Raw genomic sequence first — 57,671 nt, 5'->3', positions numbered from 1 at the left:
GACCTCCCAGGGGAAGTTGTCGTCCCTGCACTTGGTCTCCTGGATGGCGACGACGTCGACGTCGTGCCGCTCCAGCCAGGCCTCCACCCTGTCCGCCCGGGCACGCATCGAATTCACGTTCCATGTGGCAATTCGCATGGGGTCAAAACTACCAGCGGGGCTGTGCCCCGTAGACTCGATCCCATGCCTGCGCAGATGAGCGAAGATGAGTTCGACGACGCCGCCGCCCGCGCCCTGGAGATGATCCCCGATGAGCTGGCCTCGAAGATCGACAATGTCGCCGTCTTCGTGGAGGACCGCTACCAGCCCCAGCCCTGGGAGGACCCCGACACCGTCCTGCTGGGCCTCTATGAGGGGATCCCGCTGACCGAGCGCGGCTCCGAGCCCTGGGCGATGCCGGATACGATCACCATCTATAAGGAGCCGATCCTGCAGATCTGCAGCTCCTCGGAGGAGGTCGTCGAGCAGATCACCATCACGGTGATCCACGAGGTGGCCCACTTCTTCGGCATCGACGACGAGACGCTGCACCGCCTCGGCTGGGGCTGAGACCGGCCCCGGCCTCAGATCGTTTAGCACAGGGTCACCCGGAAGTCACGGAAGCTCAACCTTCAACCTACTTGAAGGTTTGACGATATCATTCTGTGACCTCACATCCCCGGAATGACGGGGATCCACGCATCACAGTTTCGTCACAGGAACGACACGGGCTGTTGCCAAGGAGTCAACCACGCCTCTATCGTTACCGACGTAGCGCCACACGGCTTCTGACGCGATTCCCATCATGTCGTCCAGGTCTCCCAGCCTGGACGTCCGCGCCGGAGGCCAGCCCATGCGTGAACGCTGCACCCAGTGAGGAATAAGTGAGGAACTACCGTGAAAAACCGCCGAAATCTCGCGGTGGCAGCAGCGACTGCCGTCGTCGTGACGACCGCACTCGTCGGGACCACCCTTCCCGACCTGGTGGCTGATCGAGCCTCCCACCCCGACCAACAGAGCCAGGGCCAGAACTCCGCCGACTCCGTGGTCGTGACCGAACTTCCCGAGGTCCCCTCCGCACGAGACATCTCCAGCGCCCAGGAATCCTCCGAGGCCACCGACCAGATGATCGGCGAGATCAGCGAACGCCTGACGCAGGCCAACCAACGCGCGCTGGAGCTCGACTCTGCCGTGCAGATCGAACACCAGAACGCTCTGGCCGCCGAGGACGAGGCCGAAGAGCTGGCCACTGCCGCAGCCGAGGCTGAGGAAGCCCAGGAGCAGTCCGAGGACGAGGCCGCCTCCGACGCCTCCGAGGAGTACCAGGAAGGCGAGGCCGGCTCCGAGGACATCCTGCTCGAGGAGGACTCCTCGCTGGCCGATGAGGCCACTGAGGACTACCAGTCCGACCAGGCTGAGCAGGAGTACGTCGAGACCGAGCAGGAGGGCAACGAGTACGAGGCCCTCCAGGAGCAGGCCGACGCCGCAGCTGAGGAGCGCGACGCCCAGTACGAGGCCGTCGAAGAGGTGGAGGAGTCCACCGCCGACGACGTCTCCGAGGTCGGACAGACCATGTACGAACTCCTCGAGGCTCTGGCTGAGCTCGAGGACTACGGCGACGACATCCAGGGCTACTTCGAGCTGGTCCTGGGCAACGCTGACTTCCTGAACGAGGACGGCTCCATCGATGAGGAGGCCCTGGTGAGGCACCTCAGCGCGATGCAGGCCGACGCCGAGCAGGCTCGCGTGTCCGAGGAGGACATCGAGGAAGGGACCGCCGACGAAGAGGACGCGCCGGAGGAAGAGCCCGAGGCATCCGAGGAGGAGACTGAGCCGGTGCTGGTCTCCGTCGAGGCTGAGGCCCCCTCCCAGGAGGGCAACCTGCTGACCGTGCCCGAGGTGGAGGGCGTCTCCTACTCCTCCGGCAGCGGCCAGGTCGAGGTCCCCGAGGACGGCATCACCATCGAAGCCTCCGCCGAGGAGGGCCACGAGCTCTCCGGCGAGACCTCCTGGACCTTCGACTACCAGGCACCCGAACCGGAGCCCGAGCCTGAACCGGAGCCCCAGGTGGTCTCCGTCGAGGCTGAGGCCCCCTCCCAGGAGGGCAACCTGCTGACCGTGCCCGAGGTGGAGGGCGTCTCCTACTCCTCCGGCAGCGGGCAGGTCGAGGTCCCCGAGGACGGCATCACCATCGAAGCCTCCGCCGAGGAGGGCCACGAGCTCTCCGGCGAGACTTCCTGGACCTTCGACTACCAGGCACCCGAACCGGTCATCCACGGCTTCGACGACCTGAGCGTCAACATGCAGACTCTGATGCGCCAGGGCGCTGAGTACGCGCCGGACTTCGGCGACGGCGCCCAGGAGTACTACCAGGCTGTGCTCGCCAACGATGCGCTGACCAACGCCGACGGCAACGCCTCCTGGACTGCGATGCGCTGGCACGTGGAGTACCTGCGTGAGCAGCACGAGGCTGCCGAAGCCGCACAGCGCGAGGCTGAGGAGCAGGCAGCCGCTGAAGAGGCCGCCGCCCAGGAGGCAGCGGCACAGGAAGCAGCGGCTGAGGAAGCAGCGGCTGAGGAAGCAGCGGCTGAGGAAGCCGCAGCCGAAGAAGCAGCCGCACAGGAGGCCGCCCAGCAAGAGGCCAGCCAGAGCCAGACCTCCTCCGGTGGATCGGGCGGCAGCTCCCCGGCACCGGCCACCTCCGGCGGCGGCGTCGAGGCGGCCATCGAGTTCGCCGTCGCTCAGGCCAACAACCCGAACGCCTACTACCAGCTCGGCGCCAACGGCCCGAACGGCTGGGACTGCTCCTCGCTGATCCAGCAGGCCTACGCACAGGCCGGCATCAGCCTGGGGCGCACGACCTACGACCAGATCAACCAGGGCACCACCATCTCGGTGGGCGAGGCCCAGCGCGGCGATCTGATCTTCTGGGGCGACTGGCACGCGGCGATCTACCTGGGGGACGGTCAGATCGTCGACGCCGGCAGCCCGAGCTCCGGGGTCTCCGTCCGGTCCATGTTCGGCAGCCCCACTTCAGCGGTGCGGCTCTGACCGCCCGCTGAGCCCTGAGACATAGGCGGGTTCTCTCTTCTGCGGTAGTGAGAGAGGACCCGCCTTTCTCCTCTCCATCACTCATCACCTTCGGGAGGAAGCATGATCACCATCCTCTGGGGCGCGCTGGGCATGTGCCTGCTGCTCGCCATCGCAGTCCTGTTCTCCGTGGATCGGAAGAAGATCAAGATCCGCACAGTGGCCGTCGCGCTGGCGCTGCAGGTGGGCTTCGCGGTCCTGGTGCTCTATGTCCCCTGGGGTCAAGCGGCGCTCACCTTCGTCTCTGATGGCGTGCGCGCCGTAGTGGGACAGACCACCGCAGGCACGGAGTTCCTCTTCGGTCACTTCTTCGATGAGAACGCACCCTTCGTGCTCAACGTGCTGCCGGTGATCGTCTTCTTCGCCTCGCTGACGGCGATCCTCTACCACCTGAAGATCCTGCAGCTCGTGGTCCGTTTCATCGGCGGCGCTCTGCAGCGGCTGCTGGGAACCTCCCGCGCAGAGTCGATGAACACTGCGGCCAACATCTTTGTGGGCCAGACCGAGGCACCTCTGGTCATCCGCCCCTATGTGGCCGGCATGACCAAGTCGGAGCTCTTCGCCGTGATGGTCGGGGGCCTCTCCACCGTGGCCGGTTCGGTCCTGGTGGGCCTGAACCAGATGGGCGCGAACCTGGAGTACCTGATCGCGGCCTGCTTCATGGCCGCTCCCGGCGCCCTGCTGATGGCCAAGATCCTGGTCCCGGCCGGCTCCTTCGACGAGGTCGACGCCGGCGAGCTCGAGCGCGAGAACCCAGAGGCCATGTCCACAGACAAGACGGTGCTGGGCGGTGCCAAGTACACCAAGACCGAAAAGGCTGAGGGAGACGACGCCGCCCCCTCCGGTGCGGTGGCCACAGCTGAGGCCCCCGCTGAGGACTCGACAGCGCCCGCCGAGCCGGAGGACATTCTGGGCGATGACGAGCCGCCGGCCCGGAACGATGAGGCCTACGGCACCCCGGAGGCCCGCAACGTCATCGACGCCGCAGCCCGCGGCGCCTCCGACGGCCTGCGCCTGGCGCTCAACGTCGCCGCCATGCTGCTGGCCTTCGTCGCGCTGATCGCACTGCTCAACCTCTTCATCGGCCAGATCGGCGGAATCTTCGGCTACGGCGATCTGACCATGGAGGAGATCTTCGGCTATATCTTCGCTCCGCTGATGTGGGCCATCGGTGTCCCGTGGGAGGAGGCTACGGCGGCGGGCAGCTTCCTGGGACAGAAGATCGTGCTCAACGAGTTCGTCGCCTTCGCCGCCTTCACCGAATACGACGGCAGCCTCTCCGACAAGACCTCTGCCATCGTGACCTTCGCCCTGACCGGCTTCGCCAACTTCTCCTCCCTGGCGATCCTGCTGGGCGGCCTGGGCACCCTGGTGAAGAACCGCCGCTCGGAGATCGCCCAGCTGGGCATGCGGGCCGTGCTGGCCGGCACTCTGGCCAACCTGATGTCTGCCGCCATCGTGGGCATGATCCTGGTCTGAGGCGTGGCCCTGCTCTGAGCTCCTGAACCCTGGTCTGATCAGGGATCTCTAGCCCTCGAAGGGGCGTGTGGGTACCATGATCCCCACGCCCCTTCGGCCTACCAGGAGGCAATGATGAACGAGCGCACCCCTGCCGGTCACGGCGTCGCAGTCGGCGTGGACGGCTCCGAGCAGTCGTTGCGCGCAGCCCACTGGGCCGCCGCCGAGGCCCACCGCCGAGAGCTGCCGCTCACTGTGGTCACCGCCTATTCGTTGCCGGCCTTCGCCGCCTCCTCTATGGACGGCGGCTATGCCCTGATGGATGATTCCTCCCTGCGCCAGGGATCGGAGAAGGTCATCAGCCAGGCCCAGGAGTTCCTGCGGGACTATCCGGGCGAGGTGCGCTATGAGATCGAGTCCGGCGATCCGGCCGGCGTGCTGCTGGACTACTCCCAGCACTCTGATGTCCTCGTAGTGGGCGGACGCGGCCGCGGCGGCTTCTTCGGCCGCCTGCTGGGCTCTGTCTCCTCCGCACTGCCGGCCCACGCCGCCTGCCCCACGGTGATCGTGCCGCTGAAGTTCTCCTCCCAGGAGTCCAATGCGGTCACCACCGCCACCGGGGCCATCCCGATAGTCTCCGCCTCCCCTCCCCCGACGCCGGAGAAGCCGAGCACCGAGCCCTCCCCCGAGCTGATCAGAGAGGGCGCCCACCCCATCCGCACCCAGGACCGACGTCCTGTGGTGGCCGGCGTCGACGGCTCCGACTACGGACGTGTGGCCGCGCTGGCCGCGGCCCGGGAGGCCATACTGCGCGGGACCACGCTGCGGATCGTCTGCGCTCTGCCGCCGCTGGGAGCCACTCTGGTCTGGATCCCCACGCATATGGAGGACGAGTCAGCGGCTCAGGAGCTGCGCGAGAAACTGGAGAACGGCCGCCGCTGGCTGCTCAACCACTTCCCGGATCTGGAGATCGAAGCCGCAGTGGTCGACGGCCCCGCCGTGGACGTCTTGGTGGAGGAGACCCGTCATGCCCAGCTGACCGTGGTCGGTTCCCGCGGCCGGGGCGGCTTCACCGGCATGCTGCTGGGCTCCACTTCCCAGGGCGTCCTGCACCATGCCGAGGGCCCGCTCATGGTGGTTCCGGACCGTGAGGACGGCCGTCTGGACGACCGCCCCGCCTTCGGCCCCGCCATCGGCGAGTCCTGAGGCGACCGGAGGCCTCAGACGTCCTCGAAGAGGGGACGCCGATCGCCGGAGACCAGGGCGCCCAGGCGTGCCGGGTAGTTGGTGGTCATCTCCCCCACACCCAGGTCCAGCAGCAGCTGGGCATCCTCGGGACGGTCCACAGTCCACACGCGCAGCCTCAGCCCGCGGGCCTGCCAGGCCTTCACCTCGGCACGCCGTGACCGCACCAGCGCGATCCCCGGACCCGCGTAGCCCACATGGGCGTTCCAGACCAGGGCCTCAGCGTTGCGCACGGCTCCGCGCATCACCGCTGCCACCAGGGGCCGCACCGCCGGGCCGAAGCGCAGATGCTCCACGCGCCGCTCGATATGCCGCTCGGTCAGAGTGTCGAAGAGCGCACAGAGCTTCTCGGCCGGGACCAGCTCCGCCAGGTGCAGCAGGGACCCCCGGGAGAAGCTCATGAAGGTGACCTCCACAGTGTGGGTCACCTGCCCGGAGAGGTCACGGCAGCTGATCATGGAGGTCTCGGGATCCCAGCCGTGGGCCAGCAGCACCTGCAGCGTCCGCTCCTCCAGCTGGTGGCCATAGGGCGAGGGGTGCTTCAGCTCCAGGGCCAGTCTCATGCTGCGCCCGGCCCCGCTGAGCAGCTCCAGAGTGTCCTTCAGCGTCATCAGCTGCTGGTCCGCACGGCCATAGCGCTCCGGCAGCACCGGGTTCTTCCAGGAGTGCACATCCAGGCGCCGCATCTGCTGCCAGGTCATCGCAGCCACCGGACCGCTGGCATCTGAGGTGCGGCCCACGGTGGAGTCATGGAAGCAGACCACTTCCCCGTCCCGAGTCAGGTGGACGTCCACCTCGAGCCCGTCGGCCTGCTCCTCCAACGCCCGGATATAGGCGGCGCGGGTATGTTCGGCGAAGAGTCCAGAGGATCCGCGGTGCGCGAAGATGCGGGCCCGGCGTCGGGAAGGGGCCGGTGAGAGGTCAGCAGGAGAGCCGAAGGTCTGCACAGCTCCAGGCTAGGATCCGGAGACCACGGCAACGCCCTCCACCGGCCGACATCGCAGGGAAACCATGATGAACGTCCGGTGAACCGAGGGGCTCAGCCCTCGGAGGAGTTGCCCTGAGTCTTCTCCAGCCGCTGCTGAGCCTTCTCCAGGCGACGGTCGGCCTCTTCGACCTTCTGCTGCCGGCGCTGCTCACGGATCTCGCCGCGGCGCTCCTTATGGGCCGTCTTCTGCTGGCCCTTGATCTCCTTCTTCTTCTCCCGGCGCTCACGCCGATCGGCCCGCAGCTTCTCCCGGTCCAGGGCACGGCGCATATCCTCGATCAGCGCCTGGGGCGTCTGCTCGGGCAGCTCGCCGAAGGTCTGGTGAGCCGTAGAGATGATCTGCTTGGCCAGCATGCGGTTGGCCGCTCCACCCACCACGGCACCGATCCCGAAGGGGATGGCGCGGGCGAACATGGTGGTGCCCTGCCGCACGAAGAAGCGACGGATGAAGTGGCGCTTGATCTGGTTGGCGATGATCCCGCCCATCCCGGAGGAGCTGGACAGGGCATTCATCGGCACCAGTGAGGCGTAGGGGCCGGTGCCCCGGCCGCCGGCCTGATCGGAGAGCTCGCTGAGCAGCTTGCGGCCCTCATCACCGAGCATCACAGCCATCACGAGGTATTGCGCACGCTGAGGGTCCTCCGTGCAGATCCCGGAGAGCTCGGCGATGGACTGGGCGTAGACCGCGCTGGTCTCCAGGAAGCCGCCGGTGGCGAAGGCCGAGAGCCCCAGGGAGGCCACCGTCCCGACGCCGGGCACCGCGGCGGAGGCTCCGATGGCCGCACCGCTGCCGGTCATGACCCGCATGAATTCCTTGTCGAGCTCTCGGGCCATCTGCCGGTTGCTCAGCGTGGGGTGCTTCTTGCGCAGCCGGCGCAGATTGGCCAGCACCAGAGGACGCTGCACGGTGACCGCGCGGGTCAGCCACGTCTCTGCGGAGGGGGTCAGATTGCCGTTCTCGTCGAAGGCCTGCTTGGAGACCACGGAGACGGTCTGCTGCGCGACGAATCCGCCCGCAGCGGTGCGCATCAGCGCTTTGTCCTGCTTATCCTTCTTGGCCATGCTCACAGAGTACCGACGTCGAGCCAGACCAGACGATCCTCCGGCGCATCCGGGCTCTCAGGATCCACCAGCTCGTAGCCGTACTCACCCTCCCCGGGCCAGAAGACGCCGGATCCGTTCACGTCCAGCATGGCGCCGGGCAACGCGTAGGAGGCCCGGACATCCGTTCCGGAGGGCACAGCCCGGGTGGCACTCTCGTCGGTTCCGTGCTCGGCGCCGACCCGCTCATCGACCGGCTGATCGGTGACCGCAGTCGGCTCCGTGTCCTGCAGAACATAGGAGCTCAGCAGCGAGTCCAGGCCGTCTGCCTCATCCTCGAGGCCGTGAGGGCTCATCGGCTGGCCCAGCAGCACGAAGCGGTTGCCCGGGATCAGCGGGCCTTCCTGGCCCTCATCGTCGTAGAGGTACCAACCGTCACCGCTGATGAAGTCTTCCACCATCCGACGCTCGTCGCTGCCGCGGGCGGGGTCCACATCCTGCGAGTCCTCCGGCAGGGCCACGGAGCTGGCCACCAGGTGAATATTCTCGCCGTCGACGCGGATGGGGACATCCCACAGGGTGCCGGTGCTCAGGCGTAGGATGGAGCGCTCCAACTCGGAGAAGTCGTCCTCCTCCATGGAGTTCTCCGGCATGTCATCCCAGAGGAACTCCTGGAAGGTGCGCACCTGATCCTCTTCGATCGGATGCTTGGAGAAGATGACCGTGCCGTAGTGGCCCGGGTACTCGCCGTAGCCGATGGCATCACCGGGGCCGCCGATGACGCCGTCGTCGTCGAGGTCGGCGCCGGAGTCCAAGCCTGAGTTGGTCTCCGCGGTGAACACGTGAGGGTAGTCCAGCGGCTCCTGGCCGTTCTGACTGACCGCCAGATACTCCTCGTTGAGCGTCTCTGCGATCTCCCCGTACTCGTCGCTGCTGACTCCGGTCAGCACCAATACGTCGGGGGCGTTGATCTGAACCGTCTCGGCCAGAGTGCGGGCCTCCGGCAGACCGTCGCGCAGGTCGGCGAGGACCTCTTCGGTGGAGGCACCGGTAAGTTCCGCGTTCATCGTGGCTGCGCGGAGATCGTCCTCATCCTTCTCAGCCGTGGTGGCGGCGGGATCGAGATCCTCTGTACTCTCCCCAGGAGCCACGGGCTGGCCCGGCGTCGGGTAGTCGGATGCGGCGGCCTGGGCTCCGGAGGTACTGAGGAGGACGAAGCCGGCAGCGGCAGCTGCGGCGATTCCGCTCCTGCACGCTTCCTTCCTCTGGGCAGCAGACATACTCAGGCCATTGGGCATGCCCACCACCGTAACCATCCCCCTGGGGACTGCCAACCCAGTCACCGCAGATTGTGGAACACGTTATGAAGGTGTAATACGGCCAGGCTGAAAATCCTCCGTGGTACTGGCACCTCTGTATGGTTGCCTATGGAACACGGACTTTTGGTATTCGACGAGGAGGAACTTTCATGGCTTCGCAACCCGACGCAAAGTTGAGGGACTGGTCCCTCACTGAAGCGTGGAGGCGGTTGTCCAAACCCGTCTTCATCCCCTCGGTCATCGTGATCACCGCAGCGCTGGTGTTCGCGATCTGGTACAGCCGTGAGAACGGCGAGGAAGCCGGCACAGCCTTCGAGGCCCTGCGCGACGACATCGGTGAGTACATCGGCTGGTGGTATGTCCTCCTGGTCACCTCTTTCGTCATCTTCGCCCTGTGGGCCGGCCTCTCCAAAGCCGGCAACATCCGGCTCGGCCGGGATGACGAGAAGCCGGAGTTCTCCATGGGCTCCTGGTTCGCCATGCTCTTCTCTGCAGGCATGGGCATCGGTCTGGTCTTCTGGGGCGTGGCTGAGCCGCTGAATCACATGCTCGCCCAACCAGAGATCGGCGGGCTGGAGGACGGCTCCGCCGCCGCAGCCCGTGAGGCCGTGGGCCAGACCATGTACCACTGGGGTCTGCACGCCTGGGCCATCTACGTGGTGGTGGGCCTGGGCCTGGCCTATATGACCTTCCGCCGCGGCCGTCCGCTGTCCATCCGGTGGCTGCTGGAGCCGGTCTTCGGCCGCAAGCTCATCGAGTCCTGGGTGGGCCACGCGATCGACGTCGTCGCCATCGTGGGCACCGTCTTCGGCGTGGCGACCTCACTGGGCACCGGTGTCATCCAGGTTCAGGCCGGCCTGGGCTACCTCGACTGGTTCGACCCGTCCAACACGCTGCTGGTCGCCCTGGTGGGCGGCATCACCGCGCTGACCGCCATCTCCGTGGTGATCGGCATCCACAAGGGAATGAAGATCCTGTCCAACGCCAATATGATCGCCGCGGCGGTCCTGGCGCTGGTCGTGCTGGCCTTCGGCCCCACCGTCTTCCTGCTGCAGTCCTTCGTGGGCAACTCCGGCTCCTACCTGACGGTGCTGCCGGAGTTCATGCTCAACGCCGGCGCCGGCACCGAGGACGGCTGGACCCTGGGCTGGACCATCTACTACTGGGGCTGGTGGATGAGCTGGGCTCCGTTCGTGGGCATGTTCATCGCACGCATCTCCCGCGGCCGCACGGTCCGCGAATTCGTCTTCGGCGTGCTGCTGGCACCGACGATCATCGGTATGCTCTGGTTCACCATCTTCGGCTCCAGCGGCATCTGGTACCAGCTGCAGGACGAAGTGATGACCGACGCCGACGGCGTCGTCGACACCGACACCTCGCTGTTCCTCATGCTCGAGCAGCTTCCGCTTGGCGCGGTCGCCGGCGCCCTGGCCGTGCTGGCGATGATCATCGTGGTGCTGTTCTTCGTGACGTCCTCAGACTCCGGCTCGCTGGTGGTCGATGTGCTCGCCCAGGGTGGCGCCACCGAGACGCCCCGGATCACCCGCCTGTTCTGGGCGCTGCTGATGGGCGCTGCCGCGCTGATCCTGCTGATCGCGGGCGGCGAGGCCGCGCTGACGGTGCTGCAGGTCAGCTCCATCTCAGCAGCGGCTCCGCTCTCGCTCGTCTACGTCCTGGCGATGATCGCACTGATACGGATCCTGCGGTACGAGTCGATCAATATGCCGCGCTATGTGCGCGTCCGCCAGGAAGCCACCAAGTCTGCCCTGGTCTCCGCCGCGCAGGAGGCCGCCTCCTCCGACAGGGAGGAAGAGGTGGAGAAGAGTCTGCGCGAGATCCTCGCCAACCGGGCGAGGTCGGCTCGCACCGATGGTCTGCGCGGAGCCGGCAGCGGACTGGGCTCGGCCTCCGCCACGCTGGCCGGGCTCTCCTCCGACCGGCGCCAGAGCAGCCAGGAGCCGCAGTACTACGACTCCGAGGATGTCATCCTGGCCGTGCACGATGTGCCTGCCTACGCCACCGTGGTCGATCCGCACACCGGCACCCTCGACTGGGAGGAGGAGGCCTCGCTGCAGGATCCTGTGGCAGAAGAGGTCTTCGACACCCCTGAGTTCGCCGAGTCCGCTGTGGGCTGGGAGCAGGAGACGGAGCAGTTCTTCGAAGAGACTGTCGCCACCGGCACCCTCCCCACCGTGGAGGACACGCAGGAGGACGCTGAGAAATAGTCCTCAGCTGGGCTGACAGAGAAGAGCCCCCGGCCCGGTCGATGACCGGGCCGGGGGCTCTTCTCTGTCTCTGGTCCGCCTCACGGGTTGAAGCTGTCCGGGTGCATACCGGTGCGTTCGTCGCGCTCCAGAGCGGTGATGGCATCCATCTCCGCCTCGGAGAGCTCGAAGCCGAAGACGTCGAAGTTCGAGGCGATGCGCTCCGGGGTCACCGACTTGGGGAACAGGATGCGGCCCTGCTGCAGGTGCCAGCGGATGATGACCTGGGCCGGGGAGACGCCGTGGGCCTCTGCCGCCTCGACGATGGCCTCCTCACCGAAGACTGCACCCTGGGCCAGCGGGCTCCAGGCCTCGGTCTTGATGCCGGCCTTCTGGTTGGCCGCCTCAGTCTCGCGCTGCTGCAGCGCCGGGTGGATCTCGATCTGGTTGACGGCCGGAGTCTTGGAGCCCTCCTCGGCCACCCGGTCCAGGTGGTGGGGCAGGAAGTTGGAGACGCCGATGCTGCGTGTCAGGCCCTCATCCTGCAGCTCCTCCAGGGCCTTCCACGCCTCCAGGTACTTCTCGTCCTCCGGCGAGGGCCAGTGGATGAGGTAGAGGTCCACATAGTCCAGTCCCAGCTTCTCCAGAGAGGTGCGCAGCGCCTCCTTGGAGCGGCCGGCCTTGAAGTCGCTCACCCACAGCTTGGTGGTGATGTAGAGCTCCTCACGCGGGATGCCGGACTCGGCGATCGCGCGGCCCACGCCCTCCTCGTTCTCATAGACGGCAGCCGTGTCGATGTGGCGGTAACCGACCTTCAGAGCCTCGGCCACGACGGCCTGGGCCTCATCGGCCGGGACCTGCCAGACCCCGAAGCCCAGTTGCGGGATGACAGTGCCGTCGTTGAGGGTGATCTCAGGTACTGCAGTCATAGCGACCTTTCCTCGGATGTTCTGATCAGGGCATCGGAGAGGATGCCTCCGCTCCTTTCGAACCGGCACACCCCCGCGCTCATTCCCCACATCGGCGCAGTGCCAGGGTGAGATCATTCACGCAGTCCCAGTCGCCGCCGCAGCTCGCGGGCGTGGCGCCGGGAAACCTCCACACGGCTGCGCTGACGATCATTCATCACCAGCACCAGCGTGCCGCGGAAGTCCGGAACCAGCTCCCGCACGTAGCGCAGATTCACCAGGTAGGAGCGGTGCACCCGGCAGAAGTGGCCTTGGAGCCGCCGTTCGAGCTCATTGAGCGAGAAGGAGACCAACACCCGCTCGTCGGCCAGCTTCAGAGAGGAGTACCCGCGGGAGGCCGCGGCATAGACGATCGAGTCCCCCTGGACCAGCACAGTGCGGCCGTCCTTCTGCACCGGGATCCGCACCAGCCGCGGGGGCTGCTGAGGCTGCGGCGCCTGACTCTGCTGGCTCTGGGCCGGCTGACCCTGAGCCGGCGACGCCGCCTCCGCGGCACCGACTCCAGCCGCACCTGCAACGCTGCCCGCGGCACCCTGCTCAACCTCCCCTTCGGCAGCGCCGCGCTCGAGACCACCGCGCTCGGAGCCCCGCTCTCCCCCGACCGCCAGGGCGCGCTCCACTGCGCGGCGGAAGCGTTCGGCGTCGAAGGGTTTGACCAGATAGTCCGTGGCGGCCAGATCGAAGGCGTCCACCGCATGGTCCGGATATGCGGTGGTGAAGATGATCTGCGGGCGGCGGGCCTGGTCGCGCAGCTCGCGGGCCACATCCAGCCCGGTCAGCCCCGGCATCCGTATGTCCAGGAAGACCAGGTCATAGTCCAGGGACTTCAGCAGCAGCAGCGCCTCCTCCCCGTTGGTGGCCTCGCCGACCACCTGCACCGGTCCGGCCCCGTCGAGCTCACCGAGCTCCTCGATCAGAAAGCGCAGCTCCTCCCGAGCGGGGGCTTCGTCGTCGACGATGAGGGCACGGGGCTGCATGCGGCCAGTATATGTGCTCCGCGCCACAGGATCCCGCCGCAGACCCGCACCAGCACCGCGGTTCAGCGCAGCGGGATGCTCAGATCCACCACAGTGCCCCCGGCCTTGGGTGCGGTGATGCTGAGGTCATAGCGGTCTCCGAAGAGCGCATCCAGACGTTCGGTGATGTTCTTCAGCCCGACGCCGGCGTGGGCCCCGTCCTCGCCGCCTCCGGCGAGCACAACGTCACCTTCGGCCACGGCGTCGCGGGTCTTCTCCGCCTCCTGGGGAGGCTGGCCCTCCCCCATCAGTCGGCTCAGCACCTGCGGATCCATCCCGACGCCGTCGTCGCTGACGCGCAGCGAGACCATCCGGGTCAGCGGGTCCAGCCGGGCGCGCAGCCGCACGGTGCCGCCTTCCTTCTTCCGCGCCACCCCGTGCTTGACAGCGTTCTCCACCAGCGGCTGCAGAACCAGCACCGGCACCCGGGAGGTCAGCACCTGGGGGTCGATGTCATAGCGGATCTCCAAGCGGTCGCCGAACCGCGCCTGCTCCAGGGAGAGGTAGGTCCGCACGAAGAAGTACTCCTGGGCGAACTCCGCGAAATGCCCCTCCTGGCGGACTGTGTAGCGGAAGAACTCGCTGAGCCGCAGCAGCAGCTCGCGGGCCTCCTCCGGACGGGTGCGCGCCTTGGAGGCGATGGTGTTGAGGATGTTGAACAGGAAGTGAGGATTGATCTGGGCCCGCAGCGCGTCCAGCCGGGCGCTGGCGGCCAGCCGGCGCTCCCGGTCCAGCTCTGCCAGCTCCAGGTGCAGCGAGAGCATATTGGCCATGTCCTCCACCATCCGCTTGGGCGGGATGCGGGTTCCAGCCTGGAAGACGCCCAGCGAGCCGATCACCCGGCTGCCGATCCGCAGCGGAGCGATCACCGCCGACTGGATCTCGCATCCGGGCTCGCGGCAGCCCACTCCGGCGGGATCGTTGACCACCACGGTCCTGCCCTTGCCCATGGCCCGCCGGGCTGAGCGGGTCTGCAGGGCGCCGCCGTCGCGGTGGTGGTCGGAGCCGGGGCCCACGAAGGCCAGGATGTTCTCGCGGTCTGTGATGGTGACCGCGTCCCCGGAGAGCATCGGGCGCAGCAGCTCGCAGGTGCGCCGGGCGGCGTCGGGCGTCAGGCCGGCACGCAGCGGGACCGAGCGTCCGGCGGCGGCGAGATCACGCACGCTGCGCTCCGGATCATCGCGCCGATCCCCGCTGCGGTGGGCCCCGCCCAGATGAGCCGAGCGGCCGCCGCGGGGCCCGCGCAGCGCCGAGGGATAGCCCAGCACCACGCCCACAGTCAGCGCAACTCCGATGCCCAGGGTGGGCAGCACCGGCAGTGCCGGGCTCACCAGCAGCTGGGTGATCAGGTACAGCACCGTCCAGATGAGCACCACGACGCCGGCCAGGGTCAGGCTTCCGCGGATCCCGCCAGTGGTCATGACTTCCCCTTCCTCCTGACCATCATCCTCGCCAATCGTTCGGCCTGGCGATCGGCCGCCGTGCCGTGCATGCGCACCCAGACCTCGCGGATGCTCTCCGGGGCGGAGGTCCTGCGGGAGACCAGCACGGTCACCAGCACCGCCAGCGGGGCGGCCACCAGCGTGGGGGCGGCCAGCAGATCGCGCAGCGAAGAGGGCTCCAGGAAGCCGGCGGTGACGAACATGGCCACAGCGGCCCCTCCCCCGGCGAGCATCCCGGTCAGGGCGCCGGCGGCAGTGGTGCGGTGCCACCAGATGGAGAGCACCACCACCGGGGTCAGCGCGGAGCCGGCCACGGCGAAGGCCCAGGTGACCATCGTGGCCACCAGTGAGGGCATGGCCGGAGTGAAGGTCTCCGGGCGCAGCAGCACGGCGAGCGCGGCGGCCAGTCCGGCGGCGATCAGCGTGGTCAGCCGTCCGGCGCGCACCGCCTGCTTCTGGGTGGCGCCGGGGTTGATGTGGCGTTCGTAGACGTCATGGCCCCAGGTGGCCGCCGAGGCCAGCAGCAGTCCGGCCACGGTGGACATCGCGGCGATGAGCGCGGCCGCGGCCACCAGGCCCAGCCCGGCCTCCTCCCCGTAGATCCGCCCGAGCACCGGCAGGGCGTGTTCGGGGACCCGCAGCACCCCGTCCACAGTGAGCTCCTCCAGCCAGGGGTGGTCGGCCACCGAGCGCGGGATGACGTCCCGGGCGGCGGTGCCCATCATCACGGCCAGGGCGTAGAAGGCGCCGATCAGCATCAGCACCCAGAGCGTGGTGGTGCGCGCGGCCCGGCCGGTGGGCGAGGTGAAGTACCGATTCATCACATGGGGCAGCCCGGCGGTGCCCATGGCCAGAGTGATCACCAGGGCCACCTGGCCCAGATGCCCATAGCGGGCTCCGGGCTCGCCGAACATGACCGGGTCCTCAGTGTGGACGGGGACCTCGTCTCCGTAGCGGAAGCCGTCGGCGGTGACCATCACCGCCAGCCAGAGCAGGGCTGCGAAGAGCAGCAGGAACTGCACCGCCTGGTTCCACGTGGTGCCGCGCATCCCGCCGAAGGCCACGACCACAGCGATCACCGCCGTGGAGATCAGCACTCCGGTGGCGTAGGGGCTCAGGCCCAGGATCCCGTGGCCCACAAGCAGCTCCCAGGTGATGCCGCCGCCCACCGACTGCGGGACCAGGTAGCAGAGGATCACCACCTGGACCACGCCCACGGAGGTCAGCCGCACCCGGTCCGACTCCAGACGCCGGCCCAGGAAGTCGGCCAGGGAGAACTCGCCGAAGCGGCGCAGCGGGGCCGCCACGAACAGCAGCACGGGCACGAAGCCTGCGGCGAAGCCCACGGCGTACCAGGCACCGTCCAGCCCGGAGACGTAGACGGCGGCGGCCACCCCCAGGAAGGAGGCCGCCGAAAGGTAATCACCGCAGATGGCCCAGGAGTTGGTGACCACTCCCACGCGCTGGCCGGCCAGGTAGAAGTCCACAGTGGAGGAGTTCCGCGGCCGCGTGATCAGCGAGACGCCCAGGACCACCACGAAGACGGCGAGCAGAGTGATGACGGCGGCTGTGCTCACAGGCGCCCCGGCGGTTCATCGGCGACAGAACCGAAGTCTTCCCACCCCTCCGGGCCGTAGCCGAAGGGGTCGGCGTCGGGGTCTGTGGGGTCCTGCTCCGGACCCTCGGCACCGGTGCCGCCGAGCATGCGCTGCTCCACCGAGCTGCTGAGCGTGGCCGCGGCCACCCCGATCACCGCGAAGACCACATAGAGCCCGACGGCGGCGGCCAGGAAGGCGGGGCTGAGGTCGCCCAACAGCCGGGATTCGGTCCACCAGTCCAGGGTCATGGTGAGCACCGGGAAGGCGGCGACCACCGCCAGGAAGACGATGAAATAGGTGACGGCCACCCGGCGCAGGGTGCGGAAGGCGGCGTCGACCTCGGCAGGAGTGTCCTGAACCTCCGGCTCAGCTCTCACGCGCGGGCGGCTCAGCCCTTGGCCGGGTCGGGCCACTGACGGTACATCTTCAGCGCGGCGCGGATCAGGATGACCGCTCCGCCGCCGGCGAGCACCAGGCCCATACCGGGCAGGAAGCTGCCCCAGGCGGTCTCCAGGGAGGCGGCGATGATGTTCCAGACCTGCAGCAGTACGATGCCGGCCACCACCAGTCCGGGGACGGCGGCATGGCCGATGGCCAGGCGGCGCCGCGGGATGAAGGCTCCGCCGAAGGCCAGACAGCCCACAGCCAGGGTCAGCACACCGGGGCCGTCCGTGCCGCGCAGCACGAAGCTCTCGCCGACGATCTCCTGGGTCAGCGTCACGTAGACCCAGGGCAGGAAGGCCGAGAAGATCATCATCATGCCGGCGATCATCATTGCCCAGCTGCCCGGATGGAAGATCCCGAAGCCGCTTCCGCGGCCAGCCTTCAGCCGGGCGGCCACCCCTGCCAGGCCTCTGTCCTCCGCTGCGCTCTTCACCTGAGTCATGCCACCCATTCTAGGGTGATGCGAGTCACAGTCATCCTCGGAGCCGCTTCCCTGCGCCGAACGGCAGCTCTGTGATGACGAGCGGTCACAAGCGGGGTGCGAGCGGCATCCCTGGGCCTCGATGACCGCTGGCGGAGCCCAGGGCGCCGCTCGCCAGATCGCCCGCGCCGTTGAGTCGCGTCGCCTTGTCTTGTGAGCTGAATCACAGTTTGCTGAACGCAGATCCCCGGCGCGCACTGCGCGGGGGCGAGCGAACAGAGCAAAGGAGCCTCACATGTCTGATGTGACATATGAGAACGGAGGAGGCGCTCCTCCGGGCGAGGATTGGCGCCGCCGCTACTGGAAGAAGAACGTGCGCCTGCTGGTGGTCCTGCTGGCCATCTGGGCCACAGTCTCACTGGGCTTCGGCGTGCTGCTGGTGGAGCCGCTGAACAACATCGTGATCCTCGGCTTCCCGCTGGGACTCTGGTTCGCCCAGCAGGGCGCCATCTACACCTTCGTGCTCCTGATCCTCGTCTACGCGCTGTGGATGGACCGGATCGACAAGGAGTTCGGCGTGGACGAGCGGCCGGCGGCGGAGGGCGGTGACTCCCGATGAGTTCGATGCAGTTCTGGACCTTCCTCTTCCTGGTGCTGAGCTTCGGGCTCTACATCTACATCGCCTGGCGCTCCCGCGTGAAGGAGACCAAGGAGTTCTACGTCGCCTCCCAGGGCGTGCCCACGGTGGCCAACGGTATGGCGGTGGCCGCGGACTGGATGAGCGCGGCGTCGTTCATCGGCATGGCCGGCATGATCACCTTCATGGGCTCGGACGGCGCGGTCTACCTGATGGGCTGGACCGGCGGCTTCGTGCTTCTGGCGCTGCTGCTGGCCCCCTACCTGCGCAAATGGGGCAAGTTCACCGTCCCGGAATTCGTGGGCGACCGCTACAGCGACAGCGTCCGCGTGATCGCGGCGATCAGCGCCATCGTCGTCTCCTTCACCTACGTGGTGGGCCAGATGACCGGCGGCGGCGTGGTCTTCGCCCGCTTCCTGGGCCTCTCGGCCGAATGGGCCGTGGTCGTGGCCGCCGCAGTCATCTTCTTCTACGCAGTGCTGGGCGGAATGAAGGGCATCACCTACACCCAGGTGGCCCAGTACATCGTGCTGATCATCGCCTACGCGATCCCGGCAGTGGCCGTCTCCCAGCAGATCGGCGGCTTCCCGATCCCGCAGGTCACCTACGGAACCATCCTCTCCGAGCTGGATGCGCTGCGCACCGAGTTCGGTCTGCATGAGTTCACCGAGGCCTTCGCAGGACGCGACGGCGGCCAGCTGGACGTCTTCCTGGTGACCGCCTCGCTGATGCTCGGCACGGCTGGTCTGCCGCATGTGATCATCCGCTTCTACACCACCAAGACGGTGCGCGGTGCGCGGTTCTCCGCCTTCTGGGCGCTGTTCTTCATCTCCCTGCTGTACCTGACCGCTCCCGCCGTCGGCGCGTTCACCAACCTGAACCTGCTGCGCGGAGCCCAGGGCTCCACGGCCGATGAGCTGCCCTCCTGGATCGACCCCTGGGCCGATGCCGGCTATGTGACGCTCAACGCGGAGGACGGCCTGATCGACACTGTCTCCAATGATGCGGCCTCCGGCGCGGACCTGATCGTCTCCAACGACATCCTGGTCCTGGCCTCCCCGGAGATCGGCGGCCTGCCGGCTCCGATCATCGGCCTGATGGCCGCCGGCGGTATGGCAGCGGCTCTGTCCACTGCGGCCGGCCTGCTGCTGGTCATCTCCTCCGCCGCCTCCCACGACATCTACTACCGGATGATCTCCAAGGAGCAGGCTACGGAGAAGACCCAGATGCTGGTGGGACGCCTGGCCATGACCGGCGCTGTGATCGTGGCGATCTTCGCCGGGCTGAATCCGCCGGCCTTCGTGGCCCAGGTGGTGGCGTTCGCCTTCGGACTCGCGGCCTCGACCTTCTTCCCGATCCTCATCTTGGGGATCTTCTGGAAGAAGGCCAACGCCAAGGGTGCCGCAGCGGGCATGCTCACCGGCCTGGTGTTCAGCGCCGGCTACATGATCTACACCCTGGAGATCTTCGGCACCGGCGCCAACGACCACATCCTCGGCATCTCACCGGAGGGCATCGGCGCCATCGGCGCACTGGTCAACTTCACGGTGACGATCATCGTCTCCAACCTCACCCGGCCGCCGAGCCACGAGGTCCAGGAGATGGTGGAGTCCATCCGCTACCCCTCCCAGCAGACCACGAAGGTGTGAGCCTCTCCGCCTGAGTGAGCCTGACTGAGAGACGAGCGGGGTCTCGGCCCTTCTTCAGACGCGATCAGCGCTGAAGGAGGCCGGGGCCCCGCTCGACTCGCGTCAAGACGTCCAGTCGGTGAGCTCTGACCCGGTGAGCACGTCACCGGGATGCGGGCCGGCGGCCCAGATGAGCTGACGCTCGAAGTCGGTGAAGCCGGCGTCGGGGACCGTGGCGAAGACCAGATTCCCCTCCTCGTGGGCGCAGAGGACGGCGTCGGGCGCGGTGAGCAGCGCGTCATCAGGCTTCCCCGCTGCGCCGAGCAGCGTGGAGGTGAGCCCACGGGCGAAGTCCATGCCGGCGTCGTCGCCCAGGTTCATCAGCAGCAGCCCCTGCGGATTCAGCGCGCGCAGCACCTGGGCACAGAACTCGGCGGAGACCAACGACGCCGGCGCATCGGCGCTGTTGAACAGGTCCACGATCACCACATCGAAGCTGCGCCCGGCCAGAGCACCCTCGGGGCCGAGGACCTGGGCGGCATCGGCCACCACGTTCTCCGGGGCGGGCTCCATCGGGACATGCTCGAGGATGAAGTCCACCAGCTCGGGCTCGATGTCCACCACGGTCTGGGCGATGGCGGCAGATCCCGGCCACTGTGCCTGGATCCACCGCGGAAGGGTCAGCGCCCCAGCCCCCAGGTGCAGCACCGATGCCGGCCGCTCGCCCCACAGCCGCGGGGCCACCGCGCGCAGCACCGAGCTCATCCGGTAGGTGTAGTCGTGCAGCAGGTAGCTGGGGTCCTCGACCTCCACATGGGACTGCTCGGCCATCTGGTCCGGGGCGGGCCCGGTGCTGAGCACCACGCCGGTCTCGGTGAGGTCATCGGGGCTGAGCTCGGCGAAGTGCCCGGAGAAGGAAAGCTGGATGCGGTGCGCCATAGCCTCAGTCTCTCAGGCGAGCTGCGGGGCCGCCGGCAGCGCCTGGACCAGCGCCCCCGTGGCACCGGGGCGAGCCCAGGATCAGACCCTCCTCACGCGCGCCCGTCGGAGTGAGCTCACCGTCGAGACGCTCACTGCCCGGTCTCGGGCGCCGATTCGGGCTTCTCCTCCGAGTCCTCCCGGCCGGGCGTCTTGAGGTTGAACCGGCGGATGATCGCGCGGAAGAGCACGTAGTACACCACCGCGTAACCCAGCCCGATCAGGATGAGCCATGCAGGGTTGGTAGCGATGTTCCAGTTGAGCAGGAAGTCGAACAGGCCCGCGGAGAAGCCGAAGCCCTGCTTGATCTCCAGATAGTTGACCAGCGCCATCGACGTGCCGGTCAGGAAGGCGTGGACCACATAGAGCGGGAAGGCCACGAACATGAAGGCGAATTCCAGCGGCTCGGTGACACCGGTCAGGAAGGCGGTCAGCGCCACCGAGATCATGATCCCGCCGACAGCCTTGCGGTTCTCCGGACGAGCCTCATGCCAGATGGCCAGGGCGGCAGCCGGCAGGGCGAACATCATGATCGGGAAGAAGCCGGTCATAAAGATGCCTGCGGTCGGGTCACCGCTGAGAAAGCGCTCGATGTCACCGGTCACCACGCCGTCCCCCGTGTCATAGGAACCGATGAGGAACCACGGCGGATTGTTCAGGATGTGATGCAGCCCCAGGGGCAGGAGCAGACGATTGACGAAGCCGTAGACGAAGCCTCCGAGGACGGCATTCTGGGTCACCCATTCGCCCAGTGCGGTGATGCCGGCGTCGAACCCGCTGTAGAGGAAGCTCATCAGAACTCCCAGCACGATGGCGGCCAGCGCAGTGATCATGGGGACGAATCGCCGACCGCCGAAGAAGGCCAGGTAGGGAGGGAGCTTGATCCGGTGGTATCTCTGCCACAGGAACGCCGTGATGAGGCCGACGAGGATGCCGCCGAGGACGTGGAAGTCGACCACCTCGCCTGCTTCTGCCGCGTCAGCCCCCAGCACCATGGGAGACATGGCCTCGCAGACCGCTTCCCAGACGACGAAACCGACCACTGCGGCCAGCGCAGTGGATCCGTCAGCCTTCTTTGCCATACCGATGGCCACGCCCACCGCGAAGAGCAGCGGAAGCCAGTCGAAGAGCGCATCACCGGCGGCACCGACGACGGCAGCGACCTCATCCCAGCCCAGACCCTCGTCTCCGAGCAGGTCCGGCTGGCCCAGACGCATCAGCAGTGCGGCAGCCGGCAGTGACGCGATGGGCAGCATGAGGCTGCGTCCGAACTTCTGGACGCCGGCGACGTTGAAGCCCTTGCCGTCCTTCTGAAGTATCTTTCCGTCTTCCTTGCTCACTGGCCTGTCCCTTCTGTGCGAGTGGGGCTGGGCTGACTGCTCAGCTCCATATGGACCTGGTATCGGTCTCCGCGGTACCGCGAGGTCACGTACTCCAGCGGCTTCCCCTGCGCATAGGAGGTGCGCTGGAAGACCAGCAGCGGCGTCGACGTCGTCGCCTGCAGCTGACGCGCCACGGCGCGGTCAGCGGTCTCTCCCCACAGCGTCTGTCCGGCCGAGTCGATGGTGCAGCCGTAGCGCTGGGCGAAGATCTCGTAGAGCGATCCGGTCAGATCCTCGCGCTCGAGCCCCGGGAAAGTCGCGGTGGGGTACCACCCGGTCTCCACCGCGATGGGCTGGTCGTCGGCCAAGCGGATGCGCGAGATGTGCCAAGCCGTCTGATCCTGGGCCATCCCCAGCGCCCGTGCGGCTTCAGCCGTGGGGACCTCCTCAGCGCAGCTGACCAGGAGAGTCCTGGGGGTGAAACCCCGACGGCGCATGTCCTGTGTGAACGAGGCCAGGTGCAGCTGACTCTCCACGCGAGGCTCGACCACGAACGTTCCTTTGGCAGGGACCCGCTGCAGCAGCCCGTCAGCGATCAGCGCCTCCACCGCCCTGCGCACAGTGGCGCGGGAGAGGCCGTACTCGGCCATCAGCTCGCGCTCAGAGGGCACTGCCTGGCCGGAAGACAGCTCCTCGGCCACTCTCCTGGCCAGGGCTCGACTCAGCTGGATGTGCTTGGCGACGGGTCCGTCTGTGATGGCGCGGCGGCTGGTCGGCACAGAAGAGGGCCTCTCGACAGGGTGTGTGACCACTGATACGGTCTGGTACGTACCAGTTGACTATGACGATCGTCACATCGTCTGTCAAGAGCCTCAGGGACATGAGGGGGCACCGTTCACATGACCGTCATAGGGGGATCGGGCACGCAGGATTCGGCCACCACCCGGATGACACGGGAGATCGCTGAGCATCCTGAGACGCTGCGGCGGAGCTCACAGGACAGGACACTCCCCTACGATCCACCGCAGCCGAAGAGGAACACGACAAGGAGAAGCACCATGGGCAAAGCAGAAGACATCGTGGCCGCACTCGGCGGGTCCGGAAACATCGTCGAGATCGAACCGTGCATCACTCGCCTGCGCACCGAGGTCGAGGATGCCTCCAAGGTGGACCAAGCCGCACTGAAGGCCGCTGGAGCTCACGGGGTGACCGTCGCAGGCAGTGCCGTGCAGGTCATCGTCGGCCCGGAAGCTGACAACCTGGCCGACGACATCGAGGATCTCAGGTGACGCAGAGGACCAAGGGCCTCACGGTCGCAGCACCGTGCTCGGGCAGGGTTCTCCCGCTCAGCAAGGTTCCGGATCCAGTCTTCTCCCAGGCCATGATGGGAGCCGGAGCTGCGATCGATCCCCGCACGGACGGCTCTGGTGAGCGCACAGCCGTAGCCCCGATCGCGGGCACTGTCGCCAAGGCACATCCTCATGCAATTCTGATCACCGATGAAACCGAGGCGCAGACGTTCGGCGTCCTGGTGCACCTGGGCATCAACACCGTCAGACTCAACGGAGCAGGATTCACTCGTCTGGTGGAGGAGGGTGAGGCCGTCACTGTGGGCCACCCGCTGACACGCTGGGATCCCTCCGCACTGCCGGCACTGGCTGATCAGGTCGGGCTTGACCGCTCGGACATCTCGGCCGTCTCCCCGGTGATAGCCCTGGAGCAGAGCGCGGAGAACCTGCGGGTCTCGGATGCAGCAGACGTCACAGCCGGAGCCCTGCTCTTCACACTCTGAGGCTCACCAGTGTCGGCTCAGTCCAGAGTTCCGGCGCGGAAGGCCCGTGCGGAGCCCTCCAGGTCCTCGGCGGTGCCGAGCAGCTGATCGGCGCGGGAGGTCAGGCGCTGAGCATCCTCCGGGCTGACGTCCTCATGCCGGCCGGCCCAGAGGGCCTGGCCCCGGGCGACCACGCGACAGAAAGCGGCGGCGCGGTCGAAGGCCACGTCGATGTCCCCGGTGTACATCCCGGCCAGGACCATATCGGCCAGCCGGGTCATCTCCTCGGCCGTGGGCGGCTCGGGCACTCCGGCCACCGCATGGGGCACGGCGTCGCTGCGGCCCATGCGGTAATACTCCGACATCCTCTCGGCGTTCTTCTGGGTGGCCGCGCGGATGGCGTAGATGCGCCACAGGCTGCCGGCCAGGGAGCGCGGCGGGGAGTCCGCCCACAGCTCGGCGATAGCCTCGATGCCCTCGGTCTCGGCCAGCTTCACAAAGCGCTCGGTGACCTCCGGATCATCGGAGTCGCGGCCGTGGAAGACCAGCGCATGAGCGGTGTCATGGGCGGCCTGCGAGATCGCGGCGGGGTCTGCCCCACCTTCGCGCTGGTCAAAGACGGCAGGTTCGGTGAACTTGGGTCGCCGATGCTGCTGGGTGCTCATCTGGGCCTCCTTCCCCGGGGGACTGCAGGAGCCGGGGTCCCTACTGTATTCCGCGGAGGCGGGGCCGCGCACCAACCCCCGCCCGGCGTCGGCGTCGGGTTCATCCGGGGATCGTAGGGCGCAGCCTCTGTAGAATCGGCGCCAGCCCCTTGATGTTCACAGGGCGTGAGGTGACCTCAGCCTGAACTCGGGGATATGAACACGGGAGCGGACGGAAACAGGAGCGCATATGCACCGCGAAGAGGGTCGGACCGAGACGACTGAGGCGGTGGAGTCCCCGCACGCTGCGGAGGAGGAGCTGCGACGCCGGCCGCTGCGGAGGGCCTCGGTGCTCGGCGTGGCCGCTGTGGGAACCCTGCTGCTCAGCTCCTGCGTGGGGCTGGAGACGCCGGAGGCCGGCGAGGGCGGTGCCGGCGAGACCGAAGAGGTCGAGGAGGAGGCGCCGACTCTGGCGGAGTTCTGCGCCGAGGAGGCCGGAGAGGCCGACGCGGACGACGATCTCGACGACGCGGATGGGGACGACGATGACGTCGAAGCCGCAGCCGTCGACGATGATGACGAAGGCTTCGGCGATCCCACCGGTGAGGACCGTGTGATCGATCCGGGCGACAACATCATGGAGACCGAAGAGATCCCGCTGCCGTACCTGGAACAGCTGGAGGCGGACGAGGAGTATGTGGCGGCCTCGGAGGAGGCCCCCGCGGAGAATGTCCCGGAGCCGGAGATCCCCGCCCTGGTCTGCGATGACGGTGAGGACGGCGCCGCCGCGGCACTGTCCTACTGGTATGAGACCTACTGGCACGGCGACCAGACCGGTGACAGCACCCGCATGGAAGAGATGCACGGGGTGCACTGCGAGGGCTGCGACACCACCATCGAAGAGATCCAGAACATGGCCGACGCCGACCAGTGGATGGTCAGCGAGCCCGTGCAGCCGCAGCTGCACTACTGGGGCGAGTCCGAGGAGGATGACGACGTCCTGCAGGCCACCGTCACCCAGGACATCCCGACGTTCACCTACTACGACGAGGACGGCGAGGTCGAAGAGCACGAGGGCGGCGAGACTGAGTTCACCGTCGAGATGACCTTCGACGAGGACTCGGGCCACTGGCTCATCACCGACCAGCTCGAGGCCCAGCTGGGCGGCCCGGACCCGGAGGCCGAGGAACCCTCCATGCCGGCCGGCGCTGAGAGCGACGCCGCCGAGGGTGCCTGGGCCGCGCATGAGTTCTGGATGGAGGCCCTGACCTACGCCATGGCCACCGGCGATGCCGAGGCCATCCAGAGCATGGAGCACCCTGACGGTGAGGACTGGAGCGTCTTCTACAACGACTTCGTCGATCTCTACGCGGAAGACGGGTGGATGGAGTTCGAGGGTGAGGTCACCCTGGAGAACCCGGAGATCCACTACAACGACCTCTACGACCAGGACCTGGACGAGGAGGCCGCCTTCGTCGTCGGCAAGGTGACCGAACCCGACGCCGAGATCTTCGACAACACCGGCGAGGAGGAGAACTTCAACAACGTCACCGGTGAGCCGGTGATCTACCTCTACCAGTACAACGACGAGGCCGGTCACTGGCTGCTCTACGACCTGGTCTTCGACGACATCTCCGAGATCGAGGACGAGCTGGGCGACCCCGACCACACGCCGTGAGTCGGTGCTCTGCTGAGCAGGTGAACGCGCTGGCGGGCTGAGGAGGTCGCCAGCGGGCTGGGGAGGCCGGCTTCGAGAGGTCGCACCGGGTGCGATATCATCAGAAGTCGGCCTCTTCGGCCGCCACCGCACCAGGGCCTTTAGCTCAGAGGTAGAGCATCGGACTTTTAATCCGCTGGTCGTGGGTTCGATCCCCACAGGGCCCACCAGATCGCTGTTGTTCAAACCGCCGACATCAACGGTTGGGTCTGCTGACGGTTGAGTTGACCTCGAGACTTACGCAACCAGGGCGGCGCTTGTTGAACACGTTGTTCCGTAACGTGGAGAAGAAGCTCTCCATCGCGGCATGATCGCCTGCAGCACCGACCCGGCCCATCGATCCGAGCAGACCCTGCGCTCGGACACATGGCACCCGGCCGCGCAGAGCTCGTCAGCAATGAACCTGTGGCCGAATCCGGGGTCATCGGCGTGGATGTCATAGGCGGCGCTGAGCAAGAAAGCCTCTTGCCAGTCACGAGCCCATGGTGCTCTGCACGCTGACGGTTCACCCACAGCTGCAGGGACGATGTCGAGATGCCCAGGTCTTCGCAGACCTGCATCTGCGTCATCCCGGAATCGAGCAGCTCCAATGCGTCAACCGAACCGTCAGCAGACCCCACTTGGTCGGTGCGATCCGATTGCCTCAATCCAAAGGCTCCTGAGCTCCGAACAGAGCACCAGAAGGACGGGGTCATCAAGAAAACGTGATCCCGCACCCTGCCACCAGCTAGGAGATCGTAATGCGCAACCACACCACGGCCGCCCCCTATGCGCAGGCCCCCACCTTGGAGCGCGGCATCACCGCGGGTCTGGTCGCCACCACAGGCATCGCCGCCCTCCTGGTGTGCGCCATCGCCATCATCACCGATGGCGAGTTTCTGACGGGGTACGCCAGCACCGCGCTGATGCTGCTCAACGGCCCCTTGATCGACGGACCGATCGTGGATCTGGGAGATGCGCTGAGCAACCTTCAGATAGGCCAGTTCCAACAATAGGACCTGATCTCTGAAAACTGGTCACTCAGTTCAATCTTCCCTCTTTAACCCGCCGGAGGAATGCCAGTATATGGCCAACCCTTTCTTGGAGAGCAGCTTCCCGATGGAGACACCGCGGATCGAAGTGACTCCCGCTCAGCGCAGCATCTGGTATGCCCAGCAAGTGGACCCGGAGAATGCCACCTACCAGATCAGCCAATATCTCGAACTGGACGGCCCAGTCGATCCCCGAGCCCTAAGCCTCGCCTGGACGAAGACAGTCCGGGACATCGACTCGCTGTCCATGCGCTTCCATGAGGACGCAGAGGGTCCTTACGCAACGATGCATCGACCCGACCCGTCAGCTGAACTGCTGACCGTGGTGAACCTCTCCGGCATCACCGACCGAGAGGCTGCCCGTACCCAGGCTCGGGAACACATCGATCGGGAGATGACACAGGCACGCGCGCTCGACTCGGCAGACCTCTGCGCCGCGGTGCTCTTTCAGCTTCCTGCGGGTGAGAACTGGTTGTTCCAGCGTGTGCACCACATCATGCTGGATGGATACTCAGCCGTGATCACGCTGAACTACTTAGCTCGTGTCTACTCTGCTCTCACCGCGCGGATCCCCCAGGGGCTGGTGCGCGGGCCCGTCGCGAAGCTGCTCGCCACCCTCGCCGCGCGGCGAGACTCTCCGTTCCCGAGCCATCAGGATCTGATCGAGGACCTCCACTCCTACGCCGCCTCGGAACAGCACACCGCGGATGAGGCGTTCTGGAAGGAACAGGTACAGCGCGAATCATCGGTGGAGGGACTCGAGGGCACCCCCCGCGGACCTGCCCGGGAGGTCGTCCGCGTCAGCCTGCCTCTGGACCCCGAGCAGTCGAAGCTGCTGCGCGGACTCGGTCGGGACGTGCCCAAGACCCTGGTCGGCATCATTGGGGTCTACCTCGCCAGGATCACTGGCCAAGACCAGGTGTCTGTGGGCCTTCCGGTGACAGCCCGGCGCGGCAAGGTGGCGAAGTCGACGCCGTCGATGCTCTCCAACATCCTGCCGCTGCACGTGAGCATCACCCCTGACGCCAGCCTCACCGACGTCATCGGCCGCGCCGGCGACACTGTGCGTGACGCAGTGCGCCACCAACGCTTCCGGGTGGAGACCCTCCCGGGCGCGTCCGGCATGGCCGGACCCTCGGTGAACCTGCTGCCGGTGGTCGCGGACCTCACGTTCGGCAGTACCACAGGGAAGGTGCACATCCTCTCCACCGGACCGGTCCATGACCTCTCCTTCGTGATCTCAGGCGTCGACAGCCAGGCGGCCACCCCCACCCTCCAGCTGGAGGGTGACGCCGCACTGCACTCCGATCAGACGCTGCGCGAACACGGCCAGCGGCTTCGAACCCTGATCACATCGGCGCTGACCACAGAGCCGGACACAGCCGTGGGACAGCTTCCGCTCACCGCTGCGACGGAGACCGCCGCCCTGCTGGACCATGGTCAGGGGCCAGACCGTTCGATCACTGCGGAGACCGCGTTGCAGGCCTTCACTGCCGCCAGGGCGGCACACCCCGAGGCGCGTGCAGTGGTCGCCGAGGACGGCGTGCTCAGTTTCCAGCAGCTCGAGGCGGACTCCACACGGCTGGCCCACCACCTGCGCCATCGCGGCGTCGGCCCGGGAGCACTGGTGGCCGTCCGGATCGAACGAAGCGTCAACCTACCGCTGCTGGTGCTGGCGGTGCTGAAGTCCGGCGGCGCCTACGTCCCGCTGGACCCCGAATACCCGATCGACCGGGTCCAAGGGATGATCGAGGACTCCGCCCCTGCACTGCTGCTCACCAGCCGCGCGCAGGCAGAGTCGGACCGGGCGGCCGGCGCCGACTGGGAACTTTCCACCATGGCGGTGGATGCTGACACCGAACAGGCCTGGCGCCGGGCGACCGATGACCCCAGCACGCTTCCGCTGGTCTCCCAGCATGACCTCGCCTATGTGGTGTTCACCTCGGGCAGCACCGGCCGCCCCAAGGGAGTAGGAGTCGAGCGGCTCGCGCTGCGGAACCTCTTCCAGGAGCACCGGGACGAGCTCTTCGACCCGACCCAGGCGCGCCTCGGTCGGCGGGCCAGGGTGGCCCATACCGCGGGGCTCTCCTTCGACGCCGCCTGGGACCCGCTGCTGTGGCTCTTCGCCGGTCACGAGCTGCACCTGATCAGCGACGAGGACCGACGCGACCCGCAGCGCCTGGCGCAGCTGCTCAGCGAGCGCCAGATCGACTCCATCGAAACCACCCCCTCCTTCGCCGAAGCGCTGCTGTCCACCGGACTCTTCGACGCCGACGCCGCCTCTGCCGGGAGGCATCATCCCAGTGTGATCGCCGTCGGCGGCGAAGAGGTCGGACCTGACCTGTGGAACCACCTCGCCGCCCTGGACGAGGTGCACGCCGTGAATCTCTACGGCCCCACCGAGACCACCGTGGACAGCCTGGTGGCGCCGATCACCTCAGACACCGAGCCGCACATCGGCGGGTCCGTGCGCAACAGCCGACACTACATCCTGGACAGTGCGCTGCAGCCGGTCCCGCATCGCGCCGTCGGAGAGCTCTACCTGGCCGGGACCAACGTGGCCCGCGGTTACGTGGGACAGCCGGGAATGAGCTCCGCGCGCTTCGTGGCGGACCCCTTCGCCGCCGACGGCTCCAGAATGTACCGCACAGGCGACGTCGTCCGGCGTCGCAGCGACGGTTCGCTGCGCTTCATGGGCCGCATGGACGACCAGGTCAAGATCCGCGGCTACCGGGTCGAGCTCAGTGAGATCGAGGCCGCGCTGCGGACTCAGCCAGGAGTCGGCCAGGCCGCCGCCCTGGTCCACGGCGACGGATCGGCCGCCCGGCTGACCGGATACGTCGCCCCCGCCGCCAACGCGGGGAACCTCTCCGTCCTGGATGGTCATGCGATGCGGGACCAGCTCCGTGCCACGCTGCCGGACTATATGGTGCCCAGCGTCATCATGGTCCTGGACGGCTTCCCGCTCACCCCGAACGGCAAGCTCGACCGCAAGGCGCTCCCGAGCCCCCAGGCCACCCCCGCGGCGAGCTCACAGCGCCCCCGCACCGCGATGCAGCGGCGCGTGGCCGAGGCCTTCGCCGAGGTGCTGAACCTCGACGTCGAGGGCGTCGGGATCGACGAGGACTTCTTCGCCGCGGGCGGACACTCCCTGCTGGCCACCCAGCTGGCCTCGATCCTCTCCTCCCCCGCCGAGTCTCATCTCAACGTCCGGGACGTGTTCGAGCGCCCCACCGTCGCGGGCCTGGCGGAACGCCTGCAGCAGGGCGAGTCCGCGGGCGGTTCGGCGCGCCTGCAACGGATGGCTCACCCCGAGACGCTGCCGGTCTCGCTGACCCAGCGCCGACTCTGGTTCCTGAACCGCCTGGAGCCTGAATCTGCGGCCTACAACATCCCCGTGGTGCTCAAGCTGCGCGGCGTGATCGACACCGCCGCGCTGCGGGAGGCCTTCGCCGACGTCGCCGCCCGGCACGAGCCGCTGCGCACCGTCTTCCCCCTGCATGAGGGAGAACCCATCCAGGAGGTGCGTGAAGGAGCGGCAGCGCGCCCACGCTTCCTCGCCGTCTCGGTCCCGGCGGAACGGGTTGACCACGTGGTGGCACAGGAAGCCGAACGACCCTTCGACATCACCGTGGAGACCCCGCTGCGAGGCCTGCTGCTGAGCTCCTCGGCCACCGATCACACGCTGGTCGCGGTGATGCACCACATCGCCTCCGACGGCTGGTCGCTGCGACCCTTCGCCACCGATCTCTCCCGCGCCTACGCCGCCCGCGCCGCCGGTCAGCACCCTGAGCTGGGCGAACTCACCCTGGAGTACAGCGATTTCAGCCTCTGGCAGCGCGAGCACCTGGGGGACCCCTCCGACGCCGGGAGTGAGGCGCACGCCCAGGCCGAGTTCTGGCGCCGCGAGCTCGACGGCGCGCCCGCCGAGATCGCATTGCCACGGAACCGCGCGCGCGGCGTCGCACCTCAGGACGGGCCCCGGAACCCCACCGACCCGGAGACAGGCCGGAGCCTGCAGCAGGACCCGGCGGTCGGCGTCGGGCAGCTCGACGCCGAGATCAGCCCCGACCTGCATGCGCAGCTGCGGAGCCTGGCCGCGGGTCACAGCGCCAGTCTGTTCATGGTGCTGCAGTCGGCGCTGGCCGTGACGCTGAAGCAGCATGGCGCCGGAGAGGACATCGTGATGGGCACCCCGGTGGCCGGACGCAGCGACCCGCAGCTCGATGAGCTGGTCGGGTTCTTCGTCAACACTCTGGTGCTGCGCACACGCCTGCACCAGGATCCCGCGCTGGCCGAAGTGCTCGAGCGGGTGCGCGAGGCGAACACCCACGCCTACGCACACCAGGAGCTTCCCTTCGACGCGGTGGTCGACGCCATGAACCCGCCGCGCACCGCGCAGATGCACCCGATCTTCCAGGTGATGCTGACCCTGCAGAACACCGAACCGGCCCGGGTCGAGCTGGACGGGGTGGAGATCACCGTGCCCGCCCAGATGACCAGCGCCGGGGTCAAGACGGACCTGATGCTCGATGTCAGCGCCCCCGCGGGCGACGACGGCGGACTGCACCTCGCCCTGGCCTACGACGCCGCGCTGTTCTCCCCCGAGAGCACCCAGCGCATCCTGGACACGCTGCTGCGCGGGCTGCACGCCATGGCGCAGGAACCCGAGACGCGCCTGTCCGGGCTGAGCGCGGTGGATGAGGAGACCCGCAGCTGGCTCGAGGAGCACGGCACCGCCCCAGCGCTGGCCACCTCCGGAACGATCCTGGACGCCCTGGGGCACACCGCCGCCCAGCACCCGGAGTCCCCGGCTCTGCAGGATGCAGATCATCAGCTGCGCTTCGCAGAGCTGATGGATCAGGTGGAGACCATCGCAGCGAACCTGCGCCAGGCAGGGGTCCGCCGCGGCGCGCCGGTGCTGCTGGCTCTGCCGCGCAGCGTCGACGCCCTGAGCGCTCTGCTGGGAATCCTCCGCGCCGGCGCCATCGCGGTCCCGGTGGACCTGAGCTACCCGGTGGGCAGGATCGGCCAGATCGCCACAAGCGCCGCGCCGCGGGCCGCCATCCTGCCCGAGGCTGCAGACTTCCAGGATCTGGAGGAGGAGCTGCTACGGCAGCGCCCCGAGCTGCTGCGACTCCACGCTGAGGACCTCAAGCGGCCCACCAGTGCCGCCACGCCGCCGTGTCCGCAGCCTGCGGACGCGGCGTACCTGGTCCACACCTCTGGGACCACGGGCACGCCGAAGGGCGTGCAGGTGCCGCACAGCGCATTGCGCAACGTGTTGGACCACCATCAGCACCAGCTGATCGGCCCGGCCCAGGAGCGCAGCGCGCCGGCGCTGCCGAGGATGCTGCACCTGAGCGGGTTGGGCTTCGACGCCGCCTGGGACCCGATCCTCTGGCTGGTCTCCGGCACCACGGTGTCGATCCCCCAGGAGGAACAGCGCGTCGACGCCGAAGCCGTCCTCGAACTGCTCACCGGAACCGACGAGCCCGCCCCGAGCACCCGCAGCACCGACCGCACCCCCGCGACCGGGATAGACGTGGTGGAGACCACCCCGTCCTACGCCCAGCAGCTCCTCAGCCTGGGCTTGCCGGAGGCCCTCGAGGCCCAGGATCGAGATCTCACGCTGGCCCTGGGAGGCGAGGCCATCTCGGGCGCGCTCTGGCGCGCCGTCGCAGACTCGCCGCGACTCCAGGGCTGGAATCTCTATGGCCCCAGCGAGTTCACCGTGGACTCCGTGCTGGCCCCGATCACGGGGGACGAACCGCATATCGGTCGACCGATCAACAACCTCACGGCGCGAGTGCTGGACTCCTCGATGGCGCTGGTGCCCCCGGGGGTGGAGGGAGACCTCTACCTCTCCGGGATCTCGGAGGCACACGGCTACCGTGGACGCCCCGCGGAGACCGCGTCGGCGTTCGTCGCCGACCCCTGGAGCACCGGCGGACGGATGTACCGGACCGGGGACGTGGTCCGCCGCAGGCCGGACGGCACCTTGGAGTTCCTGCGCCGCGACGATGACCAGGTCAAGATCCGCGGGCACCGAATCGAGGTAGCAGAGGTGGAATCCGTGCTCAGCGCGCTCGAAGGCGTGGAGTCCGCCGTCGTTCGGGTGATCACCCCCGGCGGCGCGGACACCGCGCAGCTGGCCGCCTGGGTGGTCGGTTCACCCAGCCCGGAGGACCTCAGGTCCGCCGCGTCCCGGCTGCTGCCGGAGTACATGATCCCCACCAGGATCCTCGAGATCGAGGAGATCCCGTTGACCTCCCACGGCAAGGTCGACGTCACAGCCCTGCCGGAGCCTCAGGTCTCTGCAGGTGCGCGGCAGCCCGAGACCAAGCGGGAGCGGGCCGTCTGCGATGTGATGAGCGAGGTGCTCGGAATGCCGAGCGTGGGGCCCCACGACGACTTCTTCGCGCTCGGTGGACACTCGCTGCTCGCCGTCTCCCTGATAGGACGACTGGAGCAGCAGCTGGGACTCTCGATCCCGCTGCGCGCAGTCTTTGAGGCCGGAACTCCGGCGCAGCTGCTGCGCATGGGGACGGGTACAGCCGCCGCTGATGCGGGGACGGAGGCCGAGCACACGTCCTCGACACCTGCCGAGCCGATGGACGGCTCGTTGCAGACCTGGGTCCAGGAACACCCTCGCCCCGACAGCCTGGAGCTGCCGTTGACTGCGGGGCAGTCCCGGCTCTGGTTCCTGAACCACCTGGACCCCTCATCGGCTGACTACAACGTGGTCCTCCACGTGGAGCTGCAGGGGGCGCTGGACACCGCCGCAATGGGCGAAGCGATCGATGACCTGGTGGCCCGCCACGAGGTGCTGCGCACCACCTTCCCCGCCCAGAGACCCGCCGAACCGTCCGCCTCGGACACACCGTCTGGGTCAGGCACGGCGAGCACCGTCGAGGCGCGGCCGGTGCAGCTCGTGCATGAACCCCGATCCGGGACCCTCGGTGATGAGCCGCTGGACATCTCCGCCGGGTTCGACCTGAGCAAGGAGAAGCCGCTGCGCGCCGCGCTGGTCGCCCTCGAAGACCAGACCAGTGCAGACGGTGGAACAGAAGAGGCAGAGCAGACCTGGCGTCTGGAGCTTGTGCTGCACCATATCGCCACCGACGGCGCCTCGCTGGCGCCGCTGGTGCGCGACCTCGCCGCCTCCTACACCGCCCGGGTGTGCGGGGGCACTGCCCTGCGCCGACCGCTGAGCGTGCAGTTCGGTGATGTGGCGCGCCGCGAGGCTCACCTGCGGGAGTGGATGCAGGCACGCGGCGAGGAGGACCCGGCCCTGCTTCGCTGGGTGGACCGGCTCGATGCAGCGCCCACCGAACTGGTGCTGCCGAAGGACGGGCAGCGGGCGCACAGCGCGAGCCAGCCGGCCGGGCAGCTGCGATTCAGCATCCCGGCCGAGCTCGCCGGAAAGGTCACCGCCGCTGCCACCGCGCAGTCCGCCAGCAGCTTCCACGGCTGGCTCGCCGGGCTGGCCGGGTACCTGCGCCGCATCGGCGCCGGGGAGGACGTGGTCATCGGTTCCCCCTCGGCGGGTCGCACCGACCCGGATGTCGAGGAGCTGATCGGGTTCTTCGTGAACACCCTGCCGCTGCGTCTGGACCTCTCCGAGGAGTCGCTGAGCTTCGCCGACGCGGTGTCACTGGCCCGCCAGCAGACCCTCGCCGCGCTGGAGGACGAACACGTCCCCTTCGAGCAGATCGTGGAACGGGTGCGCCCGGAGCGCCGACTCGGCCGCCACCCGCTTTTCCAGACCATGCTCTCGGTGGAGCAGCCCACAGAACTCAGTCTGGACCTTCCCAATGTCACGGCCACCCCACTGGACCCCGGGACCACCGGCAGCGCCAAGGTGGACCTCTCCTTCACGCTGCGTCCCCGGGCTGGCCAAGATGCTGATGTGGACGGGGTGCTGGAGTTCAATGCGGCGCTCTTCTCCGAACGTACCGCCCAAGCCCTCATCCAGAACTGGATGCAGTTCCTGGAGGATGTCGGGCAGGCCCCGGACCGGCCGCTGCTGGACGCAGAGCTGGCCGGAACCGCGTCTGATCTGACGCCCTGGCCGGCCGCCTCGCAGCCAGAAGACCGTCCAGCCACAGTGCTGCAGTCCCTCGCGGAGAGCGTGCGCCGAGCGCCGGATGCCACCGCGCTGGTCGCCGCCGGGGCCAGCCTGAGCTTCCGCGAGCTCGAGACTCGCACCCGGACGATCGCTGCAGGACTCGCGGCGCACGGGGTCCAGCCAGGAGACGTGGTGGCGCTGTGCCTGCCACGCTCCCTTGACACTGTGGCAGCCCTGCTCGGCAGCTGGCGGGCCGGCGCGGTCGCGATGCCGGTCGACACCACCCTGCCGGAGTCCAGGGTCGCGGCGATGCTCACCGCGGCAGCACCTCGGCTGGTGCTGCACGGGGAGGAGGCCGCGGCCACCGGGCCGCTGAAGAGCTCATCCGAACTGGCGCGCGATGCCGCAGACCAGGCCGACCTCAACGGCGCAGAGCTGCTCGGGGTGGCCTCCCTGTTCAGCCCGGACGCCCCAGTCGGGGACCCGGCCCCCGGCCAGGATCCGCGCCCTGACCCGGCGCGCCCCGAGGACGCGGCATATCTGGTCTTCACCTCGGGCACCACCGGGACGCCGAAGGGCGTCCAGGTGCCGCACCGGGCACTGGACCACCTGCTGGCGTCGCACCGGGCAACGTTGATGCCCGCAGCGCAGGAACAGCCCAAGCGTCTGGCCCACACCACGGGGGTGGGCTTCGACGCCGCCATGGACCCGATCCTCTGGCTGGCCGCCGGACACCAGGTACACCTGATCGAGGACACCACCCGCCGGGACCCGCAGGCTCTGGTCGGCTACTTCCAAGAGCACCGGATCACCGCCTGGGAGACCACGCCGAGCTATGTCAGCGCCCTGACAGCGCACGCCGGACTGGGAGACCGCCTCGACGCGAGCAGCCCGGAGGACCCCTTCGTGCTGCTGCTGGGTGGCGAGCCGGTGGATCCTGACCTCTGGGGATGGTTGCGAGAGCGCAGCACCACCACCTCCTGGAACCTCTATGGGCCCACCGAGGTGGGGGTGGATTCCCTGATCGCCCAAGTCTCAGACGACGTGCGGCCTGATCTGGGCTTCCCCACCACTGCCACGGCGGCCTACGTGCTCGATGAGCGGCTGCGTCCGGTCCCGGATGGGTCGGTGGGCGAGCTCTGGCTCGCCGGGGCTCAGTTGGCCGACGGCTACCGCGGCAGGTCCGCCGAGACTGCCAGCCGCTTCGTCGCGGATCCGTTCTCCGCCGTGGGCGGGCGGATGTACCGGACCGGGGACCTCGTCGTCGTCGAATCCGGCCCGGAGGAACAGCGGCCTCGTGTGCGGTCCCTGGGGCGTGCCGATACTCAGGTGAAGATCCGCGGCTATCGCGTGGAACCTGCTGAGGTGGAGTCTGTGCTGCGTGGCATGTCTGAGATCTCGCAGGCCGTGGTACGTCCGCGCGCCCTGGAGCGCGGGACCGAGCTGCTGGCCTGGGTGACCCTGGACGCCGTGGGAACACTGGACGCCTCGCCGACGTCGGCGCCCCAGCCGGAGCAGTCGGAGCTGCCGTCTGCGTTGATGCCTCGGCTGCGCTCTGTGCTTCCGGGATACATGGTCCCGGCGGCGGTCAGCCTCCTGGGTGAGATCCCGCTGACTCCCAACGGCAAGGTCGACGACCGTGCCCTGCCGACACCTGAGTCCTCGACGGCCGGTCTCGAGGGCCGCGCCCCTAGGACCCCTGCCGAGCAGGCCGTGGCGGACGCGTTCTCGGAGGTGCTGGGCGCAGCAGAGGTCACCGCGGAAGACTCCTTCTTCGATCTCGGCGGCCATTCGTTCCTGGCCCAGCCGGTCATCTCGGCGATCAACACCGCCCTGAGCGCGGACCTGCCGGTGCAGGCGATCTTCCAGGCACCCACGGTGCAGGGACTCGCCGCTCTGGTGGAGTCCGGCGCAGCCGACGTCGCCGAGAGCCTGCGAGCAGTGCTTCCGCTGCGCCGGGAGGGGACTGGCAACCCGCTCTTCGCCGTGCACCCTGGCAGCGGCTTGAGCTGGTCCTTCTCCTCGCTGGTGACCCACCTGGACACTGCGCGACCGATCCTCGGCCTGCAGATGCCAGGCATAGCCCCCGATGAACCCGTGCCCACGGAGCCTGCCACGATGCAGGAGCTGATCGTGCAATACGTGGATGTGATCCTCAGCGAGCAGCCGGAGGGCCCCTTCCACCTGGTGGGTTGGTCCTTCGGAGGTCGGCTGGCTCACGCCATCGCGGCCGCGCTGCAGGAGCGAGGTCACGAGGTGGGCACCCTCGCGGTGCTCGATGCTTACCCGGTGGAGGAGTCGATGGCCGGGATCACCGATGAGCAGAGCCTCTGGCGCGCGTTCCTCGGTGCCCAGGGTGTCCCCGCTCCGGCGCAGGGTCGACTCTCGGCCGGCCGCGCCCGCTCTCTCCTGCGCGAGGCCGGAAGTCCGCTGGCCTCGGTGCCGGAGGAGACCATGCGGCGCAGCGCCACACGTTTCCGCACCATCGGGACGCTCTTCGATCGCAGCCCGATCCCGGTCTACCGCGGCGATCTCCACCTGGTGCAGGCCACCACGGATGTGCCGGCGGACCGTCCGGGGCCCAGCGCCTGGACCCCGCATGTCACCGGGGAGATCATCGTGGAACAGGCCGAGCTGCCTCACGAGCGGATTGTGGAACCCGCTGGGGTCCACGCCCTTGCAGCAGTGCTGCCCGAGAGGTGATCCGCGACGGGACTCCGTGGCCTGTCCGGGGCAGGTCCTCAAAAATTGCAGAAGGCGACCATCTGATCACGGACAGGTTACGAACTACTCACGACGCCGCGAGAACCAGTGCGGCCAGTAGAGAGAAGCCGACTCAGGAGTACACCGATGACCAACCCTTTTGACCGAGATGATGTGCAGTTCCGGGTAGTCATCAATGAACTTGGTCAGCATTCGCTCTGGCCAGAGTTCGCCGATGTCCCCAGCGGGTGGGTGGCCGTCTTCGGCGCGGCCGCACGGCAGGACTGCCTCGACTACGTCGAGCAGCACTGGCAGGACATCACCCCGGTATTCGAACGCGACCTGGCAGTGTCTTGATCTCCCTCCAGTCGATCACCAAGAGCTTCGGCACCTTCCAGGCGCTGGACGGCGTGAACCTCGAGGTCCCGGCCGGCACCGTTCAGGGATTGCTGGGCCCCAACGGGGCAGGTAAGACAACGACGGTGCGCGTGCTGACCACGCTGCTGGAGCCCGACGGCGGTGACGCGTCCATCGCTGGACACAGCGTGCGCACGCAGGGTGACGCAGCCCGGCGCAGCCTCGGAGTCTCCGGGCAGTATGCGGCTGTGGATGACAAGCTCACCGGACTCGAAAACCTCACGCTGGTGGGTCAGCTCTACGGGATGCGGCGCCGAGCCGCGAAGGCCCGTGCGCAGGAGCTGCTGGAGCACTTCCGGCTCGACGGCGTGCCCATGGGACAGCGGGCCGGCTCCTACTCGGGTGGAATGCGCCGCCGATTGGATCTGGCGGGGGCTTTGGTAGCCCGCCCACCGGTGGTGATCCTCGACGAGCCGACCACTGGGCTTGACCCCCGTGGCCGACGCGACACCTGGGATGCCATCTCTGCCCTCGCCGAGGACGGCACCGCCGTACTGCTGACCACTCAGTACCTCGAGGAAGCGGATGAGCTCGCCGACTCGATCGCGGTGATCGACGGTGGGCGAATCGTGGCCGAGGGCACCCCGGCGGCGCTGAAGGCCCAGGCTGGTGGTTCCCACATCGACCTGGCCTTCGAGCTCAGCGACGCAGTCCCCGCGGCGCGCGCCGCACTGAGTCGCATCGGCCTGGAGGTGACTGCGGATGATCTGTCACTGCGCCTCAGCGCAACCGCGCCGCGTCGCCAGGAGAGCCTGCAGGCGGCGCTCAACGCGCTGGCCGAGGCACAGATCGAGGTCGTGGAAGCCTCCCTGCGCCAGCCCACCCTGGACGACGTCTTCCTGAAGATCACCCAGCGTCCGGCCGGGGTACGTGCCGTCGAGGGCTCAGCGACCGGCCCCTCCACCCAGCACTTCGATGCACCGGCCCGAGAGGAGGCCCGCCCATGAGTGTGCTCACCGCAGTACGGGATGGCGGCATCATCGCGCAGAGGAACTTCACGAACGTCCGCCGGACCCCCGGGGCCCTGGTCACCGGGGTGGCCCAGCCGATCATCTTCGTGCTGATCATGGCTTTCGTCTTCGGAGGCGCCCTGGGCGGCGCGGAGTACCGGGAGTTCCTCATCGGAGGGCTGCTCGCGCAGACTTTGACCTTCAACTCCTCCTTCACCGCGGTCTACCTGGCCAAGGACCTGCACCATGGGATCGTGGACCGGTTCCGGGTGCTGCCGATGTCACGAGTGGGAGTGGTGCTGGGCCGTACCTGGTCTGACCTGATCACCAGCGTGATCTCTACGGTGGTGCTGGTGCTCTGTGGACTGGCGATCGGGTGGCGGGCCACCACGGATCCGCTCACTGTCACCCTCACCTTCCTGCTGTTGCTGCTCTACGCCTTTGCCATCGCCTGGGTGGGTGCTGTCGTCGCGCTGACCGCGCGCAGCGTGGAGGTGGCTCAGAGCCTGGGGCTGCTCTGGTTGTTCCCAGTCTGTTTCATCTCCGGAGCCTTCGTCTCAGCAGACTCGCTGCCCGGTCCGTTGCAGGGGATCGCGGCATGGAACCCGGTCACCGCCATCGCCACCGCCTCCCGGCAGGGCTTCGGCAACAGCGCCCCAGCGCAGTTCCAAGAGGCCGGGGGCTGGCCTGCGGAGAACGCGATGCTCTACGCCATACTGTGCTGTCTGGCGATCATCGCCGCCTTCGCGCCGATCGCGGTGAGCCAGTATCGGCGCATCAGCAAGCGATGATCTCGGCCCTGCTGACCTCCAGTTCTGAACTGGAGTCGCGGCTTCCTCAGCTGACCGGCGGCGCGCTCCGTCATATCGAAGACGCCGTCGCGCGAGAGGATCACGAGAATTCTCTGCGTAAGCGAAACCCCGCAGATCGGTTGCGCGCGCTCAGCGCGCGCGCAGCGCTGCGACTGATCGCGACCCATCGAACCGGCAGGAACTTGAAAGATGCGGCGCAGCTGGATATCCAACACAGTTGTCGACAGTGCGGGGGCCCTCACGGGCGCCCTGAACTGGACGGCGTGAGTCTGAGCAGTTCGAGTTCAGCTCGACACGTGCTTGCTGCTGCTGCAGAACACCGGCATCACGTAGGAGTCGACCTAGAGGCCATCCCTGAACAGGTTTGCGCAGGCTTCGATGAGTATGCGCTGCATCCCACCGAACGGCGAATTTTCAGTCCTACGCACGGTGAACAGGCCGACCAGAAGAAAATCGAGTATTGGGTGCTCAAGGAGGCAGTTCTGAAGGCTGCAGGAGTAGGCCTTACCCTGCCTCCAGCGCAGCTCCTGCTGGGAGGCACTGAAGCCACCACGCTTTGGCACAGCGCCAACAGCTCCACGACCCTTCGCTGGCGACCTGTGAAGGAAACACCGGACTCCGATGTTCACGGTCTCTGGTGCTGCCTGATTCCGTCCCCTCCCGGTTACGCCGCTGCGATGGCGGCGCGCGTCCTTGGAGACATCGTGGATGTCAGAGCTGCGTGGGGACTTCCTGCGCGTTAGAAGCGCAGGGGTGCTCTTTCGCGATTCCTGGGGTGGGCCAGGGGGTGATCTGTACTGGGCTCAGTTCCGAGGTTCTGTCGCAAGAGATGGGACGGATTCCAGGAGTCGCTGCACCAGCAGGTGATGAGTCGGCGAGGACGAGGTCGGGGCTGATGCAGGATCACTCGGCCCCCAAGGCTTGGGAGACCTCGGAGGCGGCGGCCACCAGCGCTGCACCGCACACCTGTCGCCGACGCTCGTCCAGACGGTAGCTCGGCACCAGGGTGCTCATGGCGGCAGGCACCTCGCCGCCGACGCAGACCGGGGCACAGATGGCGGTGACATCCTCCTCGACCGTGTTCTCAAGCACCACATAACCGGCTTCCGGGATGCCGCCGCGCAGCACCTCACCAGCCGCGGACCCTTTCAACGGGATGGTCCGCCCCACCCAGTTGGTGTGGCGGACCGAGTAGGTGCCTTCGACGATCGCGACATACATCGCAGTGTCTCCGACGCCGGGCACCGAGAGACACACGGACTCTCCGGTCGCCTCCACCACGGATTCCATCGGCCCCCGGCTGAGAGGCACCAACATGTCCTGGCTGAACGCCTGAGCTCCCAGCCGGATGAGCCAGGGGCCGGGCCGGAAGGTATGGTCGGAGGACCGCGCCAGAAACCCCGAGGACTCAAGGGTCCGCATCAGCCGGAATGCCGTGCTGGAGGAGAGGTCGCAGTCGCGGGATGCCTCCGCCAAGCTGGCATCTCCTCTCTCGCACACGGCAGCCAGAAGGGCCAGCGCCCGCTGGACTGTGCGCGTGGAGTTCTCCGGCATATGATCCCTCTCCTCAGGTGTGAATGTCATACATTGTACGAACCGCCTCATCGATGATCCGGGCGCCGGTTCTCGCTGTCCGCAGATCGGCATCCAACGCGGGGTTCAGCTCCACCACATCCATGAGCCGCAGCTTCCCGCTGGAGGCGGCGGCTCTCACGGCGGCCAGCACCGACGCAGGGTCCACACCGAGCGCTGCCGGGGCAGAGACCCCCGGTGCGACCGCAGCCGGCAGCACATCAAGATCCACTGTCAGGTAGAGGACATCCAGTCCGGCGGAGAACTCCTCCACGAAACGGCGCACCCCCGCGGGCCCGGCCTCCGCGCACTCCACATCTGTCATCCACCGCACCCCGAGATCTCGGGCCCTGGCGAACAGGGCGGAGGTGTTCGAAGGTTCGGCTATGCCCAGCACCGCATAGTTCAGCGGACCTCGGAGGTCGTCCCGCTCAGCCTCCGCCATCTGGAGGAACGGGGTTCCAGAAGTGGCACGGTCTTCACTGCGCAGATCGAAGTGCGCATCCAGATTCAGCACCCCCCAACGGACGGGCTCAGAGGGGTCGCTCAGCAGGTGCGAGGCACGCAGCCCCAAGTAAGAGGACCAGGCCACCTCATGACCCCCACCGAGGACGATGGCCAGTCCTCCGGCAGCTGCGTCGAGCGCAGCGGCGACGGCGCATCCGGCGGCTTCCTGCGCGGGCTCGAGAGCACCGGCCTCGACCAACACATCACCGTGATCGATGACCTCATGCGCACCCGATCCCAGAACGCCATGAACTGCACCGTTCGCCATGACCCGCCGCAGCGCCGCGGGACCCTGAGCCGCTCCAGTCCGCCCGCCGTTGCGGCGCACCCCCTCGTCAGTGCCGAACCCCAGCAGGTGGACACCTCCACCCCCACCCTCAGAGTTCTGGGGCGACCCTGAGCCCAACGACCCAGAATCCACGGCCCGGGGGCGGACCACCGAGTGCCAGCGTGCGTGCTCTGCCCCGGGACCATCATCTCTGCCTGACCAGCAGACGGCGGAAGCATGAGCCATCGTGTTCCTCCCTTTCAACGGCGGCAGGCCACCGCTTCTATCGCACAGCGCTTGCATGTGTGACAGATCATAGTTCTAATAAGTGAAAGCGTCATCCCAAAGAGTGAAATGCAGTCGCTTCATGATCGATCATCGAAAGGCGCCCCCATGACCACAGGCTTCACCCAGCACGACCCGTCCCGGAGCATCCGCGCCGACCGGGGCGCTGAGATCAGTGCCAAGTCCTGGCAGACCGAAGCCCCGCTGCGCATGCTGATGAACAACCTGGACCCCGAGGTCGCCGAACGGCCAGAGGATCTGGTGGTCTACGGCGGAACCGGCCGGGCGGCCCGCAGCTGGGAGGCCTATGACGCCATCGTGGGCACCCTCAGGGACCTGGAGGAGGACGAGACCCTCCTGGTCCAGTCCGGTAAGCCCGTCGGCGTCGTGCGGACCAACAAGTGGGCACCGCGCGTGCTGATCGCCAACTCCAACCTGGTGGGCGACTGGGCCAGCTGGCCCGAGTTCCGCAGGCTGGAGGACGAGGGGCTGATGATGTATGGGCAGATGACTGCCGGCTCGTGGATCTACATCGCCACCCAGGGGATCCTGCAGGGGACCTTCGAGACCTTCGCCGCAATCGGTCGCAAGCGCTGCGGCGGCACGGGTTCCCCACAGCCGTTGGCCGGCACGCTGACCCTGACCGGAGGCTGCGGGGGAATGGGCGGCGCCCAGCCGCTGGCGGTCACCCTGAACGGCGGTGCGGTGCTGATCGTGGACGTCTCTGAGGAGCGGCTGAATCGCCGCCGGTCCAAACGGTATCTGGACGAGGTGGAGACCGACCTCGACGCCGCACTGGCGAAGGTCACCACCGCCAAGCAGGAGAAGCGGGCCCTCTCGGTGGGCTGCGTGGGCAATGCCGCTGAGGTGTTTCCCGAGCTGCTGCGCCGTCAGCAGGCCGGTGAGGTGGACATCGACATCGTCACCGACCAGACCTCTGCCCACGACCCGCTCTCCTACCTGCCCACCGAGCACACGGTGCAGGAATGGCAGGCCGCGGCAGAGCAGGACCCGGAGGGCTTCACCAAGAAGGCCCAGGAATCCATGGCCCGCCACGTGGAAGCCATGGTCGGCTTCCAGGACAGCGGGAGCGAAGTCTTCGACTACGGCAACTCCATCCGCGATGAGGCCCGTGCCGCCGGCTACGATCGCGCCTTCGACTTCCCCGGCTTCGTGCCGGCCTACATCCGCCCGCTGTTCTGCGAGGGCCTCGGCCCGTTCCGCTGGGTGGCACTCTCCGGCGATCCGGAGGACATCCGCGTCACCGATGAGGCCATCAAAGAGCTCTTCCCAGACGATGAGCACCTGCACACCTGGATCGACGCCGCGGGAGAATACGTCGAGTACGAGGGCCTGCCCGCCCGCATCTGCTGGCTGGGCTATGGCGAGCGCCACAAGGCCGGCCTTCTGTTCAACCGGCTGGTCGCCGAGGGCAAGGTCAAGGCTCCGATCGTCATCGGCCGCGATCACCTCGATTCCGGTTCGGTGGCATCTCCATACCGGGAGACCGAAGCCATGCTGGACGGCTCCGACGCCATCGCCGACTGGCCGCTGCTCAACGCACTGACCGCCACCAGCTCAGGGGCGACCTGGGTGTCCATCCACCACGGCGGCGGCGTCGGCATCGGTCGCTCCATCCACGCAGGGCAGGTCGGAGTGGCCGACGGCACCGAACTGGCCGCCGCCAAGCTGGAGGCGCTGCTGACCAATGACCCAGCCATGGGAGTGCTGCGCCACGTGGATGCCGGCTATGAGAAGGCACAGGAGATCGCCGTCGATCGCGGCATCCGGGTCCCCATGAGCTCAAAGGAGACTCAGGGCTGAAGGCCCGGGCCTCCCTTGCGGAGCGGCGTACAGAAGAGCACCGGGCGAAGACGACTACCAGGAGGCCTCAATCACCATGACGTCCACCCTCATCACGAACGTCTCCGAGCTCACCACCCAGGATGCCGACCGGCGGGTCCACCATGATGCCGCCATCGTCATGCAGGAAGGGCGCATCGCCTGGGTCGGATCCGCCCGTGATGTGCCTGCCACGGATGAGAAGATCGATGCCGGCGGCCGGGCTCTCCTGCCGGGCTGGGTGGACTCACACACCCACCTGGTCTTCGCCGGAGACCGCAGCGAAGAGTTCGAAGCGCGGATGGCAGGGGCCGCCTATGCCGCCGGAGGCATCAGCACCACCATGGAGGCCACCCGGAGCGCCTCCGACTCCACGCTGAAGGCCCTCATGCGCCAGCGCGTCGCCGAGGCCGTCGCCGGCGGGACGACCTACCTGGAGACCAAGACCGGCTACGGGCTCAGCCTGGAGGAAGAGACCCGGCATGCACGCTTGTTGGACGATCTGAGGCGGACCGGTGACATCGATGCCATCACGTACCTGGGTGCCCATCTGATCCCACCGGGAGAGAGCGCTGAGACCTACACGGCCTTGGCAGCCGGACCGATGTTGGAGGCGGCTCGGCCCCACGTGCAGTGGGCTGACGTCTTCTGTGAGACCGGCGCCTTCGACGAGGACCAGGCCCGCCAGGTGCTCACCGAAGCCAAGCGGGCTGGGCTCGGGCTGCGGGTGCACGGCAATCAGCTCGGCGTAGGTTCGGGCGTGCAGCTGGCCACAGAACTCAGCGCAGCCAGCGTGGACCACGTGAACCACCTCACCGAAGCCGACATCGAGGCTTTGGCGCAGACCTGGACCAACTGGGACTCCCACCGTGCTGAAGGGGTGCCGGGCACCACCGCCACCTGCCTTCCGGCCTGCGACCTGTCCACCCGACAGCCTCTCGCCCCCGCCCGAAGGCTGCTCGAGGCAGGTGTTCCTGTAGCACTGGCATCCAACTGCAACCCCGGAACGAGCTACACCACCTCGATGAACTTCAACGTCGCCACAGCGGTGCTGCAGATGCGCCTCAGCCTGGCCGAGGCCATCCGCGCAGCCACCTTCGACGCCGCAGTCTCCCTGCGTGCCCACCACCAGGTGGGCTCCATCGAAGTCGGCAAATATGCCGACCTGCACATGCTGGATGCACCCAGCGCCATCCACCTCGCCTATCGCCCAGGAATGCCCCTGACCTACGCCGTCTGGCGCAAGGGTCAGCGGGTGCACTGAGTCAAGCTCCCGATCCGCGAACCCCACGCCTGAGAGGAAACCTGTGAACCCTGTCGTCCTGAACCCAGAGACTTTGAGCCCAGAGGATGTCGTCGCTGTTGCCCGGCATCACGCCCGAGTCGAGCTCGACGCAGAGACGCTGGGACGCGTCGCCGAATCCCGGCGCGCCGTCGAATCCCTCGCCGGAAGGGAGCGCCCGGTCTACGGAGTCTCCACCGGTTTCGGGGCCTTGGCCCAGCGCCATATCCCGCATTCCCTCCGTGCTCAGCTCCAGAAGTCCCTCGTACGCTCCCACGCAGCAGGAATCGGGGAGCCCGTAGAACCGGAGGTGGTGCGTGCGCTGATGCTGCTGCGCGCCAGGACCCTCGCGACCGGCCGGACCGGGGTGAGACCTGAAGTGCTGAGCACCTACGTCGACATCCTCAACGCAGGAATCACCCCGCTGGTGCCGGAATACGGCTCTCTGGGCTGCTCCGGGGACCTTGCCCCCTTGGCCGCCTGCGCTCTGGTGGCCATGGGAGAAGGAGAGGTGCTCGACTCCGAAGGGAACCCCGCTCCTGCCGCCGAGGCTCTCACCGAAGCCGGCATCGCTCCGGTCGAACTGGCCGAGAAGGAGGGGCTGGCGCTCATCAACGGCACTGACGGCATGCTGGGGATGCTCGTCCTTGCGCTGCACGACTTGGAGAACCTGCTGACCACCGCAGACATCTCCGCGGCGATGAGCGTCGAGGCGCTTCATGGTACGGACCGAGTCTTCCTGCCTGAGCTGTTCGAACCCCTTCGACCCCACCCAGGACAGACCCTGAGTGCCGCCAACACGCTGTCAGCCCTGGAGGACTCTGCGATCGTCGCCTCCCACCGCGACTCCACCCACCTCGTGCAGGACGCCTATTCGCTGCGGTGCGCACCGCAGGTCACAGGCGCTGCCCGGGATGCTGCGGAGCATGCCTACCGGGTGGCTTCGCGGGAACTGCGCGCAGCTGTCGACAACCCCGTGGTGTTGGACTCCGGAGAGGTCTCCTCCAACGGCAACTTCCACGGCGCTCCCCTGGCCCACACCTTGGACTTCCTGGCCATCGTGGCGGCTGATGTGGCCTCCATCGCTGAACGCCGTACGGACCGGCTGATGGACACCAGCCGCAACCAGGGGCTGCCGCCCTTCCTCGCCGATGACCCTGGAGTGGATTCGGGACTGATGATCGCCCATTACACTCAGGCCGCCCTCGTCTCGGAAGCCAAGCGACTGGCAGCGCCGGCCAGCGTCGATTCGATTCCCAGCTCTGCCATGCAGGAGGACCACGTCTCCATGGGATGGTCAGCCGCGCGGAAGCTCCGACGGTCCCTGGACAACCTGGCTGCAGTCCTGGGCGTGGAGGTCTCTGCAGCGGCTCGCGGCATCGACCTGCGCTCCCTGGCTCCGGCCCCCGCCGCCCAGGCGGTCCTGGACCTCATCCGAAAACAGATCCCGGGCCCCGGGCCAGACCGCTTCCTGGCCCCCGAACTGGCCGATGCCAAATCCCTGATCGCCTCCGGTGATCTCGTCCGGGCCGTCGAGAACGCCGTGGAACTCGGTCATACGATCCCGCGGCGGCTCTGAAGAGATGGATCGCCATATCTGAACGCCGACGGCCGACACCACCACATCTGGGGCACCGGCACCCAGACTCCCGAGACTGTCGGCTCTGGGAAGAATCGACTGCACCCCCAAACATTACATACGTAATGTTTTCCTGTTAGGATGGATACATCCGGTGCCGCCGATGGCGGACCGGAAGGACGGATCGTTGCCGATCTGCCCCAGGCAACAGGAATTCGTGTATGACCGCCACGCCTCACCGTCCGGCGTGATGCGGCACGAAAGTCGATGAAAATGCCACACACCTCTGTTGCTGTCCTCGGCTCAGGCTTCAGCGGCCTGGCCGCGGCTCTCCGACTCCGTGATCACGGGATCGATGCCGTCGTCGTCGAAGCCCGCGATCGCGTGGCCGGTCGGACCCACACCAAGCACATCGAACCAACCCTTCAGATCGACCTGGGCGGCCAATGGTTCGGCCCGACCCAGGACCGCATGTACGAATTGGTCGACCAGTACGGCCTCGAACTCTTCCCACTCCAAGAGCAGGGTGAAGCCGTCTACCATGTCTCAGACCAGCGGAACTCCGCTCTGCCCGAGTCTGTCGAAGCGCTCTATGCCGACGTCGACACCTGGGCCCAGGACGTGGACCTCACTGCGGTGGAGAACACCCCTGGCGCCGCGGAGCTGGATCGCATGACGTTCCACACCTGGCTGCACCAGCACGCGGACCGAGACGCTGCCGAGTTCGTCGGGCGCACCCTCGCCGGAGGCCTGCTGGGCAAGGACGCCGGCGATATCTCTGTGCTGCAGATGCTCTTCTACATCCGCAGCGGCGGAGGGGTCGAGTCATTGACCTCCACTCGGGGCGGCGCCCAGCAGGACCGAGTGATCGGCGGCCCACCGGCACTGGCAAGGCGCATGGCCGAGGATCTCGGAGCCGAGCGCATCCTCTTCGAGTTCTGCACGGTGGGCCTTCAGCGCGAAGGGGACACCTGGCGAATCCACAGCGCAGACGGCCGGGAGCTCATCGCCGATCAGGTGATCTCCACCCTGCCTCCGACGGCTCTGGCGGCAGTCGACATCAGCCCAGCACTGCCTTCGCCCAAGCGGCGGGCCCTCCGGAGCCTGATGCCAGGACACTCCTTGAAGTTCCATGCCGTCTACCCCGCACCACTGTGGCACGACCAGGGTCTCTCCGGCGTGTTCAACAGTCAGGACGGCTGGATCACCGAGGCAGTCGACAACTCCGTTCCCGGCGATGCCCGAGGCGTGCTGACCTTCTTCGTCTACGGTGAGCAGGCGGCGCAGCTCACCCAGCTGCCGGCGCAGGACCGTCCCGGGATCCTGCTGGAGGAGGTGGCCGAGCGGCTCAATGACCAGCGGCTGCATGGGCCCACAGAGTTCATCGAGTTCTCGTGGGAGGACGAACCGTTCACCGGTGGCTGCTTCTCGAGCAGCTTCGCTGTGGGGAACATGCACCGCTATGGCTCCATCCTCAAGCAGCCGTGGGACGGCCTGCATTTCGCCGGGACCGAGACCTCGGAGATCTGGAACGGCTACATCGAAGGTGCCGTGCGAGCCGGTGAGCGTGAAGCCGACCGCATTGCCGCCGGCTGATGACGCTTTGAACCTGCCGGCTCCGGTCGGCGGCCCCGGAGACAGAGTCCCGCGCGAGGCCGTCGCCCTTCCTTCGCCGGCGGCCGTGAAGGGTGGGCGACGGCCTCCCCGCAATGCTGTTCCCGCTGGAGCGGTGACCTGACCCAGAAGAGTCCGCGCGGACTGCCCTCGGCGTCGATGTCGATGTTCTCAGCTCGCTGCCCATCGAGAATGAGCACGGCGTGACCCCGGCGGCCCAGGCGCGGGGGAGTCAGTCAGCAGCCGACCTCTCCCTGCATGCACCTTCTGCGGCTGCCTGCCCTGGCTTGTCGATGCATCCCCTGAACCCCCTATTTTGAGCCCCCATAGAACTTTTCCGCGAGTCTCTCTATCAGGCGCCCTTAGTCAGGAGTATCATGTGAGGCACATCACGTCGTATGAGATTTCTGCCCGGCGCAACGGGCACCCAAGGAGGAGACCATGCGAAGCACCTCGAGAATGCCCCGGCCCAAGGCGCTCCTCGGAACGGGGGTGATCCTGGCCTTCGCGCTGACCGCCTGCGAGGGAGAGGGCGCCGGATCCGCCGACCCGGACCCCGATGCCGACCCCAGCGACCTCACCGCCGGCGTCGCCATGCCCACCCAGACCTATGAGCGCTGGCTCAACGACGGCGCCGCCGTGGAGGAGGGGTTGGAGGAGCTCGGCTACAACGTCGACCTCCAATACGCCGATGATGACATCCCCACCCAGTCGCAGCAGATCGATCAGATGATCACCCAGGAGGTCGATGTCCTGATCATCGCCTCCATCGACGGCTCGGCCCTGACCGGTCAGCTCGACGCCGCGGCCGACGCCGGCATCCCCGTGATCGCCTACGACCGTCTGCTCACCAACAGCGAGGATGTGGACTTCTACGTCACCTTCGACAACTACGAGGTCGGCGTGAACCAGGCCAATGCGCTGCTCTACGGCCTGGGCGTGCTGGATGAGAACTTCGAGGAGGCCCAGGACGCCCCCGAGGAGACCTTGAACATCGAGCTCTTCGCCGGCTCCCTGGACGACAACAACTCCCACCTCTTCTGGGAGGGTGCGATCGACACTCTGGAGCCCTATATCGAAGACGGAACGCTCGAGGTGACCTCCGGCCAGACCGACATCGAGCAGGCCGCCACCCAGCGCTGGGAGCAGGAGACCGCCCAGGAGCGCATGGAGAACCTGCTGACCACCCACTACTCCGGCGATGAGGAGCTCCACGGAGTCCTCGCCCCGGCGGATCCGCTCTCCCGCGGCATCATCCAGGCCCTGCAGAACGACGGCTGGGGCGACACCATCGAGGACGGCCTGCCGGTGGTCACCGGGCAGGACGCCGAGATCGCCTCGGTCTCGCTGATCGCCGACGGCGTCCAGCACTCCACCATCTTCAAGGACACCCGCCAGCTCGCCGATGAGGCGATCGTCGCGGCGGAGGCCTACCTCAGCGGCGAAGAGCCGGAGGCCAATGACACCGAGACCTACGACAACGGCGAGATCGTCGTGCCCTCCTATCTGCTCGACGTGGAGATGGTCCTGGAGGACAACTACGAGGAGATCCTCATCGACTCCGAGTACTACACCCAGGAGCAGGTCGACTCCGGCCAGCTCTGACCGGACCGCCCTGAGCATCCGATCCTGACCCGCCGGGCCCACGGGCCCACCGACCCACGAGCCCATCGGCCCGGCGGGATCCAGCATCGACCCCACGGTCGAGGAGGAGGACCATGAGCGACCACATCCTCGAGATGCGCTCCATCACCAAGCGCTTCCCCGGCGTCGTCGCACTCTCCGAGGTGACCCTGAGCGTCCGCCGCGGGGAGATCCACGCGATCTGCGGGGAGAACGGCGCCGGCAAGTCCACCCTGATGAAGGTGCTCTCCGGGGTCCACCCCTCCGGCAGCTATGAGGGAGAGATCCACTTCGACGGCGATCACGTCAGCTTTTCCTCGATCAACGAGTCTGAGGCGAAGGGGATCGTGATCATCCATCAGGAGCTGGCCCTGGTGCCGCATCTCTCCGTGGCGGAGAACATCTTCCTGGGCAATGAACAGTCCGTCGCCGGGGTGATCAACTGGCACGAGTCCAACGCCCGGGCAGCGCAGCTGATGCGCCGCGTGGGCCTGGCCGAGAACCCCATCACCCCGGTGGGCCATCTGGGAGTGGGCAAGCAGCAGCTGGTGGAGATCGCCAAGGCGCTCAGCAAGAACGTCCGGCTGCTCATCCTGGATGAGCCCACCGCCGCGCTGAACGACGACGACTCCGAGCACCTCCTCAGCCTCATCCGCGAGCTCCGCGAGGAGGGCGTCACCTGCATCATCATCTCCCATAAGCTCGGCGAGATCGCCTCCATCGCGGACTCCACCACGGTGATCCGCGACGGCGCCACCATCGAGACCATCGATATGCACGCCGACGCCGGCACTTCCCCCGCAGTCAGCCCCGACGCCGCAACCCACCCCGACGCCGACCGTCCCCACATCGGGGAGGCTCCCGTCGTCGTCGGGGGCTCTCAGCAGCACAGTGCCGCGCTCACCCGGCGGATCATCCGCGGCATGGTGGGCCGAGACATGGCCAATATGTACCCGGAGCGTGAGGCGGAGATCGGTGAGGAGGTCTTCCGGATCCAGGACTGGCAGGTCCGCCACCCCACCCAGCCCGACCGGATGGTGGTGCGGGATGCCTCGCTGAACGTGCGGGCCGGGGAGGTGGTCGGCATCGCGGGCCTGATGGGTGCCGGACGCACCGAGCTGGCGATGAGTGTGTTCGGCCGGTCCTATGGGCGGGACATCCGCGGCACCGTGCACATGCACGGGCGGCCGGTGAAGATCCGCAGCGTGGCCGAGGCCATCCGGCACGGCATCGCCTACGTCAGCGAGGACCGCAAGCGCTATGGGCTGAACCTGATCCAGGACATCCGGCACAACATCACCGCCGCGGCGCTGAACAAGGTGGCTCCGCGCGGTTTCATCAACACCCACGAAGAGATCACCGTGGCCGAGCGCTACAGGGAATCCCTGAACATCAAGGCGCCCACGGTCATGTCGCTGGTGGGCCAGCTCTCCGGCGGCAACCAGCAGAAGGTGGTGCTGAGCAGATGGCTCTACACCGAACCCGAGCTGCTGATCCTGGACGAGCCCACGCGCGGAATCGACGTCGGCGCGAAGTACGAGATCTACTCCATCATCAATCAGCTCGCCGCCTCTGGGAAGGCGATCCTCATGATCTCCTCCGAGCTCCCCGAGGTGCTGGGCATCTGCGACAGGGTCTACACCCTGGCCGAAGGACGGATCACCGGTGAGCTCTCCGCGGCCGAGGCCGACCAGGAGCGGCTCATGGAACTGATGACCGCTGAGCCGGAGACGGCGGAAGGGAACTGAGGACATATGGCCGGCACCTCCAACATCGCGGAGCTCTTCACCCGGAACCTCCGCCAGAGCGGCATCTACATCGCCTTCGTGTTCATCGTGCTGCTGTTCACCGCGCTCACCGGAGGCACGCTGCTCAGCCCCGGTAACCTGACCAATCTGGTCCTGCAGTACTCCTACATCCTGATCCTGGCCATCGGCATGGTGATGATCATCGTGGCCGGGCACATCGACCTCTCCGTGGGCTCCGTGGTGGCGCTGACCGGAGCGGTGGCCGCCGTCGTCGTCATCCGTGAGGGGCTGCCCTGGTGGGTGGGCATCATCGCCGCCCTGGCCACCGGGGCGCTGGTAGGCATCTGGCAGGGGTTCTGGGTGGCGATCGTCGGGATACCGGCGTTCATCGTGACCCTGGCCGGCATGCTGATCTTCCGCGGGCTGACCATGCAGACCTTGGACAATGTCTCGCTCTCCCCGTTCCCCAGCGAGTACCAGCAGATCGCCGGCGGCTTCCTCAACGGGCTGCTGGGCGGACCCGGCTATGACGTCTTCACGCTGCTGATCGGCGTTCTGGCGGTGCTGGGCTTCGCCGTGCAGCAGTGGCGGGTGCGGATGCGCAAGCTCGAATACTCCCAATCGGTGGAGTCGCTGTGGCTCTTCGCGGTGAAGGTTCTGCTGGTGGCCGCGGTGATCCTGGCCTTCGCCTGGCGGCTGGCCAATGCCCGAGGCATGCCGATCGTGCTGATCCTGCTGGCCGCGCTGGTGCTGATCTACGGGTTCGTCACCCAGCGGACCGTCTTCGGCCGGCATATCTACGCCATGGGCGGGAACCTGCAGGCGGCCAAGCTCTCCGGGGTGAAGACCACGCGGGTGAACTTCCTGCTCTTCGTGAATATGGGCGTGCTGGCCGCTGTGGCGGGCATCGTCTACTCGGCACGGTCCAACTCGGCCCAGCCCGGTGCCGGCTACATGTTCGAGCTGGATGCGATCGCGGCGGCCTTCATCGGCGGCGCCGCGGTGACCGGCGGTGTGGGCAAGGTCCAGGGCGCGATCATCGGCGGACTCATCATGGCGGTGATGTCCAACGGCATGCAGATCATGGGCATCGACCAGTCCACCCAGAACGTGGTGCGCGGCGTGGTCCTGGTGCTGGCTGTGGCCTTCGACGTGTGGAGCAAGAAGCGGGTGGCCACGGAGAAATGAGCCGCCGGCGTCGGGATATGCGTTCTTCCCGACGCCGGCGGCTCAGCTCAGACGGCTCACCCCCGGGACCTCAGAACAGTCCGCGCGGGTTGCCCTCGGCGTCGATGTCGATGTTCTCAGCCGCGGGCGCGGAGCCCAGGCCGGGCATGGTCTGCATAGTCCCGCAGATGGGGTAGACGAATCCGGCTCCGGCGGAGAGCCGGACCTCGCGCACCGGCAGCCGCCAGCCGCTCGGGGCTCCCTTCAACGCCGGGTCCGAGGACAGCGAGAGGTGCGTCTTGGCCACGCAGACCGGCAGGTGCCCGTAGCCGGCCTCGGTGAAGGCGGCCAGCGCGGTGGAGGCCGCGGGAGAGAAATCCACGCCCTCGGCCCCATAGACCTGGGTGGCGATGGTCTCGATCTTCTCGGTCAGCGGCGCCTCCTCCGGGTAGAGGAAGCGGAACTCGCTGGGCTCTTCGGCGGCCTCCGCCACGGCTTCGGCCAGCTCTGCGGCACCGGCGCCGCCCTCGACGAAATGCGTGGACAGCGCGCAGCGGGCACCCTCCTCCGCCGCGACCTGGGCGATCACCTCATGCTCGCTGGCGAAGTCGGTGGGGAACGCGTTGACCGCCACCACCGGGGTGACGCCGTGGCGCCGAATGATCCGCAGCTGGGCCCGCAGATTCTCCGCGCCCAGCAGGACGTCCTCAGGGCTCTCGCCCAGCATCCCCTCGGGCAGCGGCTTGCCGGCCACCACCCGGTGCCGCCCCGAATGCACTTTGAGCGCGCGCACGGTGGCCACGACGACGGCGGCATCGGGCGTCATGCCGGAGAGCCGGCATTTGATGTTGAAGAACCGCTCCGCCCCTATATCCGCGGCGAATCCGGCCTCGGTGATCAGATAGTCGGTGGCGCGGCCGCCGATCAGGTCGGCCACCACGGAGGAGTTGCCGGTGGCGATGTTGCCGAAGGGCCCGCAGTGCACCAGCGCAGGAGTGTGCTCCACGGTCTGCAGCAGATTGGGCCGCAGCGCCTCCTTCAGCAGCACGGTCATGGCCCCGGCGGCCTTGATGTCCTCAGCGGTGACCAACTCCCCCTCAGGGGTGCTGCCCACGACGATCCGGCCCAGTCTGGCCCGCAGATCCTCCAGCGATCGCGCCAGGGAGAGCGTGGCCATCACCTCGGAGGCCGCGGTGATGTCGAAGCCGGTCTGGCGGAGCGGGCCGTTCGCCGTCGGGCCTCCCCCGGCGGGCCCCAGACCAGTGACGATCTGGCGCAGGGAGCGGTCGTTGACATCCATGACGCGGCGCCAGCTCACCCGTTCGGGGTCCAGGCCGGAGGGGCTGCCGCGGTGCAGGTGGTTGTCCACCATGGCCGCCAGCTGATTGTGCGCCGCGGTGACGGCGTGGATGTCTCCGGTCAGGTGCAGGTTGAGCCTCTCCATGGGCACCACCTGGCTCCAACCGCCGCCGGTGCCGCCGCCCTTGATGCCCATCGTGGGGCCCAGCGAGGGTTGCCGGACCGCAACGGCGGCGCGCCGCCCGGTGCGCGCCATCCCCTGACTGAGCCCGACGGCCGTCGTCGTCTTGCCCTCGCCCAGCGGAGTGGGAGTGATGGCGGTGACCAGAATGAATCTGGCCTGCGGACGGCCGGCCAGGCGCTGGATGGCCGCCAGGTCCACCTTCCCGACGCCGCGCCCGTAGGGTTCGATCTCCTCCTGTCCCAGGCCCAGCTCGGCTCCGATCTCTTCGATGGGCCGCAGCTGGGTCTGGGCGGAGATCCCCAGGCTGTCCTGGGCGGTGAGCGGTGGATGCGAGTTCGCCTGCGGGGCGGCGGGCGGACGCTGACTGGCCATAGGGCGATCCTCCTTGAGCGGCGTTCAGACAGTGCCGGCCGGGCCGAACGCCTGCTTCGGCGTCTCCTTGGTGGGGTCTACGAAGGGCTTGGGCACCACGACTGCGTCCACCAGGCCCTCCGGCGTCTGGATCTGCAGCGCTGTGCCGAGCTCGCTCAGGGCCACGGGGACCATGGCGAAGCCTATGTTGCGCTCCAGTCGCGGGGAGAAGCAGGCGGAGGTGACTTCGCCGACGCGTTCGCCGCCGTGGAGGACGCCGAAGGCCTCGATCATGGAGCCGTCGTTGAAGGTGCCCAGCGGCTCGCCGCCGATCTCTACGCCGGCCAGCCTGCGGCTGACGCCTTCCTCCTTGATCCTGGTCAGGGCCTGCTTACCGATGAAGTCGGCCTCCTGCTCCAGGTCCACCATCCAGTCGTAGCCCATACCCACTTCGAAGGGGTTGGTGCCGAAGGTGATGTCGCAGCCGTGGGCGAGGATCCCCGCCTCGATGCGGCGCAGATGGCAGGGGCCGATCACCTGCATCCCGTAGGGCTGACCTGCGGCGAAGACGGTCTCCCAGAGGCGCACGCCGTCCCGGGAGGCGTTCTTCACGTAGATCTCGAAGCCCAGCTCCGCGGTGTAGCCGGTGCGGGAGACGATGACCTCCATGCCGTCCAGCTCATACTCGTGGAGCCGATAGTAGCCGACGTCGTAGACGCCCACACCGAAGATGGAGGCCATGACCTCGCCGGAGAGCGGACCCTGAACCTGGACAGGCCCGACATCCACCTCCTCGATGGTCACGTCCATGCCCGAGTTCAGGGCCAGGCCGCGTGCCCAGAGCAGGATGTCACTGTCGGCCAGAGAGAGCCAGAAGTGGTTCTCGCCCAGTCGGAGCAGGACGGGATCATTGAGGATGCCGCCGTCCTCACCGGTGATGAAGACGTATTTGCACTGGCCTACGTCGCATTTGGACAGGTCCCGCGGGACCAGCATGTTGGTGAAGTCGAAGGCGTCAGAACCGGTGATCTCGATCTGACGCTCCACGCCGACGTCCCAGAGCGTGACGCCGTTGAGCAGAGCCCAATATTCGGCCACGGGGTCGCCGTAGTGGCGGGGGTGATAGGTGTGGTTATAGACGCTGTACATCGCGACGCCGTGGCGGCGCGACGCCCAGAAGAACGGAGATTTCCTGAGCCGCGGATATAAGAGGATCCGAGGGTCAGGGATGACGGAGCCGGCGCCGTCGTCGAGGATGATGCGGCCTTCATCGAGTGTCATGGGAGCCTCCCCGGATTCTGCCTCGTCGTTGAGACACCTCCAGGATGGCATTGTGTTCTGCATCACACAATAGGGTGCGCAGAGTGCGACAGAGAGGGCACTGCGGAGCAAGGCTGGCGGGGCGTCAGCTGTGTTGAGCCCCCGGAAACTCTGCCGCTCAGGACACCATCCCGTGGAACTCAACACATCGAACAGGCCTCGAGGGACCAGGCGGGCATGCAGTCGGCCTCAGGCCGCGCTCATGCCCACCAGAGATGACTATCCCCACCCGACGTCGGGCAGGGATGCGCAACACCCCTGGGCGTTGTCCGTGATGGCCCGGAAAGATCGTACAGGCGGCTCTGACCCGGCGCACCCCAGCCAAGCCCAGAGTGCGGATCACCTGGCCGGCCACTCCAGGTTCGACCACAGGGATGCCACGGCACCCTGCCACTGCCACCCGTCGATACCAATAGTCGCCCTCGGCAGAGAGCATTCTGACTCCGCCCTCCTCATCGCGTGCAGTCTGGGCAACGCGTAACTCCTCTGACCATCCATCAGTGATGGTGCGCCCCGAGCGTCGGCAGCAGATCTGCTTCCAGGATCAAGCGCTCCTCACCGCGGCCAGACCACCCGGCAGCGAGGACAGAACAGCCGGACTCGACGGCAGGCCCTCCAGCCGACAGCCGATCATCGCATTGGACGATCACGGGGGCCGGAGGCAGCTCGCTCGCGAAGACACACAGGGCCTTGCGCAATGTCTCGTCAAACTCCTTCAACAGGACGATCTCACCGAACTCATCGTCGGCCGTGCCGACGTGAGCCTTGGCCCACCTCATCCTGGCCAGCCCACCGATGCAACGAGCATCAATCGCCACCAGGCTGGACGGAGACGAACTTTGTCGACCGAGAAGCGACAGGAGTATTCGGGCTGGCGGTCCAGCATCAGACACACCACTCAACCCCTCAACACATGTTACGGTAACTCAAAGGAACTTGTATTCCGACAATAAAATACTCAAAGTTTCGCAATATATACAGAATGAAGAACAGTCATTAAACTGGCTCTTCCCAGATGAGGGTGTAGGTCGGCCGGGCGCGTCGGTCCGCAGGTAGACGTCGAGGTCTCCCGACGATGGAGGTTCCTACGCCATCCATCCGAAAGACCTCGACGTGACCGACGCTACCCCGCCGGC

Annotated in this window: 42 protein-coding genes and 1 tRNA gene (1 of these 43 only partly in view); 24 read left to right on the top strand and 19 right to left on the bottom strand. The window is 67.4% G+C overall.

Annotated features, from left to right (window positions below; all coding sequences use genetic code 11):
• A protein-coding gene (locus IEW85_RS01775) for an exodeoxyribonuclease III (RefSeq protein ID WP_188682287.1) crosses the window boundary here: on the bottom strand, positions 1–138 show its 5' end (the start). 666 nt of this gene lie to the left of the window's left edge; only the first 138 of its 804 coding nucleotides appear in the window; the start codon lies at positions 136–138; its stop codon lies off the left edge, out of view.
• A 45-nt stretch (positions 139–183) separates the two neighbouring features.
• Here IEW85_RS01775 and IEW85_RS01770 point away from each other — a divergent pair, with 45 nt between their 5' ends.
• The 4 genes from IEW85_RS01770 (at position 184) to IEW85_RS01755 (ending at position 5,733) form a co-directional block, all read left to right on the top strand.
• Positions 184–549, top strand: coding sequence for a metallopeptidase family protein (locus tag IEW85_RS01770; RefSeq protein WP_188682285.1), 366 nt, complete (start codon positions 184–186; stop codon positions 547–549).
• A gap of 351 nt (positions 550–900) precedes the next feature.
• Positions 901–3,030 carry a C40 family peptidase gene (locus IEW85_RS01765; protein ID WP_229658704.1) on the top strand — a complete coding sequence of 710 codons (2,130 nt, stop codon included), beginning with the start codon at positions 901–903 and terminating at the stop codon, positions 3,028–3,030.
• A 102-nt stretch (positions 3,031–3,132) separates the two neighbouring features.
• Positions 3,133–4,548: a NupC/NupG family nucleoside CNT transporter gene (locus IEW85_RS01760; RefSeq protein WP_188682281.1), complete on the top strand. Its 1,416-nt coding sequence runs from the start codon at positions 3,133–3,135 to the stop codon at positions 4,546–4,548.
• A 114-nt stretch (positions 4,549–4,662) separates the two neighbouring features.
• Entirely contained in the window at positions 4,663–5,733 is a 1,071-nt protein-coding gene (locus IEW85_RS01755) for a universal stress protein (protein ID WP_229658703.1), read from the top strand.
• A gap of 14 nt (positions 5,734–5,747) precedes the next feature.
• Here IEW85_RS01755 and IEW85_RS01750 read toward each other — a convergent pair whose 3' ends face one another.
• From IEW85_RS01750 to IEW85_RS01740, 3 genes are all read right to left on the bottom strand, one after another.
• Entirely contained in the window at positions 5,748–6,719 is a 972-nt protein-coding gene (locus tag IEW85_RS01750; RefSeq protein WP_188682277.1) for a glycerophosphodiester phosphodiesterase, read from the bottom strand.
• Positions 6,720–6,811: 92 nt separating this feature from the next.
• A complete protein-coding gene (locus IEW85_RS01745) occupies positions 6,812–7,822 on the bottom strand; it encodes a hypothetical protein (RefSeq protein WP_188682275.1) in 1,011 nt (336 codons plus the stop codon).
• Positions 7,823–7,824: 2 nt separating this feature from the next.
• The gene (locus IEW85_RS01740) at positions 7,825–9,081 is read right to left on the bottom strand and encodes an endonuclease/exonuclease/phosphatase family protein (RefSeq protein ID WP_188682273.1); all 1,257 of its coding nucleotides are present in this window, start codon (positions 9,079–9,081) and stop codon (positions 7,825–7,827) included.
• Positions 9,082–9,329: 248 nt separating this feature from the next.
• On the opposite strand from IEW85_RS01740, the gene IEW85_RS01735 reads away from it, so the two are divergent.
• The gene (locus IEW85_RS01735) at positions 9,330–11,345 is read left to right on the top strand and encodes a BCCT family transporter (protein WP_229658702.1); all 2,016 of its coding nucleotides are present in this window, start codon (positions 9,330–9,332) and stop codon (positions 11,343–11,345) included.
• A gap of 80 nt (positions 11,346–11,425) precedes the next feature.
• On the opposite strand, the gene IEW85_RS01730 is transcribed toward IEW85_RS01735, so the two are convergent.
• From IEW85_RS01730 to IEW85_RS01705, 6 genes are all read right to left on the bottom strand, one after another.
• Complete coding sequence (locus tag IEW85_RS01730; RefSeq protein WP_188682269.1) at positions 11,426–12,253, bottom strand: aldo/keto reductase; 828 nt, start codon at positions 12,251–12,253, stop codon at positions 11,426–11,428.
• A gap of 113 nt (positions 12,254–12,366) precedes the next feature.
• A complete protein-coding gene (locus IEW85_RS01725; protein ID WP_188682268.1) occupies positions 12,367–13,269 on the bottom strand; it encodes a LytR/AlgR family response regulator transcription factor in 903 nt (300 codons plus the stop codon).
• A 62-nt stretch (positions 13,270–13,331) separates the two neighbouring features.
• A complete protein-coding gene (locus tag IEW85_RS01720) occupies positions 13,332–14,729 on the bottom strand; it encodes a histidine kinase (RefSeq protein ID WP_229658701.1) in 1,398 nt (465 codons plus the stop codon).
• Positions 14,726–16,327, bottom strand: a complete 1,602-nt coding sequence (locus IEW85_RS01715) for a sodium/solute symporter (RefSeq protein ID WP_188682266.1) — start codon at positions 16,325–16,327, stop codon at positions 14,726–14,728. Before IEW85_RS01715 ends, IEW85_RS01720 begins: the two co-directional genes overlap by 4 nt.
• Positions 16,324–16,725, bottom strand: coding sequence for a hypothetical protein (locus IEW85_RS01710; protein WP_188682265.1), 402 nt, complete (start codon positions 16,723–16,725; stop codon positions 16,324–16,326). The genes IEW85_RS01715 and IEW85_RS01710 overlap by 4 nt, the downstream gene beginning before the upstream one ends.
• Before the next feature lie 11 nt (positions 16,726–16,736).
• On the bottom strand, positions 16,737–17,234 hold the full coding sequence (locus IEW85_RS01705; RefSeq protein WP_188682263.1) for a hypothetical protein: 498 nt from the start codon (positions 17,232–17,234) through the stop codon (positions 16,737–16,739).
• A gap of 274 nt (positions 17,235–17,508) precedes the next feature.
• Here IEW85_RS01705 and IEW85_RS01700 point away from each other — a divergent pair, with 274 nt between their 5' ends.
• Both IEW85_RS01700 and IEW85_RS01695 read left to right on the top strand, forming a co-directional pair.
• Complete coding sequence (locus IEW85_RS01700) at positions 17,509–17,832, top strand: DUF4212 domain-containing protein (protein ID WP_188682261.1); 324 nt, start codon at positions 17,509–17,511, stop codon at positions 17,830–17,832.
• Positions 17,829–19,499, top strand: a complete 1,671-nt coding sequence (locus tag IEW85_RS01695; protein ID WP_188682259.1) for a sodium:solute symporter family protein — start codon at positions 17,829–17,831, stop codon at positions 19,497–19,499. The genes IEW85_RS01700 and IEW85_RS01695 overlap by 4 nt, the downstream gene beginning before the upstream one ends.
• A 102-nt stretch (positions 19,500–19,601) precedes the next feature.
• Here IEW85_RS01695 and IEW85_RS01690 read toward each other — a convergent pair whose 3' ends face one another.
• The 3 genes from IEW85_RS01690 to IEW85_RS01680 form a co-directional block, all read right to left on the bottom strand.
• Positions 19,602–20,417 (bottom strand): spermidine synthase, encoded by an 816-nt coding sequence (locus IEW85_RS01690; RefSeq protein ID WP_188682257.1) that lies wholly within the window; start codon positions 20,415–20,417, stop codon positions 19,602–19,604.
• Between the two features lie 131 nt (positions 20,418–20,548).
• Positions 20,549–21,796: a PTS transporter subunit EIIC gene (locus IEW85_RS01685; RefSeq protein ID WP_229658700.1), complete on the bottom strand. Its 1,248-nt coding sequence runs from the start codon at positions 21,794–21,796 to the stop codon at positions 20,549–20,551.
• Entirely contained in the window at positions 21,793–22,557 is a 765-nt protein-coding gene (locus IEW85_RS01680; RefSeq protein ID WP_188682255.1) for a GntR family transcriptional regulator, read from the bottom strand. Before IEW85_RS01680 ends, IEW85_RS01685 begins: the two co-directional genes overlap by 4 nt.
• 279 nt (positions 22,558–22,836) lie before the next feature.
• Here IEW85_RS01680 and IEW85_RS01675 point away from each other — a divergent pair, with 279 nt between their 5' ends.
• Both IEW85_RS01675 and IEW85_RS01670 read left to right on the top strand, forming a co-directional pair.
• The gene (locus IEW85_RS01675) at positions 22,837–23,067 is read left to right on the top strand and encodes a PTS sugar transporter subunit IIB (protein WP_188682254.1); all 231 of its coding nucleotides are present in this window, start codon (positions 22,837–22,839) and stop codon (positions 23,065–23,067) included.
• Positions 23,064–23,570, top strand: a complete 507-nt coding sequence (locus IEW85_RS01670) for a PTS sugar transporter subunit IIA (protein WP_188682252.1) — start codon at positions 23,064–23,066, stop codon at positions 23,568–23,570. Before IEW85_RS01675 ends, IEW85_RS01670 begins: the two co-directional genes overlap by 4 nt.
• 17 nt (positions 23,571–23,587) lie before the next feature.
• Here IEW85_RS01670 and IEW85_RS01665 read toward each other — a convergent pair whose 3' ends face one another.
• Positions 23,588–24,214 (bottom strand): hypothetical protein, encoded by a 627-nt coding sequence (locus IEW85_RS01665; protein ID WP_188682250.1) that lies wholly within the window; start codon positions 24,212–24,214, stop codon positions 23,588–23,590.
• Positions 24,215–24,443: 229 nt separating this feature from the next.
• Between IEW85_RS01665 and IEW85_RS01660 the strand changes: the two genes are divergently transcribed.
• The 8 genes from IEW85_RS01660 (at position 24,444) to IEW85_RS01625 (ending at position 40,637) form a co-directional block, all read left to right on the top strand.
• Complete coding sequence (locus IEW85_RS01660) at positions 24,444–25,871, top strand: DUF6318 family protein (protein WP_188682248.1); 1,428 nt, start codon at positions 24,444–24,446, stop codon at positions 25,869–25,871.
• 134 nt (positions 25,872–26,005) lie between these two features.
• A tRNA-Lys gene (locus IEW85_RS01655) sits at positions 26,006–26,080 on the top strand.
• Between the two features lie 570 nt (positions 26,081–26,650).
• Positions 26,651–26,905, top strand: a complete 255-nt coding sequence (locus IEW85_RS01650) for a hypothetical protein (protein WP_188682246.1) — start codon at positions 26,651–26,653, stop codon at positions 26,903–26,905.
• Positions 26,906–26,975: 70 nt separating this feature from the next.
• On the top strand, positions 26,976–37,715 hold the full coding sequence (locus tag IEW85_RS01645) for a non-ribosomal peptide synthetase (protein WP_188682245.1): 10,740 nt from the start codon (positions 26,976–26,978) through the stop codon (positions 37,713–37,715).
• A gap of 147 nt (positions 37,716–37,862) precedes the next feature.
• Entirely contained in the window at positions 37,863–38,072 is a 210-nt protein-coding gene (locus tag IEW85_RS01640; RefSeq protein ID WP_188682244.1) for an MbtH family protein, read from the top strand.
• Positions 38,069–39,079, top strand: a complete 1,011-nt coding sequence (locus IEW85_RS01635) for an ATP-binding cassette domain-containing protein (RefSeq protein ID WP_188682241.1) — start codon at positions 38,069–38,071, stop codon at positions 39,077–39,079. Before IEW85_RS01640 ends, IEW85_RS01635 begins: the two co-directional genes overlap by 4 nt.
• A complete protein-coding gene (locus IEW85_RS01630; RefSeq protein ID WP_188682240.1) occupies positions 39,076–39,873 on the top strand; it encodes an ABC transporter permease in 798 nt (265 codons plus the stop codon). The genes IEW85_RS01635 and IEW85_RS01630 overlap by 4 nt, the downstream gene beginning before the upstream one ends.
• A complete protein-coding gene (locus IEW85_RS01625; RefSeq protein ID WP_188682238.1) occupies positions 39,870–40,637 on the top strand; it encodes a 4'-phosphopantetheinyl transferase family protein in 768 nt (255 codons plus the stop codon). The genes IEW85_RS01630 and IEW85_RS01625 overlap by 4 nt, the downstream gene beginning before the upstream one ends.
• A gap of 160 nt (positions 40,638–40,797) precedes the next feature.
• On the opposite strand, the gene IEW85_RS01620 is transcribed toward IEW85_RS01625, so the two are convergent.
• Both IEW85_RS01620 and hutG read right to left on the bottom strand, forming a co-directional pair.
• Positions 40,798–41,370: an IclR family transcriptional regulator gene (locus tag IEW85_RS01620; protein ID WP_229658699.1), complete on the bottom strand. Its 573-nt coding sequence runs from the start codon at positions 41,368–41,370 to the stop codon at positions 40,798–40,800.
• Positions 41,371–41,461: 91 nt separating this feature from the next.
• The gene (gene hutG / locus IEW85_RS01615; protein WP_188682234.1) at positions 41,462–42,487 is read right to left on the bottom strand and encodes a formimidoylglutamase; all 1,026 of its coding nucleotides are present in this window, start codon (positions 42,485–42,487) and stop codon (positions 41,462–41,464) included.
• Between the two features lie 147 nt (positions 42,488–42,634).
• Between hutG and hutU the strand changes: the two genes are divergently transcribed.
• The 7 genes from hutU (at position 42,635) to mmsB (ending at position 53,402) form a co-directional block, all read left to right on the top strand.
• Positions 42,635–44,350 carry a urocanate hydratase gene (hutU, locus tag IEW85_RS01610; RefSeq protein ID WP_188682232.1) on the top strand — a complete coding sequence of 572 codons (1,716 nt, stop codon included), beginning with the start codon at positions 42,635–42,637 and terminating at the stop codon, positions 44,348–44,350.
• A 76-nt stretch (positions 44,351–44,426) separates the two neighbouring features.
• Entirely contained in the window at positions 44,427–45,632 is a 1,206-nt protein-coding gene (hutI, locus tag IEW85_RS01605) for an imidazolonepropionase (RefSeq protein WP_188682229.1), read from the top strand.
• Positions 45,633–45,675: 43 nt separating this feature from the next.
• Positions 45,676–47,229 carry a histidine ammonia-lyase gene (hutH, locus tag IEW85_RS01600; protein ID WP_188682227.1) on the top strand — a complete coding sequence of 518 codons (1,554 nt, stop codon included), beginning with the start codon at positions 45,676–45,678 and terminating at the stop codon, positions 47,227–47,229.
• A gap of 273 nt (positions 47,230–47,502) precedes the next feature.
• Positions 47,503–48,825 carry a flavin monoamine oxidase family protein gene (locus tag IEW85_RS01595; protein ID WP_188682225.1) on the top strand — a complete coding sequence of 441 codons (1,323 nt, stop codon included), beginning with the start codon at positions 47,503–47,505 and terminating at the stop codon, positions 48,823–48,825.
• Between the two features lie 477 nt (positions 48,826–49,302).
• A complete protein-coding gene (chvE, locus tag IEW85_RS01590; protein ID WP_188682498.1) occupies positions 49,303–50,448 on the top strand; it encodes a multiple monosaccharide ABC transporter substrate-binding protein in 1,146 nt (381 codons plus the stop codon).
• A 113-nt stretch (positions 50,449–50,561) separates the two neighbouring features.
• Positions 50,562–52,214, top strand: a complete 1,653-nt coding sequence (locus IEW85_RS01585) for an ATP-binding cassette domain-containing protein (RefSeq protein ID WP_188682223.1) — start codon at positions 50,562–50,564, stop codon at positions 52,212–52,214.
• 6 nt (positions 52,215–52,220) lie between these two features.
• The gene (gene mmsB / locus IEW85_RS01580) at positions 52,221–53,402 is read left to right on the top strand and encodes a multiple monosaccharide ABC transporter permease (protein WP_188682221.1); all 1,182 of its coding nucleotides are present in this window, start codon (positions 52,221–52,223) and stop codon (positions 53,400–53,402) included.
• A gap of 70 nt (positions 53,403–53,472) precedes the next feature.
• Here mmsB and IEW85_RS01575 read toward each other — a convergent pair whose 3' ends face one another.
• The 3 genes from IEW85_RS01575 to IEW85_RS01565 form a co-directional block, all read right to left on the bottom strand.
• The gene (locus IEW85_RS01575) at positions 53,473–55,236 is read right to left on the bottom strand and encodes a formate--tetrahydrofolate ligase (protein WP_188682219.1); all 1,764 of its coding nucleotides are present in this window, start codon (positions 55,234–55,236) and stop codon (positions 53,473–53,475) included.
• Between the two features lie 24 nt (positions 55,237–55,260).
• The gene (locus tag IEW85_RS01570) at positions 55,261–56,496 is read right to left on the bottom strand and encodes a glycine cleavage T C-terminal barrel domain-containing protein (RefSeq protein WP_188682217.1); all 1,236 of its coding nucleotides are present in this window, start codon (positions 56,494–56,496) and stop codon (positions 55,261–55,263) included.
• Between the two features lie 536 nt (positions 56,497–57,032).
• Complete coding sequence (locus IEW85_RS01565; RefSeq protein ID WP_188682215.1) at positions 57,033–57,314, bottom strand: hypothetical protein; 282 nt, start codon at positions 57,312–57,314, stop codon at positions 57,033–57,035.
• Positions 57,315–57,671 lie beyond the last annotated feature (357 nt).

The organism is Nesterenkonia cremea (assembly GCF_014642675.1).
In the GTDB taxonomy this organism is placed as follows: domain Bacteria; phylum Actinomycetota; class Actinomycetes; order Actinomycetales; family Micrococcaceae; genus Nesterenkonia; species Nesterenkonia cremea.
This window is presented reverse-complemented; position numbering and strand designations above follow the sequence as displayed.

Bases quoted from the DNA above. Each gene is read 5' to 3' on its own strand.
- IEW85_RS01770 (WP_188682285.1), top strand. From the start codon at position 184: ATGCCTGCGCAGATGAGCGAAGATGAGTTCGACGACGCCGCCGCCCGC.
- IEW85_RS01760 (WP_188682281.1), top strand. From the start codon at position 3,133: ATGATCACCATCCTCTGGGGCGCGCTGGGCATGTGCCTGCTGCTCGCC.
- IEW85_RS01755 (WP_229658703.1), top strand. From the start codon at position 4,663: ATGAACGAGCGCACCCCTGCCGGTCACGGCGTCGCAGTCGGCGTGGAC.
- IEW85_RS01745 (WP_188682275.1), bottom strand. From the start codon at position 7,822: ATGGCCAAGAAGGATAAGCAGGACAAAGCGCTGATGCGCACCGCTGCG.
- IEW85_RS01740 (WP_188682273.1), bottom strand. From the start codon at position 9,081: ATGTCTGCTGCCCAGAGGAAGGAAGCGTGCAGGAGCGGAATCGCCGCA.
- IEW85_RS01730 (WP_188682269.1), bottom strand. From the start codon at position 12,253: ATGACTGCAGTACCTGAGATCACCCTCAACGACGGCACTGTCATCCCG.
- IEW85_RS01725 (WP_188682268.1), bottom strand. From the start codon at position 13,269: ATGCAGCCCCGTGCCCTCATCGTCGACGACGAAGCCCCCGCTCGGGAG.
- IEW85_RS01720 (WP_229658701.1), bottom strand. From the start codon at position 14,729: ATGACCACTGGCGGGATCCGCGGAAGCCTGACCCTGGCCGGCGTCGTG.
- IEW85_RS01705 (WP_188682263.1), bottom strand. From the start codon at position 17,234: ATGACTCAGGTGAAGAGCGCAGCGGAGGACAGAGGCCTGGCAGGGGTG.
- IEW85_RS01700 (WP_188682261.1), top strand. From the start codon at position 17,509: ATGTCTGATGTGACATATGAGAACGGAGGAGGCGCTCCTCCGGGCGAG.
- IEW85_RS01695 (WP_188682259.1), top strand. From the start codon at position 17,829: ATGAGTTCGATGCAGTTCTGGACCTTCCTCTTCCTGGTGCTGAGCTTC.
- IEW85_RS01690 (WP_188682257.1), bottom strand. From the start codon at position 20,417: ATGGCGCACCGCATCCAGCTTTCCTTCTCCGGGCACTTCGCCGAGCTC.
- IEW85_RS01675 (WP_188682254.1), top strand. From the start codon at position 22,837: ATGGGCAAAGCAGAAGACATCGTGGCCGCACTCGGCGGGTCCGGAAAC.
- IEW85_RS01665 (WP_188682250.1), bottom strand. From the start codon at position 24,214: ATGAGCACCCAGCAGCATCGGCGACCCAAGTTCACCGAACCTGCCGTC.
- IEW85_RS01660 (WP_188682248.1), top strand. From the start codon at position 24,444: ATGCACCGCGAAGAGGGTCGGACCGAGACGACTGAGGCGGTGGAGTCC.
- IEW85_RS01650 (WP_188682246.1), top strand. From the start codon at position 26,651: ATGCGCAACCACACCACGGCCGCCCCCTATGCGCAGGCCCCCACCTTG.
- IEW85_RS01645 (WP_188682245.1), top strand. From the start codon at position 26,976: ATGGCCAACCCTTTCTTGGAGAGCAGCTTCCCGATGGAGACACCGCGG.
- IEW85_RS01640 (WP_188682244.1), top strand. From the start codon at position 37,863: ATGACCAACCCTTTTGACCGAGATGATGTGCAGTTCCGGGTAGTCATC.
- IEW85_RS01630 (WP_188682240.1), top strand. From the start codon at position 39,076: ATGAGTGTGCTCACCGCAGTACGGGATGGCGGCATCATCGCGCAGAGG.
- IEW85_RS01625 (WP_188682238.1), top strand. From the start codon at position 39,870: ATGATCTCGGCCCTGCTGACCTCCAGTTCTGAACTGGAGTCGCGGCTT.
- hutG (WP_188682234.1), bottom strand. From the start codon at position 42,487: ATGGCTCATGCTTCCGCCGTCTGCTGGTCAGGCAGAGATGATGGTCCC.
- hutU (WP_188682232.1), top strand. From the start codon at position 42,635: ATGACCACAGGCTTCACCCAGCACGACCCGTCCCGGAGCATCCGCGCC.
- hutI (WP_188682229.1), top strand. From the start codon at position 44,427: ATGACGTCCACCCTCATCACGAACGTCTCCGAGCTCACCACCCAGGAT.
- IEW85_RS01595 (WP_188682225.1), top strand. From the start codon at position 47,503: ATGCCACACACCTCTGTTGCTGTCCTCGGCTCAGGCTTCAGCGGCCTG.
- chvE (WP_188682498.1), top strand. From the start codon at position 49,303: ATGCCCCGGCCCAAGGCGCTCCTCGGAACGGGGGTGATCCTGGCCTTC.
- IEW85_RS01585 (WP_188682223.1), top strand. From the start codon at position 50,562: ATGAGCGACCACATCCTCGAGATGCGCTCCATCACCAAGCGCTTCCCC.
- mmsB (WP_188682221.1), top strand. From the start codon at position 52,221: ATGGCCGGCACCTCCAACATCGCGGAGCTCTTCACCCGGAACCTCCGC.
- IEW85_RS01575 (WP_188682219.1), bottom strand. From the start codon at position 55,236: ATGGCCAGTCAGCGTCCGCCCGCCGCCCCGCAGGCGAACTCGCATCCA.
- IEW85_RS01570 (WP_188682217.1), bottom strand. From the start codon at position 56,496: ATGACACTCGATGAAGGCCGCATCATCCTCGACGACGGCGCCGGCTCC.
- IEW85_RS01565 (WP_188682215.1), bottom strand. From the start codon at position 57,314: ATGAGGTGGGCCAAGGCTCACGTCGGCACGGCCGACGATGAGTTCGGT.